This is a genomic window from Paenibacillus sp. BAC0078 (genome assembly GCF_054483875.1).
On the sequence record NZ_JBTLRW010000013.1, the window covers coordinates 1 to 57,671 of the forward strand.

At 51.8% G+C, this 57,671-nt stretch carries 55 protein-coding genes, 1 rRNA gene, 1 pseudogene and 1 riboswitch (1 of these 58 running past the window's edge); of the genes and pseudogenes, 11 read left to right on the forward strand and 46 right to left on the reverse strand.

The window, feature by feature from the left end:
• Positions 1-301: ribosomal RNA gene (locus ACX1DY_RS21510) — 16S ribosomal RNA — on the reverse strand; the annotation flags it as partial.
• A 402-nt stretch (positions 302-703) separates the two neighbouring features.
• Positions 704-1,579 carry a nucleotidyltransferase-like protein gene (locus tag ACX1DY_RS21515; RefSeq protein ID WP_458966253.1) on the reverse strand — a complete coding sequence of 292 codons (876 nt, stop codon included), beginning with the start codon at positions 1,577-1,579 and terminating at the stop codon, positions 704-706.
• 129 nt (positions 1,580-1,708) lie between these two features.
• Between ACX1DY_RS21515 and ACX1DY_RS21520 the strand changes: the two genes are divergently transcribed.
• Entirely contained in the window at positions 1,709-2,074 is a 366-nt protein-coding gene (locus tag ACX1DY_RS21520) for a DUF2614 family zinc ribbon-containing protein (RefSeq protein ID WP_458966254.1), read from the forward strand.
• A gap of 135 nt (positions 2,075-2,209) precedes the next feature.
• Here the strand turns inward: ACX1DY_RS21520 and ACX1DY_RS21525 are convergent, their stop codons facing one another.
• The 18 genes from ACX1DY_RS21525 to uptA form a co-directional block, all read right to left on the reverse strand.
• Positions 2,210-3,931: a glycosyl hydrolase family 18 protein gene (locus tag ACX1DY_RS21525; protein ID WP_458966255.1), complete on the reverse strand. Its 1,722-nt coding sequence runs from the start codon at positions 3,929-3,931 to the stop codon at positions 2,210-2,212.
• Between the two features lie 236 nt (positions 3,932-4,167).
• Positions 4,168-4,599 (reverse strand): peroxide-responsive transcriptional repressor PerR, encoded by a 432-nt coding sequence (perR, locus tag ACX1DY_RS21530; protein WP_458966256.1) that lies wholly within the window; start codon positions 4,597-4,599, stop codon positions 4,168-4,170.
• 126 nt (positions 4,600-4,725) lie between these two features.
• Positions 4,726-6,588, reverse strand: a complete 1,863-nt coding sequence (locus ACX1DY_RS21535) for a DUF4097 family beta strand repeat-containing protein (RefSeq protein WP_458966257.1) — start codon at positions 6,586-6,588, stop codon at positions 4,726-4,728.
• A gap of 41 nt (positions 6,589-6,629) precedes the next feature.
• The gene (locus ACX1DY_RS21540; protein ID WP_458966258.1) at positions 6,630-7,100 is read right to left on the reverse strand and encodes a GNAT family N-acetyltransferase; all 471 of its coding nucleotides are present in this window, start codon (positions 7,098-7,100) and stop codon (positions 6,630-6,632) included.
• A 93-nt stretch (positions 7,101-7,193) separates the two neighbouring features.
• Positions 7,194-8,627 carry an Asp-tRNA(Asn)/Glu-tRNA(Gln) amidotransferase subunit GatB gene (gene gatB, locus ACX1DY_RS21545; protein WP_458966259.1) on the reverse strand — a complete coding sequence of 478 codons (1,434 nt, stop codon included), beginning with the start codon at positions 8,625-8,627 and terminating at the stop codon, positions 7,194-7,196.
• Between the two features lie 64 nt (positions 8,628-8,691).
• Positions 8,692-10,149 (reverse strand): Asp-tRNA(Asn)/Glu-tRNA(Gln) amidotransferase subunit GatA, encoded by a 1,458-nt coding sequence (gene gatA, locus ACX1DY_RS21550; protein WP_458966376.1) that lies wholly within the window; start codon positions 10,147-10,149, stop codon positions 8,692-8,694.
• Between the two features lie 23 nt (positions 10,150-10,172).
• Positions 10,173-10,460, reverse strand: coding sequence for an Asp-tRNA(Asn)/Glu-tRNA(Gln) amidotransferase subunit GatC (gene gatC, locus ACX1DY_RS21555; RefSeq protein ID WP_458966260.1), 288 nt, complete (start codon positions 10,458-10,460; stop codon positions 10,173-10,175).
• A 328-nt stretch (positions 10,461-10,788) separates the two neighbouring features.
• Positions 10,789-11,172 carry an ATPase gene (locus ACX1DY_RS21560; protein WP_458966261.1) on the reverse strand — a complete coding sequence of 128 codons (384 nt, stop codon included), beginning with the start codon at positions 11,170-11,172 and terminating at the stop codon, positions 10,789-10,791.
• A gap of 155 nt (positions 11,173-11,327) precedes the next feature.
• Positions 11,328-12,101 (reverse strand): ABC transporter permease, encoded by a 774-nt coding sequence (locus ACX1DY_RS21565; RefSeq protein WP_458966262.1) that lies wholly within the window; start codon positions 12,099-12,101, stop codon positions 11,328-11,330.
• The gene (locus ACX1DY_RS21570) at positions 12,098-13,012 is read right to left on the reverse strand and encodes an ABC transporter ATP-binding protein (protein WP_458966263.1); all 915 of its coding nucleotides are present in this window, start codon (positions 13,010-13,012) and stop codon (positions 12,098-12,100) included. Before ACX1DY_RS21570 ends, ACX1DY_RS21565 begins: the two co-directional genes overlap by 4 nt.
• Positions 13,012-13,215: a PLD nuclease N-terminal domain-containing protein gene (locus ACX1DY_RS21575; RefSeq protein WP_458966264.1), complete on the reverse strand. Its 204-nt coding sequence runs from the start codon at positions 13,213-13,215 to the stop codon at positions 13,012-13,014. Before ACX1DY_RS21575 ends, ACX1DY_RS21570 begins: the two co-directional genes overlap by 1 nt.
• A gap of 36 nt (positions 13,216-13,251) precedes the next feature.
• Positions 13,252-13,473, reverse strand: a complete 222-nt coding sequence (locus ACX1DY_RS21580) for a hypothetical protein (RefSeq protein WP_458966265.1) — start codon at positions 13,471-13,473, stop codon at positions 13,252-13,254.
• Positions 13,470-13,796, reverse strand: coding sequence for a DUF5345 family protein (locus ACX1DY_RS21585; protein ID WP_458966266.1), 327 nt, complete (start codon positions 13,794-13,796; stop codon positions 13,470-13,472). The genes ACX1DY_RS21580 and ACX1DY_RS21585 overlap by 4 nt, the downstream gene beginning before the upstream one ends.
• Positions 13,786-14,319, reverse strand: coding sequence for an RNA polymerase sigma factor SigY (gene sigY / locus ACX1DY_RS21590; RefSeq protein ID WP_458966267.1), 534 nt, complete (start codon positions 14,317-14,319; stop codon positions 13,786-13,788). The genes ACX1DY_RS21585 and sigY overlap by 11 nt, the downstream gene beginning before the upstream one ends.
• A gap of 60 nt (positions 14,320-14,379) precedes the next feature.
• Positions 14,380-14,559: a hypothetical protein gene (locus ACX1DY_RS21595; protein WP_458966268.1), complete on the reverse strand. Its 180-nt coding sequence runs from the start codon at positions 14,557-14,559 to the stop codon at positions 14,380-14,382.
• A 193-nt stretch (positions 14,560-14,752) separates the two neighbouring features.
• Positions 14,753-15,382 (reverse strand): MBL fold metallo-hydrolase, encoded by a 630-nt coding sequence (locus tag ACX1DY_RS21600; RefSeq protein ID WP_458966269.1) that lies wholly within the window; start codon positions 15,380-15,382, stop codon positions 14,753-14,755.
• Positions 15,383-15,388: 6 nt separating this feature from the next.
• The gene (locus ACX1DY_RS21605) at positions 15,389-15,955 is read right to left on the reverse strand and encodes a thioredoxin family protein (protein WP_458966270.1); all 567 of its coding nucleotides are present in this window, start codon (positions 15,953-15,955) and stop codon (positions 15,389-15,391) included.
• On the reverse strand, positions 15,952-16,566 hold the full coding sequence (gene uptA / locus ACX1DY_RS21610; protein WP_458966271.1) for an undecaprenyl phosphate transporter UptA: 615 nt from the start codon (positions 16,564-16,566) through the stop codon (positions 15,952-15,954). Before uptA ends, ACX1DY_RS21605 begins: the two co-directional genes overlap by 4 nt.
• A gap of 232 nt (positions 16,567-16,798) precedes the next feature.
• Here uptA and ACX1DY_RS21615 point away from each other — a divergent pair, with 232 nt between their 5' ends.
• A complete protein-coding gene (locus tag ACX1DY_RS21615) occupies positions 16,799-17,131 on the forward strand; it encodes an autorepressor SdpR family transcription factor (RefSeq protein WP_458966272.1) in 333 nt (110 codons plus the stop codon).
• Between the two features lie 5 nt (positions 17,132-17,136).
• Entirely contained in the window at positions 17,137-17,790 is a 654-nt protein-coding gene (locus ACX1DY_RS21620) for an SdpI family protein (RefSeq protein ID WP_458966273.1), read from the forward strand.
• Between the two features lie 59 nt (positions 17,791-17,849).
• Here ACX1DY_RS21620 and ACX1DY_RS21625 read toward each other — a convergent pair whose 3' ends face one another.
• The 4 genes from ACX1DY_RS21625 to ACX1DY_RS21640 form a co-directional block, all read right to left on the reverse strand.
• Complete coding sequence (locus ACX1DY_RS21625) at positions 17,850-20,321, reverse strand: O-antigen ligase family protein (RefSeq protein ID WP_458966274.1); 2,472 nt, start codon at positions 20,319-20,321, stop codon at positions 17,850-17,852.
• A gap of 142 nt (positions 20,322-20,463) precedes the next feature.
• Positions 20,464-21,657, reverse strand: a complete 1,194-nt coding sequence (locus ACX1DY_RS21630; protein WP_458966275.1) for a class I SAM-dependent methyltransferase — start codon at positions 21,655-21,657, stop codon at positions 20,464-20,466.
• A gap of 28 nt (positions 21,658-21,685) precedes the next feature.
• Positions 21,686-22,489 (reverse strand): PhzF family phenazine biosynthesis protein, encoded by an 804-nt coding sequence (locus ACX1DY_RS21635; protein WP_458966276.1) that lies wholly within the window; start codon positions 22,487-22,489, stop codon positions 21,686-21,688.
• Positions 22,486-23,163, reverse strand: a complete 678-nt coding sequence (locus ACX1DY_RS21640) for a DUF6483 family protein (RefSeq protein ID WP_458966277.1) — start codon at positions 23,161-23,163, stop codon at positions 22,486-22,488. Before ACX1DY_RS21640 ends, ACX1DY_RS21635 begins: the two co-directional genes overlap by 4 nt.
• A gap of 211 nt (positions 23,164-23,374) precedes the next feature.
• On the opposite strand from ACX1DY_RS21640, the gene ACX1DY_RS21645 reads away from it, so the two are divergent.
• On the forward strand, positions 23,375-24,664 hold the full coding sequence (locus ACX1DY_RS21645; protein ID WP_458966278.1) for an MFS transporter: 1,290 nt from the start codon (positions 23,375-23,377) through the stop codon (positions 24,662-24,664).
• Positions 24,665-24,754: 90 nt separating this feature from the next.
• Here ACX1DY_RS21645 and ACX1DY_RS21650 read toward each other — a convergent pair whose 3' ends face one another.
• Positions 24,755-25,540, reverse strand: coding sequence for an alpha/beta fold hydrolase (locus ACX1DY_RS21650; protein ID WP_458966279.1), 786 nt, complete (start codon positions 25,538-25,540; stop codon positions 24,755-24,757).
• Positions 25,541-25,658: 118 nt separating this feature from the next.
• Positions 25,659-26,186: a spore protease YyaC gene (yyaC, locus tag ACX1DY_RS21655; protein WP_458966280.1), complete on the reverse strand. Its 528-nt coding sequence runs from the start codon at positions 26,184-26,186 to the stop codon at positions 25,659-25,661.
• A gap of 147 nt (positions 26,187-26,333) precedes the next feature.
• Between yyaC and ACX1DY_RS21660 the strand changes: the two genes are divergently transcribed.
• A complete protein-coding gene (locus ACX1DY_RS21660; RefSeq protein ID WP_458966281.1) occupies positions 26,334-26,558 on the forward strand; it encodes a DUF1128 domain-containing protein in 225 nt (74 codons plus the stop codon).
• A 115-nt stretch (positions 26,559-26,673) separates the two neighbouring features.
• Positions 26,674-27,099 (forward strand): YtxH domain-containing protein, encoded by a 426-nt coding sequence (locus ACX1DY_RS21665; protein ID WP_458966282.1) that lies wholly within the window; start codon positions 26,674-26,676, stop codon positions 27,097-27,099.
• A gap of 86 nt (positions 27,100-27,185) precedes the next feature.
• Here ACX1DY_RS21665 and ACX1DY_RS21670 read toward each other — a convergent pair whose 3' ends face one another.
• From ACX1DY_RS21670 to ACX1DY_RS21700, 7 genes and pseudogenes are all read right to left on the reverse strand, one after another.
• Entirely contained in the window at positions 27,186-27,956 is a 771-nt protein-coding gene (locus ACX1DY_RS21670; protein ID WP_458966283.1) for a sigma-70 family RNA polymerase sigma factor, read from the reverse strand.
• The gene (rsbW, locus tag ACX1DY_RS21675; protein ID WP_458966284.1) at positions 27,953-28,405 is read right to left on the reverse strand and encodes an anti-sigma B factor RsbW; all 453 of its coding nucleotides are present in this window, start codon (positions 28,403-28,405) and stop codon (positions 27,953-27,955) included. Before rsbW ends, ACX1DY_RS21670 begins: the two co-directional genes overlap by 4 nt.
• Before the next feature lie 18 nt (positions 28,406-28,423).
• Complete coding sequence (locus tag ACX1DY_RS21680; RefSeq protein WP_458966285.1) at positions 28,424-28,762, reverse strand: STAS domain-containing protein; 339 nt, start codon at positions 28,760-28,762, stop codon at positions 28,424-28,426.
• A 112-nt stretch (positions 28,763-28,874) separates the two neighbouring features.
• A pseudogene (locus ACX1DY_RS21685) lies at positions 28,875-30,071 on the reverse strand (response regulator); the annotation flags it as partial.
• 21 nt (positions 30,072-30,092) lie between these two features.
• The gene (locus tag ACX1DY_RS21690; protein WP_458966286.1) at positions 30,093-30,959 is read right to left on the reverse strand and encodes a CheR family methyltransferase; all 867 of its coding nucleotides are present in this window, start codon (positions 30,957-30,959) and stop codon (positions 30,093-30,095) included.
• A gap of 89 nt (positions 30,960-31,048) precedes the next feature.
• Complete coding sequence (locus ACX1DY_RS21695; protein WP_458966287.1) at positions 31,049-32,206, reverse strand: PP2C family protein-serine/threonine phosphatase; 1,158 nt, start codon at positions 32,204-32,206, stop codon at positions 31,049-31,051.
• 323 nt (positions 32,207-32,529) lie between these two features.
• Positions 32,530-33,039: a DUF948 domain-containing protein gene (locus tag ACX1DY_RS21700; protein WP_458966288.1), complete on the reverse strand. Its 510-nt coding sequence runs from the start codon at positions 33,037-33,039 to the stop codon at positions 32,530-32,532.
• Positions 33,040-33,317: 278 nt separating this feature from the next.
• Between ACX1DY_RS21700 and ACX1DY_RS21705 the strand changes: the two genes are divergently transcribed.
• On the forward strand, positions 33,318-33,695 hold the full coding sequence (locus tag ACX1DY_RS21705) for a hypothetical protein (protein WP_458966289.1): 378 nt from the start codon (positions 33,318-33,320) through the stop codon (positions 33,693-33,695).
• 141 nt (positions 33,696-33,836) lie between these two features.
• On the opposite strand, the gene ACX1DY_RS21710 is transcribed toward ACX1DY_RS21705, so the two are convergent.
• Together ACX1DY_RS21710 and ACX1DY_RS21715 are read right to left on the reverse strand one after the other, a co-directional pair.
• Positions 33,837-34,919 (reverse strand): C40 family peptidase, encoded by a 1,083-nt coding sequence (locus ACX1DY_RS21710; RefSeq protein ID WP_458966290.1) that lies wholly within the window; start codon positions 34,917-34,919, stop codon positions 33,837-33,839.
• A 215-nt stretch (positions 34,920-35,134) separates the two neighbouring features.
• Positions 35,135-36,004: a cation diffusion facilitator family transporter gene (locus tag ACX1DY_RS21715; protein ID WP_458966291.1), complete on the reverse strand. Its 870-nt coding sequence runs from the start codon at positions 36,002-36,004 to the stop codon at positions 35,135-35,137.
• A gap of 137 nt (positions 36,005-36,141) precedes the next feature.
• Here ACX1DY_RS21715 and ACX1DY_RS21720 point away from each other — a divergent pair, with 137 nt between their 5' ends.
• The gene (locus tag ACX1DY_RS21720; protein ID WP_458966292.1) at positions 36,142-36,327 is read left to right on the forward strand and encodes a hypothetical protein; all 186 of its coding nucleotides are present in this window, start codon (positions 36,142-36,144) and stop codon (positions 36,325-36,327) included.
• Positions 36,328-36,424: 97 nt separating this feature from the next.
• On the opposite strand, the gene ACX1DY_RS21725 is transcribed toward ACX1DY_RS21720, so the two are convergent.
• The gene (locus ACX1DY_RS21725; RefSeq protein ID WP_458966293.1) at positions 36,425-38,050 is read right to left on the reverse strand and encodes an ABC-F family ATP-binding cassette domain-containing protein; all 1,626 of its coding nucleotides are present in this window, start codon (positions 38,048-38,050) and stop codon (positions 36,425-36,427) included.
• 227 nt (positions 38,051-38,277) lie between these two features.
• On the opposite strand from ACX1DY_RS21725, the gene ACX1DY_RS21730 reads away from it, so the two are divergent.
• Positions 38,278-39,411, forward strand: a complete 1,134-nt coding sequence (locus ACX1DY_RS21730) for a virulence factor (protein WP_458966294.1) — start codon at positions 38,278-38,280, stop codon at positions 39,409-39,411.
• Positions 39,412-39,511: 100 nt separating this feature from the next.
• Positions 39,512-39,706: riboswitch (Lysine riboswitch) on the forward strand.
• 152 nt (positions 39,707-39,858) lie between these two features.
• Complete coding sequence (locus ACX1DY_RS21735) at positions 39,859-41,352, forward strand: amino acid permease (RefSeq protein WP_458966295.1); 1,494 nt, start codon at positions 39,859-39,861, stop codon at positions 41,350-41,352.
• 105 nt (positions 41,353-41,457) lie between these two features.
• On the opposite strand, the gene ACX1DY_RS21740 is transcribed toward ACX1DY_RS21735, so the two are convergent.
• The 9 genes from ACX1DY_RS21740 to xylA all read right to left on the reverse strand — a co-directional run bounded on the left by ACX1DY_RS21740 (position 41,458) and on the right by xylA (position 55,950).
• Positions 41,458-42,597, reverse strand: coding sequence for a transglutaminase domain-containing protein (locus ACX1DY_RS21740; protein ID WP_458966296.1), 1,140 nt, complete (start codon positions 42,595-42,597; stop codon positions 41,458-41,460).
• A 220-nt stretch (positions 42,598-42,817) separates the two neighbouring features.
• Positions 42,818-45,199, reverse strand: coding sequence for a glycoside hydrolase family 95 protein (locus tag ACX1DY_RS21745; RefSeq protein ID WP_458966297.1), 2,382 nt, complete (start codon positions 45,197-45,199; stop codon positions 42,818-42,820).
• Positions 45,200-45,307: 108 nt separating this feature from the next.
• On the reverse strand, positions 45,308-47,047 hold the full coding sequence (locus ACX1DY_RS21750; RefSeq protein WP_458966298.1) for an ABC transporter substrate-binding protein: 1,740 nt from the start codon (positions 47,045-47,047) through the stop codon (positions 45,308-45,310).
• 195 nt (positions 47,048-47,242) lie between these two features.
• Entirely contained in the window at positions 47,243-48,142 is a 900-nt protein-coding gene (locus ACX1DY_RS21755) for a carbohydrate ABC transporter permease (protein WP_458966299.1), read from the reverse strand.
• Positions 48,143-48,155: 13 nt separating this feature from the next.
• The gene (locus ACX1DY_RS21760; protein ID WP_458966300.1) at positions 48,156-49,142 is read right to left on the reverse strand and encodes an ABC transporter permease; all 987 of its coding nucleotides are present in this window, start codon (positions 49,140-49,142) and stop codon (positions 48,156-48,158) included.
• Between the two features lie 107 nt (positions 49,143-49,249).
• Positions 49,250-51,091, reverse strand: coding sequence for a sensor histidine kinase (locus ACX1DY_RS21765; RefSeq protein ID WP_458966301.1), 1,842 nt, complete (start codon positions 51,089-51,091; stop codon positions 49,250-49,252).
• Between the two features lie 95 nt (positions 51,092-51,186).
• The gene (locus ACX1DY_RS21770; RefSeq protein ID WP_458966302.1) at positions 51,187-52,728 is read right to left on the reverse strand and encodes a response regulator transcription factor; all 1,542 of its coding nucleotides are present in this window, start codon (positions 52,726-52,728) and stop codon (positions 51,187-51,189) included.
• A gap of 93 nt (positions 52,729-52,821) precedes the next feature.
• A complete protein-coding gene (gene xylB, locus ACX1DY_RS21775) occupies positions 52,822-54,318 on the reverse strand; it encodes a xylulokinase (RefSeq protein ID WP_458966303.1) in 1,497 nt (498 codons plus the stop codon).
• Between the two features lie 315 nt (positions 54,319-54,633).
• Positions 54,634-55,950, reverse strand: coding sequence for a xylose isomerase (gene xylA / locus ACX1DY_RS21780; RefSeq protein WP_458966304.1), 1,317 nt, complete (start codon positions 55,948-55,950; stop codon positions 54,634-54,636).
• A gap of 360 nt (positions 55,951-56,310) precedes the next feature.
• On the opposite strand from xylA, the gene ACX1DY_RS21785 reads away from it, so the two are divergent.
• Complete coding sequence (locus ACX1DY_RS21785) at positions 56,311-57,471, forward strand: ROK family protein (RefSeq protein WP_458966305.1); 1,161 nt, start codon at positions 56,311-56,313, stop codon at positions 57,469-57,471.
• A 94-nt stretch (positions 57,472-57,565) separates the two neighbouring features.
• Here the strand turns inward: ACX1DY_RS21785 and ACX1DY_RS21790 are convergent, their stop codons facing one another.
• Positions 57,566-57,671: the 3' portion of a GNAT family N-acetyltransferase gene (locus tag ACX1DY_RS21790; RefSeq protein WP_458966306.1), read on the reverse strand. The gene runs 539 nt beyond the window's last position; 106 of the gene's 645 nt are visible here — the last part of the coding sequence; its start codon lies off the right edge, out of view — the gene reads right to left on this strand; it ends in the stop codon at positions 57,566-57,568.

Consider the following 57,671-nt stretch of genomic DNA (forward strand, 5'->3'; position numbering starts at 1 on the left):
CTCAGGTCGGCTACGCATCGTCGCCTTGGTGGGCCGTTACCCCACCAACTAGCTAATGCGCCGCAGGCCCATCCTCTAGTAGCAGATTGCTCCGCCTTTCATCCTTCCTTCAGGAGAAGGAAGGAATTATCCGGTATTAGCTACCGTTTCCGGTAGTTATCCCAGTCTACAGGGTAGGTTGCCTACGTGTTACTCACCCGTCCGCCGCTAAGCTTATCCCGAAGGATAAGCTCCGCTCGACTTGCATGTATTAGGCACGCCGCCAGCGTTCGTCCTGAGCCAGGATCAAACTCTCCAAATTGGTATTTAGAAAGAGCGATTCGCTCATTTTGAAACATCTGACGAGAATTAAAATTCTCATTTTGGAAGTCACTTGCGTGATTTCCGATACTCACTCGTTGTTCAGTTTTCAAAGATCAAGTTCTCGTTTTTCTCCATCGTTGCTTGTCAGCAGCGACCTTTATAATATATCACAGCGCCCTCGTTTTAGTCAACCGTTTTTTTAATTTCTTTTTTTCGACTGTCTGCCGCTTGCTTTGCAGCATATTGATGCGTCAGAGGGACGAGTTATAATGTAACACAACAACAATAGAAGAGTCAACAATAAATATTCCCTGATCTTCGCGGTTCATTCAGGACCAAAGACAAACAAAAAAAGAGAGCATACAGCCTCTCCTTATCCCAGTATTTATTCTCTTTATATTTATATAGTGTAGCGGACCGTATGTCCATCTCCGGCATCCTCTGCCCAGAAGGCGATTGTCCTTATCAGTGAACGTGATTCCAGCTTGCGTAACACCAGAGGCAGCTCTGCACCCAGTTGACTACAGCCGGTATGCTGAAGCAGTTCTTTTATACTCCAGGGCTCTTTGCGGCTGTTCAGAATGTTGAGCAGCATAGCGCAACAATCAGACATTTTGGACATCAGTGCAAATTCACATGCCAGCAAAATCAGTTCCACTCTCTGATCCAGGGTCTCTGTACTTACGGTCAGTTCTTCATACAGCTTATGGACGGACGAATTGAGACCTTTAACTTGCTCCCATACTGCCGGGTCAGGAAAATATCCAGCTTCACCGACTTCTATCCGCGCCCAATGATACAAAGCGATCAACACACAATTATAGGCATCCATGGTACAGCCGGCTTCGAGGTATCGTTTTGATTTTACGTACATATGCAGGAACCTGGAAAACTCAGTAAACAGTACCCGCTCCCTAAGCGGGTCTTGAAACTGCAGGATCTCCCGGCGCATTTCTCCGAGGACTCCCTTGGCGTCCCAAATAACTTCCCCCGCCATCAGACTAGTGAGAAGCTCATTGTTATCCCCGGCCATTACAGCCCTTTCTAACGCATCCAGGCCTACATGCAACGTCTGTGTACGTCTCTCACCTGCAATAGTATGGGTAATAATACGTTCCTCTTCTTGCTCCTCATGCACCATCAGTACCACCATATCAAAATCATGGAGAAGCGCACTCTGAAACGGGGCATTGCCCTCCTGCCGCAAAGCGATTGCTCCCAAAATGTTATCATCAAACGTTTCTCCACTAAATAAAGTCAAATTAGACAGTTCCATGCTTCCCTCCATCAAATTTGGCGATTTTGCATCCGTCAGTTATAATTCTCTTAATTAATTAATATTCTACATATTCATATCAGTTCCTCCTGAACAACCGAACTATATTTCAGTTAGGAGCAAATACTCATGAAGTTTAAAACGGCAAAAATCAATGTTTTTCGCACATGGGGACTATTGCTTACCATGCTCGGAATGGGGCTTATGATTCTAGGAACAGCAGGAATCGTGTTCTGGGGTTCGGCAGGCAAAGTGGTTGCCGCAATAGGACTTGTCATTGGGCTCATCTCCATGATGGCCAGTCTGGCTATTTATTTTTGGGCGGGGATGATGTCAACGAGCGCTGTGCAGGTGGAATGCCCGGAGTGCCATAAGCTGACCAAAATACTCGGCAAAACCGACCGCTGCATGTTCTGCCATACCATGCTCACCATGGACCCGGAGCAGGCAACAATTACCGCAGAGCAGCTTGAAAGCCAGCAGCTTAAGCACTAAACATCCGCAAATGCCGCAGAACATGAATCCTCTTCTTAGTATTTACTCCTTCACTGAATTGCTGCTGAATGAAAGTATAAAAATAAGGAGGCTCCCGGAATGGGGCCTCTTTATTATGATTATGCTGATGCCAAGCTACTGATTAATCTCTTGTAAAACCTCCCAAGCCTCCTGGCTTGCGAAACTTCGGTTCCAGGACCCTACGCCGCCCAGCTTTAAGGACTTGGCCAGTTCAACTCTCGCTTTAAGGGAGAGCGTGTCTTCAATCCATATTTTGCGCAGGACACCGTCCTCTTTGTACTCCACATAATTCTGTCCCGCATCCTTATCCAGTGTAGGCGTGAGCTTTTTCTCAGAAATAATGTCCTTCACAGCCTTCATGCCGACCGCCTTGGAGCTTACTTTCGTTTTGCCGTCCGCTGTGGTCTCCGACCAGATTCGAGTGTAGAGAGGTACGCCCAGAACTAGCTTCTCCGCGGGAACATCATCCTCTTCGAGGATGCGGTTTATAGAACTCTCCACCCAAGGGAGCGAAGCAACAGAGCCTGCGGTGGGGCTGGAAGCCCAATGCTCATCGTAAGCCATGACAATCATAAAATCCACCACTTCTCCAAGCGCCCGCCGGTCGAGAAAGAGCGACCACATTTCGCTTTTGGATTTTGGGGTTACATCAATAGAGACAATGAGGTTTTTGGCTTGGGCCATAGGCTTCAGCTCACGCATGAACTGCGTAACATTATCTCCATCCTTGGTATAGACGTTCTCAAAGTCGATATTAATTCCATCCAGACCGTATAAATCAGCATACTCCAGCATCTGAACGATAGCATTCATCCGTTTCTCATAGCTCGATAAAGCCTGGGTGGTGAGATCGGCCTCAAAGCTGTTGGTCAGCACTCCCCAAACCTCCATGCCCTGATTATGAGCCCACTGCACATAGGCGCTGTCCGCCTGACTCCGCACGTTGCCCTTCACATCAACGATCTTGAACCAGGTGGGACTGGCGACATTGACTCCCGGAAACTCACCAAATTTAGCCGGGTTAGGCTTACGTTCGTATACGGCTTCCCAGAATAGATTGACGGGTTTTCCTTTCCAGCTACGTTCCGCGCGCGAGGGTACTATCGGTTTCTTTTCCACTGTTTTCTGACCGTTCTCGATAATATCGCTTGCTTTGATATAACCCGTAATGCCACTGCTCGTCTGCACATACAGCCAGTCAGCATTGTCTGCGTTCCAGATCTTTACACCTGTTCCCGGAGACATATCAGCAAGAATCGGAGCATGAACTGTAGCCCTGCTGCGCAAAGCCCTTGTCCTATCCCCCTTGTCGCCCTTCACCTTGCCCAGTGGTACGGTTTCTCCGGCACTCATCAGCAGCACAGCCCCGGTGTCGGTATCCTCTTCCACCTCAAAACCGTACAAATTCTCCAAGATGTCCGCTGGGAGGTAGGTTATCCCCTTCTTTTCTTCAGGTGCCAGACGGAGCTGGAGCGGCTTATTATTCAAGCTGGCAGCAGTTGAATCCTCTTGCATATATAAAAGTTCTTTGTCTGTCGATAAAATGACTGATTTCGTCTCTTCCTCATAACGGATGGATGCATCCACATATTTCTGCAGCAGCGGAAGCGGTAAAAGCAGCTTATCTCCTGTGCCTGATGCGGAATATCCCGTAAGCTCTCCTTTGACGAAAACAGGCTGTTTCAGCCCTTTCCAGTCAGGATCGGTATGAAAACGGTTAGGCAATACATCATATACAACCCAATAGGCTGCGGCAGCTATAATGACCAGTCCCAATAAACGGCGAAAAAGACTTCCGCGCTTCCGGGTGCGTCTTTGTCTCTGTCTTCTGTTCAAAATGTACCTCCAAATAAATGGCTGAATTTGACTGCGGGGATAATCAATCTTAAGTATACGCTATACAAAGCTGTTTGGTTGCGCAAAAATACTTGAAGGTTTGTCTTTTTCTGATAGATTTCAAGAAGGAGATATTCCGCTCATGGAGCAAATGCAAAAAAAACGTGAGGCCTCCGCTTCTGGATTCCGCACGTTATTCATGCTATATTATACCTTCTGATCCTTGTCATAATATATCAATGCTGCTTCTCGCTGCAGCACTTGCAAACCCCATACAGTTCCATACGCAGGCCATGAATTTTGAACCCCGTATCCTGCTCGGCACGCTGCTCTACCTCATGGAGCGAAGGATAACTGAAATCCTCAATCTTGCCGCACTCTTGGCAGATAACATGATAATGGTCAGACACATTGGCGTCAAATCGGCTGGAATTGTCACCATAGGTCAGCTCGCGGACCATTCCGGCTTCCATGAACATTTTCAGGTTGTTGTACACTGTTGCCACACTCATGCTCGGAAACTGCGGCTCAAGCGCACGGTAAATGTCATCTGCTGTAGGATGATTCATCGCTTCCATCAAATAAGTAAGAATCGCATGACGCTGGGGCGTAATACGGACACCGGTAGTCTTCAATTGTTCCAATGCATGCTGTACACCACTACCCATCAATGTCACCGCCTTTTAATTAGAAAACATAATAATGACTCTAATGTAATTGTAAGACCGGGCTTTCATTGTTGTCAACGGAAGCAATACATTATATTCATTATTATATAATAAAAATTACTTAATTCAATATTTCCTCACATTTAGGTTGCTGTTTCCTTCGACATGAAGCTTATATTCGCCCGTGCCTATTTCACCGGAGATGTTTTTCTTATCAATGGTCAGACTGGGGAAATCAGAGTCGATATTGCCATAGCCGCTTGAACCATCTACTGTGAAGTTCCCCAGCAAAGGCAAATACAGCTCAATATCACCCACTGCACTGTAAATATCCCAGTCTCCGCCGAAATCGGCCGAGCGTACATTAATTGTACCATTAAGGGATTCGGCATGCAGCTTCGCTCTGGCCCCATCAATACCCAGATTGCCATTTTTACTGGAAAGATCCAATTCATCTCCGCTCCCTACAGCGGTAATATTGCCAACAGCCGTCAATAGCTTCAGTGCTCCGGTAACATCCCAGGCAAACATATTTCCACCGCTTGTGGCTAGATCAACGTTTCCCTGAACGTTTCTGACACGAACATCCCCATTCAGCGTTTTGCCTTGAACATCACCGAAAATGCGGTGCAGAATCAGCTTTCCATTTCCGGTCTCTAGTGAAATATCCTTAATCGCCTCTACATTCTGCAAGGTAATGCCGCCATTCATCGTCCGTACCTCCAGATTAAACCGGCGGTCTTCGGGGACGGAAATATCTAAATCCATACGCGGCTGCCGTCTGCCGGAATCTCCGTACGCTTTGGTTTTCGGGATGATTTTGATAGTTGAGCCTTCAGTTACTTCTACAAAAGACTGTTCTGCGATCGCCTCGGCGACTGCGCTCTCCAGTTGATCCACCCATACGGTGGACGAAATCTCAATATTCTCCACTGGTGCACGATGAATCAGAATATCGCCATTGATGCCGTCGACAGTAATTTTTGAGGTGCCCAGTTCAACAGGTACAAGCAGCGGGTCCTTCACAAACTTACTTCCCTTGGCTTCGCCGTAATCTACGGCCGCTGCGGTCAAATTCAGGCTAACCCGGTTCCATAAATGCAAATAATGCTCTTGTTCAGCAACAATAAATACACTGGCCGCGAGCACAATCGCAGACAGTAGTCCGCGCAAATCCATCCGTGCACGCGTTCGTGACCTTCCCTTGACAACCCGCCCCGAGAATAAGTAAATAAGCAGGTACTCCAGTCCCCAGAGCACGGCTATAATCGGCCACCATTTGAGCAGCAGCAGCATATTGTCGGTTCCGTTTCTCCAATCCAGGAACAAGAGAATACCTACCGTTATAAGCAGTATTGAGGCTGTGTATCTGCCCACCCGCCGGCTCCGCCGTTCATTGCTATCGCGCCAAAGCAGTCTCTTCGCAATCTCCCGGATACAAAGGTATACACCACAAGCGGCCAGTACCGCCGCTATTGCCACACTCGCATAATGCTCAATAAAATATTGCAGCCAGGCCGGCTTTTGCCGGAAAAGAAAGAGCAGCGCTCCGCCAAGCAGCAGCATAAGCCCAAACGAAATTCCCGGTTCACTGACCAAACGGCGCCGTTTTCTCTTCGAAGACAGAAGCGGCTGCGATTCAGGATCTTGTTCCACAGGCAAACGCAGAAGGCGGTCAGCGGACTGCAGCACATCGAATACATTGTAGAAATATAGCACCGGGATCATTAAAGCCAGCAAAATTAGCAGCGGCACATTAATCTGCATGCCTATCGACGAGAAATAGAGCAGTGCGGCAATATCAAGCAAAATTATAAAAATGAAGGAGATCCCTTTACGGAGCAGTCCGAAATACAAATGCCCCGCGCCAGGGACCAGCGCCGCCAGGAGTCCGGCAATGAACTTGCGTTTGCGTCGGGGACGCCGCTTGAGGCGCGGAGGAAAAGGCGCCGCTGGAAGCTTGGCGGAATCATCTTGTTCGGTGCTCATAAGGGGACTCCTCCTTTCATCATAACTGCGGTTCCTACTCTTCAAAGTCTGCCGCTCCGGTGGAATTCAATTAGCTCGACACCGGGAGCAACCTCTTCTACCCCGACAGGCACAAAACCATGTTTTGTATAAAGTGCAACTGCCGGAGTGTTAAGCTTCCCGGTGGATACGATAAACCGGTTCCTTCCGGCATAATGGTCAAAAATAAATTCCAAAAGCTGTCCGGCCACTCCCCGGCGAAAAAAATCAGGACTCACCATCATCCGTGTAACGGTAAGCTCGCCTGGTGACTCTTCCAAGGCCGCAACGGCTCCCATTAATTCATCACTGTCATCAAAGCAGCCGTAGAAGTCCTCCTCAGACCGTCTCAGCATGTCCCTGGTCTCCAGCAGCGGCGGAATCTCATGGAACCCTATCATCTCCGCTTCCAGCCGGTAGGCCTTGTGCTGCATAATCCATAGCTCACTCAGGATGCCGTCATCCTGCAGATCCAGCTTGATTATCTTGTTCATCCGCACATTCCCCTTATATGCCGCGAAAGGCCTGCCGTTGCCGACAAGCCCTAGCGCTTATGTTCCTAAAAGTATATTATCCAAAAACCGAATCTAGCTGTTCAGCACTTCGGCCAGCAGTGTATTTACGAGCCCCGGATTGGCTTTGCCCTTGCTTTCTTTCATTACCTGTCCCACCAGGAAGCCAATTGCTTTCTGCTTGCCTGCCTTATAGTCCTCTACGGATTGCGGATTTGCGGCCACGACCGCTTCGACAATCTGCTTAATTGCACCTTCGTCGCTGATCTGTACAAGACCTTTCTCCTCAACAATTGCCGCCGGAAGCTTGCCGCTCTCCAGCATTTCCTTGAAGACAGTCTTGGCAATCTTGCTGCTGATTGTTCCGCCTGAGATCAGGCCGATCATTTCGCCCAGTCCCTGTGGTGTAATCTTCACTTGGGACAGCTCCAGTCCGCCACCGTTCAAATAGGCCAGCAAATCACCCATCATCCAGTTGGCTACAGCCTTCGCATCCTGCGTATAGGCCAAAGAGCCCTCAAAGAAATCGGCCAGCGGTTTGGAAGAGGTAAGCACACCGGCATCGTAGGCGGTGAGGCCGTATTCTTCGCTGTACCGGCTCTTCCGCGCATCCGGCAGCTCGGGAATGGTGGAGCGGATCGCTTCTTTCCAAGCATCATCAATATGCAGCACAATCAGGTCCGGGTCCGGGAAATAGCGGTAGTCGTGAGCTTCTTCCTTGCCACGCATGGATAAGGTTTTGCCTTGGGCTTCGTCCCAGCGGCGGGTCTCCTGAACCACGACGCCCCCATCATCCAAAATCTCTCCTTGGCGGAATTGCTCATATTCCAGACCGCGCAGAACGCCGCGAAAGGAGTTCATGTTCTTCAGCTCGGCGCGGATTCCAAACTCTTCCTGGCCTTCCGGCCGCAGGCTGATGTTGGCGTCGCAGCGCATGGAGCCCTCTTCCATCTTCACATCGGATACGTCGCAGTACTGCATAATCGCCCGGATTTTCTCCAGATAGGCGCGGGCCTCCTCGGGCGAGCGCAAATCCGGCTCGGAGACGATTTCGATCAGCGGTGTTCCCACACGGTTGAAATCGACCAGTGAAGCAAAACCGCCATCCACATGGGTCAGCTTGCCGGCGTCTTCTTCCAGATGAAGCCGGGTGATGCCGATCCGTTTGGTCTCTCCGTTCACTTCGATATCTATCCAACCGTTCAGGCCAATCGGCTGATCATATTGCGAAATCTGATAGGCCTTCGGGGAGTCAGGATAAAAGTAGTTTTTGCGGTCGAATTTGCTGACATCACCGATTGTGCAGTTCAGCGCCATAGCCGCTTTCATGGCATATTCCACAGCCTGGCGGTTCAGTACCGGCAGCACGCCGGGATGGCCCAGACACACAGGGCAGGTATGTGTATTAGGCGGAGCACCGAATTCCGTGGAGCAGCCGCAAAAGATTTTGGACTTGGTATGAAGCTCCACATGAACTTCCAGCCCGATGACCGTTTCGTATTTAGCCATATCTATTCTCATTCCCTTAAAAGTTTTGTGAGTATATGCTCCAGTGAGCACTTCCGGGCAAAACCTACAGCTTCGGAGATTCCTTGTGGTAATCCGTATTCTGTTCAAAAGCATGCGCGACGCGCAGAATTGTACGCTCGTCAAATTCTTTGCCGATAATCTGCAGGCCAACAGGCAGCCCTTCGGCAAAGCCGCATGGAATGCTGACGGCTGGAATACCGGCAAGGCTGACCGGAATGGTCAAGATATCATTCAGATACATCGTCAGCGGATCTTCCGTCTGCGAGCCCAGCTTGAAGGCTGTGGTTGGCGCAGTTGGTCCAATGACCACATCATATTTTGTAAAGACTTCGTCGAAGTCCTGCTTAATCAATGTGCGCACCTTCTGCGCCTTCAAATAGTAAGCGTCATAATAGCCGGAGCTAAGAGCATAGGTGCCGAGCATAATCCGGCGCTTAACCTCGGGTCCAAAGCCCTGGCTGCGGGAATTATGGTACAGATTAAGTAGACCTCCTCCATCATCCACGCGCACACCGTAACGCACACCGTCAAAGCGGGCAAGATTGGAGGAAGCTTCGGAAGAAGCGAGCAGATAATAGGCCGCTACCGCATATTCAGTATGCGGCAGAGAGACCTCTTCCCACACTGCGCCAAGGCCTTCCAGCACTTTCAGTGCGGACAATACCTTTTCGCGGACGGAAGCTTCTACGCCTTCACCGATATATTCCTTCGGCACAGCAATACGCAGGCCGGAGATATCGCCAGTAAGGGCGCTAAGGTAATCGGGAACCTCCACTTTGGCTGAAGTGGAATCCTGAGCGTCATAGCCGGAAATGGCCTGCAGCACATAAGCTGAGTCTTCCACGTTTCTTGTAATCGGGCCAATCTGATCCAGCGATGAGGCAAATGCTACCAAGCCATAACGCGACACCAGGCCATACGTAGGCTTAAGGCCGACTACTCCGCAATACGAAGCGGGCTGACGGATGGAACCACCGGTATCGGAGCCAAGAGCGAACAATACTTCTCCGGCAGCCACTGCTGCCGCCGATCCGCCGCTGGAGCCGCCAGGCACACGTTCCAAATCCCAAGGGTTGCGCACTGGGCCGAAGGAAGAATTCTCATTGGAGCCGCCCATGGCGAACTCGTCCATGTTCAGCTTGCCGATGGTAACAGCATCTGCCTGACGCAGCTTGGAAACTACAGTGGCATCATAAATCGGCTGGAAATTGGAGAGGAATTGACTGGCGCAGGTTGTGCGCAGCCCTTTGGTAACAATATTATCCTTAATTCCAGCCGGAAGGCCAAACAGCAGGCCGCGGGCTGCGCCGGAAGCCAGCTTGTCATCCAATGCGCGTGCCGAAGCACGGGCCCCCTCTTCATTTAAAGTCAAAAATGCATGCACCTTCCCATCATGCTCCGCGATGGTTGCCAGTGATTGTTCGGTCAGCTCACTGACTGAAGTCTCTTTGCTGTGCAGCATATTATGTAATTCAGGCAATCGATATTGAAACAGGCTCAACATTCTTCCTCCTTTCGCTATGGTTATTCCAAAACTGCGGGAACCTTGAAATGTCCGTCTTCAGCTTCCGGCGCATTAAGCAGCACTTCCTCTTGAGACAGACTCTCCTTCACCACATCATCTCGCATCACATTGCTGACCTGCAGCACATGGGTTGTCGGCTTCACATTCTCTGTGTCAAGCTCATTGAGTTTCTCAGCATATTGTAAAATAGCATTCATCTGTTCTGTAAAGGTTGCCTCTTCTTCCGGGCTTAATTGCAGACGGGCCAGCTTGGCCACATGCTGCACATCTTTGACCGTAATGCTCATTAGAATATCCCTCCTGTTTAAAGGGCTAAAGCGCCCGGATAACGTTTTTAATTATATTGTAGAAGCCTGTACAATTCAATGCGCTTGTGCGTTTCCTCCTAATCCGCCGCTTATGCGGCATGTTAAACTGGAGCGATCAATAGCAGCTTAGACCTTGCCAAAACAGTGAAAAGGATCATCTCTGATGCAAGCTACTGAATGCATGAACTGTTATTGTACAAAAAGCAGAAACGGCTTCGCCGTCCTCTGTAAGAGGCGTTAGCCGTTTCTGCGGGTAATATAAATTCCTTATATTTTTAGAAAAAGAGCCGGCATACGCCGGCTCTTCCTAAATCCAAGCCCGAAGATTCACCTGCTTGATGAATTCCGCTTGGGACAAGCTTTCCTTAGACACTGTTTCCGTCTCTTCTGTATCCATATCCTCACCATTCATCAAATGGTGGAACAGCTTCTCATTGTGCGTAGACAAAGCATAATCAATCAACGCTTCATGCGTTGCTCTCTCAGCTTCTACTATCAGCAATTGCTCCTCCGCCTCGATGTCCTCAGCCGTAACATAGAAATTTCTGTTCGCCTGCGGGACACGGATGACATAATCAAAAGCATTGTCAGGATTGCGGTCATAAGCAATCAGGTAGCCGTAGTCTCCGATAGGAAGACTTTGCTCAAAAGCGTCCGCGACAATGACAATCTTCTCTCCTAAACGCAGCATCGTCCTACCTCCTGACTGAAATCTATCATGGTTCTGCTTGTTCCCACAGTCTACTAAAAAAAAATAGAGCTGTCCAGCAGCAGGAGGAGTGTATCTATGAAATTATGTTGAAAATATTCTGAAAATAAATAAAAAGCAGCGATTTGCGTAGTTTTTCATCCATTCGGAAATTGATTCCTGCGGATCAGCAGTGAAGCTGATGCAATGCAGAGAATAATCAGCACTCCCGCAGAAAGAACCGGACCTGGACCCGCCTTGCTGCCCTCCGTGAGGAGCTTGGTGGACAGCCCGGGAAGAGCAGCCGGCATCCAGGAGAGCTGTGCAGGGAACAAGCTGTGGGCAAGTGACATTGCCGCCGAAACCAGCAGCCCAAGAAAAGCGGCGGCTGCTCCGCGCATGCAGGAGCTGAACAGCAGTGCCAGTGAGACGGCGCACAGCAGCCAAAGGCCATACAACCCGGCTGCAGCCAATACGTCGCTCCAGGAGAGCGGACCCATCAGCTCTTCAGTATAGTAGGCGGCTCCCGCCGCCCCCAGTCCAAGAGCGATAATAAGCACGGTTAGCTGCGCGGCCCATTTGGCCGAGACGATTGCCGCCGGAGCTACCGGCTTGACCAATAACAGTTCTGCCGTACCGCTGCTCCGTTCACCAGCCAGGCTATTCATCACTCCCAATACTAGAACCAGCATGCCGATTGTTCCATATTGTCCAAGCGCTTGTGCCATAACAGCGGCTGCACCCGGCATTTCATAACCCTCAAGCAGCCCTGGAGGAACGTTGCCCGAAGCCTTGAGAATTTCCGGCATGTAATAGGTCGTGAGCGGCTGCAGAATACCAAGAATAATGAATACCGCCGGAACCCAGATCAGCTTATAGCTGCGCAGGGCCTCTATCATTTCTTTTTGGTAGAGCGTCCAGAGGTTCCTCATGACCCCACCACCTTCATAAACAAATCCTCCAGCGTCGAGGAGCCTGCTTCGAATTGCAGCAGCGGAATGCCAAGCCCCCCCGCTTCCTGCAGAATCGTACGGCGCGCCAGCTCTACATCGCTGACATTAAGAGTAGCCGATCCACCGGTGATCACGGACTGCTCAACAAACGGTCTGTGTGCAAGATCCTCCAGCCACCGAAGCGCAGCAGCTTCCGGCTCTGTTGTCAGCTTGATGACAGGAAGACTGTACTGTGAGCGGAGCCGGGAGATGGCTCCCTGCTCTGCAATTAAACCGTGATTCATAAGAATCACCTCATCACATATCTCCTCAGCATCATGCAGAACATGCGTGGAGAAAATTACTGTGGTCTCCTCGCGGATCTCCCGCAGCAGCTCCATAACCTCCCGGCGGCCGATCGGATCAAGCGCTGAGACCGGCTCGTCAAGCAGCAGCAGACGTGGCCGGTGCACCAGCGCCTGTGCCAGACCAAGCCGCTGCTTCATGCCGCCGGAATATCCGGCGATCCGGCGGCGTGCAGCATCCCGAAGGCCAACCCGTTCCAGAACAAGAGGCGCCATTGCAGCAGCCTCCTTAGCATTCAGGCCGCTCAGCTTCCCGGAGAAGACAATATATTCCTGCCCGCTCATCCAGCCGTAAAAGGCAGGGGACTGAGGCAAGTAACCAAGCGCCTTGCGGTAATCGCCGGGAGAAGCGCCGCCGTCAAAGGAGATCCGGCCCGAAGTAGGCGGCAGTAATCCCGCCAGCATACGCAGCGTAGTCGTCTTGCCGGCTCCATTCGGCCCCAGCAGAGCCACACATGTACCTGCTTCAATCTTAAAGGTGATCCCGTCTACCGAAATATGCTTGCCATAGCTCTTGCGTAAATTTGCAACCTCCAGTAGCGGCATCAGCTTTCTTTCCTTCCTATGGTGAAGTATGCGACGCTGCCCAGCAGATTGCCAAAAATCAAAATAATCACCCACAACCATTTCGGCCCCCGAACCCGCTCCGCCTTAGCCAAAGAAATCAGGCCGAGAATGGCAAGCAGAGCTTGCAGGGCCATTAGCGGCCAGATTAATCCCCATTTGATTTCGTCTATAGTTATACCCACCTTCAGATTACTTTGCCGGAGCAATGCCCCGGTTGATCAAGGTCTTCGCTTTGCTCTCCGCCGATCCGGAAGAACTACAAAAAGCAGGTAACAAAAAAGCGGAGTGGGAATACCAGTAAGTCCCCATAATCCCCAGAACCAGGCCATTCTGCCTCTGCCCCGCTTTTGCGCATTCCGAAACAGCAAGGTCCCCTGCAGCAGCAGCACCGCAGCCAAGCAAACCCACACTACAAAGGGTACATCCTGCAGCTCCTTCACTCTTCCGCATCCTCTCGTCTGCGCCAGATCCGCATTACTGCCAAACCTCCGAGAGCTGCGATTGGAAATGCCGCCTGCAGAACCCAGTACATTACCGGAGCAAAACCCAAGGCGGCCAGAACCAGACCAAGCAGGAGCAGAGCTACAAGCAAGAACATCTGCAGCTCCTTGCGGAGCTTGCGCTGCCTGCGAAGCGCTTCAGCAGCAATGAACTGCTCCATTCCCTGCAAGGAAGGCGGGGCGATGTCTTCGTATTGCGCATCCAGCCGGCTAAGCTCCGCCGACAGCTTGCGCAGCAGCTCTTCATCCTTATCATTCTTCATCCTCACTCAGCTCCTTTCGCAGTTGATTAAGACCTGCGGCCACCCGCGATTTGACTGTACCGGATGGGATCTGCAGAATGGTGCCAATCTCATCATAGCCATAGCCATAGTAATGCTTCAGCAGCACGGCCATCCGCTGGGCGGAAGGCAGGCGGGAGAGCGCATCAAGCACCTCGCTCCACTCCATATTCCGGCTCTCAAAACGCCAGCGGATAGAACGGACACCTTCCTCCTGCCTCCGCCACTGCGCTTCAAGCTTCCAGCGGCGCTTCCGGTCAATATACAGCCGGGTGGCAATGGTGATCAGCCATGAGGAAAAAGAAGAAGCACCGTTATAGAAAGAGATCTTCTCCATGCATCTGACCATGGTATCCTGCGCAAGCTCCTCTGCAAGCGAAGGGTTCATCGTTGCTTTGACCAGATATTTATACAGGAAGGTATAATGATCCCGCAGCAGCATGGCTAACGCTGAAGTATCTCCCTGCTGTGCCTGACTGATCCTCTCCAGCATTCCGTCGCTCATTGGCTCCTCCATCCACAGCTTTCATTTACACCTGTAATACGAATATGTATGGCGAATCGTTCATTCGCGGTCAGAATTATTTTGCAGCTCCCATAACCTGCGCCGCCAAGGCTGGATAGCCCCCTTGCCACCCGGAAAGCTCCAGAAGAGGCATTCCTTCTTGCAGCTCTCCTCTGAAGAAGACGCCGGCTTCCCGGCATCTTCATCTGTATGGATTTCGCGTTCAATATTATTATTCAAGCCCGTCCCCCCCATTAGCATCCCCACCTGATTCCTATATGTAAACAAAAAAAAGAACGCAAACCGGGATTATTCCACAGTCTGCGTGCTTCGCGAGGTTAAATGTTACATTTAATTAACATTATTGTAGCAACTTTGTATTCTCTTGTCCATCAGTTTTTTGCCGCTTTATGTCGACTTCCTTGATATGGAGTCACATAGGGACGTAAGGATTACGGAGCCGTTCGAAACCAATGGTCGTCCGTGGTCCATGACCGGGAAAAACCCGGACTTCTTCATCCAGCCGGTACAGCTTGCCGCGTATGGAGTCGATAAGATCGCGTTCGCGGCCGCCGGGCAGATCGGTGCGTCCCACACCCAGCTTGAACAGCACATCCCCGCAAAAGAGATCGCTGCCGCAGAGGAAGCTTACGCTTCCCGGGGAGTGTCCCGGGGTATGGAATACACGGAAGGTAAGTCCAAGCAGTTCCAGCACTTGTCCTTCCGCCAGATCATATTCGGCAGGATCTGTGCTGATAGGCGGCGTGACATCCGGCCACATCAGCGAACCGTTCAGCTTGGGACTGCTTAGCCATTCACTCTCAAGGGCATGCAGATAGACAGGGCATTTCTTGGCTTTGCGAATCTCGTCAAGACCGGCGATATGATCGAAGTGGGCATGTGTAAGCAGGACAGCCTCAATCTCCATACCTTCAATTGCGCGCAAAAGGGCGGCTGGATTGGCGCCGGGGTCGATAATTACACCACGTCCGGGATCAGCACCTGTCAGCAAGTAGGCATTGGTCTGGAGAGAACCGAGATTATAGGAACGTATATTGAGCATCGCTTGTTAAAATCCGGAGATCAGACTGCGCAGCTCTTTGGCAATTACTGCGTGTGATTCCGTTCCTTCTCCGTAGGCTTGCCCCATAGCCTTGCGTACTTCGGCGATTTTGCTGTCGTAATCGGCAGCCTCGCGGTCCGGGTTCTCACGCTTGAACGCGTTCATCAGCGATTGCACATGCTCCGGACGCGGCCCCCAGTGGCCCAGCACATAACCGCCGGTATCGGCAAAAATGACGATAGGTACGGCTCTTCCGCCCATAGTGAGGAATTCATCCATCACTTCCTGATTTTCTTCGAGTATCAGCACTTCGGTCTTGATTCCCGCCGTCTCCAGAATGCGGAATACAACCGGTACATTGCGAACAACATCGCCGCACCAATCTGCGGCCAGAATCAGCACACGCAGATCATCGCGGTGATTCAGGCTCTCAAAAAATTCGCGGTCTCCGCTGTCTTCCCAGGTGAATTGTTCATACCAGGATTCGAACGCCTGCTGATTCTTCGTCATGCCTTCAACGAACTGGCGCGGAGTCAGACCTTTACCATACTTATGGGCTACATTCTGCTTCATACTGCACTACCTTTCTTCTTGGACTTGTACCATTTGAACAGGAAGTAGATAACAATGATAGCAATAGCGCCAAGCAGCAGCTCACGGGTATACTTGGCGGCGACTTCATCAATCGTTTCCCATTTATCGCCAAGCGTATAACCCAAATATACAAAAAGCGTACTCCAAGGAATAACAGCCAGCGTAGTCAGCAGGGTGAATTTGCCCAGAGGCATGCGCGAGATCCCGGCAGGAACGGAAATAGCGTGGCGCACAACCGGGATAAAACGCGCTGTGAAGATCACCCCGGTACCGTACTTGTTGAACCATTCTTCGGAATGGTCAATATGCTTTTTCTTGATAAAAATATACTTCCCGTATTTCTCCAGCACAGGTCTGCCGCCATATCGGCCGATCCAATACACGAATATTTGGGCAATGACCCCACCGACCGTACCGAAGAGCACTGCGCCAATAAAATTAATCTGTCCCTGCGAGACCAGATAACCCCCAAAGGCCAGTACAATTTCACTAGGAATAACCTCAATCATGAGCCCGACCATAATCCCAAAGTAACCAAGACTCTGAATCCATTCAAACAATTGCGAGATCAGATCAGAAATAACGTGCAAAATGCAGCTCCTCCTCCCGTTTATTTGCGAAAATCAGCTTAATGCCGCTTCCGCTCTATGTACCCAGCTTCTCTTAGCCTATTCTAGCATATGCGGGCTTACGACTTCTACTTAAGGGAATCTGAAAAAGACAGCCCGATTAATGCGATCAGAGATTCCAATTGACAATTATTTGCTCGAATCTTATTATATATTTAGATAATTATTTAAATATCGAAAGGTCGGGTGAGCAATGAACGAATCCTTCAAGGCGCTGGCAGATCCGACGCGTAGACAGATTTTACGGCTGCTGCGGGAGAAGGACCGGACCGCCGGGGAGATTGCCGAATATTTCAACATGTCAAAACCGAGTATTTCGCATCATCTTAGCGCTCTCAAGCATGCAGGTCTCGTGCAGGACGAGCGGCAGGGGCAATTCATTCTGTATTCGTTGGATACGACCGTACTGGAAGAGGTGCTCGGCTGGTTTTTGGAGCTGACCAATACGGGACAAGCAAGCGAAGCAGAGAGCCGCACAGGTTCGGACAACAAGCGGCAGGACATTGATGAAGAACATGGAGGCTGAGCAGGATGAAGAATTTCAAATGGAAGTGGCAGGACACGCTGATTGTCATTCTGGGCGTTCTTTCGTTGGGTTACGCGCTGATCAACTATGGGAAGCTGCCCGATCAGCTCCCTGCCCAATTCAGCATCAGCGGAGAGGTCAATACTTACTGGAGCAAAGATTCGGTTATCGCCTTCTTGGGTTTTATGGGTCTAATTTTCCCTCTGGGGATGCAGTTCATACGCAATGCCGATCCGAAAAAAGAAAACTACAATAGGTTCCCAAATGCCTACAAAATGATCCGTTTGGCTATTGCGGCGGTGTTCGATGCCATGCTGGTGCTGAGTGTCGCTTACGGCTTGGATAAAAATTTTGAGGCGGGCAAATTTGCTATGGTCGCTGCAGGACTGCTGTTTATTGTAGTTGGTAATTATTTGCCGCAGATTAGAGACAATTATTTCACAGGCATCCGTACACCTTGGACGCTGTCCAGCCCGGAAGTCTGGAGGAAAACTCACCGGTTCTCCGGCAAGATGTGGGTGCTTGGCGGTCTGCTGATCGCAATGGGGGCCTTCTTGCCGAGAAGCGTGGCCGTCAGTCTGATTATTGCCGCCCTGCTGATTGTCATCTTCCCGCCAGTTGTGTATTCATGGCTGATTTCATCGCGGAGCAAGGCTTAAGAAGAAGGCGGTTCAGCCGCCTTGCGGATAGAGAATCCATAATTTTACGGTGCGCCTATTTATCCGGTCCCCTGCTTGGATGAATAGGCTATTTGCTGTACACAGCTGTTTTCCAGTCCAGAATAGTAAGCTTCCGCCCGCAGCCTGCTTAATTGCAGGCCCAGACCTTCAATTTCCTTGGCGATTCCGAACCGGCGGTCATTATGCTCTCTCCCTTTGCTGCTGTCATTTGCGCTCAGCAGACGGTACTGCCGCAGCAGCTCCATTCCGGCGGCGGCACTTTGGAACGCTCCCTCCCAATCCCCCGCTTTCATCCTGCGAACACTCATATCAAGCATTCCTTTCACCGCCTCTTCCCGCTTAACGGGATTAAAGGCATCCAGCCGCAGGCTTCTACGAACCCTGTACAACGCCGTACCGGGATTATCACCTTGCAAAGCCCGCTTCGACAACTCCCATTGCAGGAGAGCACTCTCCGGTGTATACCTCTGTCTCTCAAGCAGCAGTTCTGTCCCCTGCTGATCCGGGAGCAGCCGGGATAAAAGAACAGCCGTCCTCGGCTCAAGGGGATTCCATTGCAGCGATTGCTGAAGCAGTGATGCTCTTTCTGAAGCCTGCGCCGCCACGATTGCCTGCTTGTAAAGCTCCCTCCCCTTCATCGCATGGAAAGACAGCAGGGCAAGTGTCAGGCTCAAGCCGCAGGCTATAGCCGTCATTGCAATATGCCGTATAGCCCAGCGCTGCTGTGGCCTGCGGCGGGGCTGGGCTGTTGCCAATGGATTAGGGACACCGGTTTCAGCGTACTGGGCTATGGTGAGTGCAGGCCCGGGGGTAACAGTTGTAAGGCCCTGTGCGATTGAGACTGCCACTGAGATTGTGGGTTCAGGTGCAATAATTCCTGAGCTCAGCCTGACAGAAGTGGCGGCAGAGCTCGCTGGTTCGGGTGCAATAGCTCCGAGGCTCTGTGCGGCGGAGATTGTAGACTCCGATGCAATAGATTCAGAACTTAATGCGTCGAGGGCGGTGGCCGAGTTTGCTGGCTCAGGAGGTACAATTCTGACACCTTGTGCAGGTGCAGCAGATGCTCCGTGCAGCGCTTCTGCACGGGCGAGCGCCGGCAGCAGAAACAGCAGCAGCCACGTGAGGCCGTAGCTCCAGTCGAAATCGACTGCGCCGTGCAAGGCGATGACGAGCAGCGGTGGCAGCAGCCTCGGCGAGGCCATTGCCACCAGCCAGCCTGCTGCCGCCAGCAGCAGCAAGGCGGCAGCCAAACCGACCACTCCCGCGTTAAGCAGGAGGTCGAGGTAACCGCTGTGCACCTGGCTGCCTACATAGGGGCGGGACTGGGCGGCGTGATACGCGCTCCGCCAAGTCTCTCCCCCGCGCCCCAGCCAGGGCGCTTCCGCCGCGAGCTTCCAGGCATCGCGGTACATCAGCCCGCGAGCGTTGACCGTCGGCGACGGTCCGGTAATCCGCTCGCGTACCTGCACAAGGACGGCGCTGCCCGCCGCCGTCCAGCCTGCCGCCGCCAGCGCCAGCTTGGCGGCAGCCCCCACGCCCGCCGCGCCCGGCCGGCGGCGGCACAGCAGCGCGCCTGCCAGCAGCGCGCAACCCCAAAGCCCGGCCAGCAGAAGCAGGCCGGGCAAAGGCTCTACCGCCAGCCCGGCGCGGGCTAGCTGGCGGTACAGCAGCGCCGCGCCGGCCACGGGCGCGGCTCCGGCAAGAAGAAGCGGCGCGCAGAGCCGCCGCTTCCAGAGCAGGGCTGCGGCGCTGGCGCAAGCCGCAGTCAGCCACGCGCCGCGCGACTCGCTGAGCAGCAGCGCGGCGGCGTAGGGGAACAGCGGGAGCGTGCGCAGCAGCAAGCGCTGTTCCCCGGCCCGTTCCATGCGGGCAGCGGCGGCGAATAGCCGCTCCAGCAAGAAGACCGCCATCACCGCGCCAAAGGCGTTCGGATACTGGAGCAGCCCGGCCAGCCGCGCACCTGTGGCACTGACTTCCGGGGATTGGCTGTAAGCAACGGCATAGGGAAGATTCATTCCACCGCATACAGCAATCAAAGCGCTTAAGCTGATAGTCATCCCCAGCAAATGCCAGACTGCCGCGAGCAGCCGTCCGCCCCAGCGGTTTCCCGCACAGTAGTATGCAAGGATAGCGAAGGTGGCGTAGAAGCCCCAGCGCAATATTTCGTTCAGTGTTCCCTGCGGGGATATCGGCCCGCGCAGCCATGCAGCAGCATAAAGGACAAGGATCGCCAGCGGACAGATCAGCATCAGCAATTCCGCTTTTCCCGGCACAATACTGCCGCCCATATTGGCTGCCCCCTCTGCCCTCTTGTACAGCCCAGCCACAGCCAGACTCCAAAGTACAAGAGCCGCGCACAGCATAAACCATGAGGTTAGAAACAGATACATCTCCTCAGCAAAAAACAACCCCCGCAGCAGACAAGCCGCCGCACCGGCTGCAAATACCGCCCCAACGCACACAAATATAGTCGCCTGCTCCAGGCCCCTCTGCCGCTTATCCAGCTCCACCCGAATTACCCCTATACGAATCAAGTTATCTATAGCCTTTCCAAATTTCACCTGAAACAAAAGGGGAACGCAAACAAGACGGCCCGCCCCCGCCAGGGAAGCAGCCGTCCTGCAATCACGTTAACGTATTAAGTTTGCGACATCAGCCTTGCACAGCATTGCCGGCTGGCAGCAGATCGGTGCAGGCACGTTCGAGATACGGCTTCGCCCCAAGAAAATCACGGAACGCGCTGTATTCACGCCATTTGGCGGCGTTGTCTCCGGCTGAGCCTTTGACGGCGCGGATCAGAATATTCTTCGGCGTATGCTCCAGGTCAATGAACTCCAGCAGTTGTGTGCGATAGCCCATAAGGTCGAGCAGCTTGGCCCGGATGGCATCCGTAGCCAGAGCGGAGAAACGTTCCTTCAGAATACCATGCGACAAAAGGGGATTCAGCACCTCGCTCTCAATCTGGGCAAACAGCTCATGCTGGCAGCAAGGGACCGACAGGATTACCGATGCGCCCCAGCGGACCGCTTTTTCCAGTGCGGCATCAGTTGCTGTATCACAGGCATGGAGCGTCACGACCATATCAACCTGATCCAGCTCGTTGTAATCGGCAATATCGCCGACCAGGAACCGCAGCTGATCGTAGCCAAGCTTGGCCGCGAGCGCACTGCAATGCTCGATGACATCGGCTTTGAGATCAAGTCCGACAATATTCAGTTCCCGCTGCTCGCGGACGGCCAAATAATGATAGAGCGCAAAGGTTAGATAGGACTTGCCGCAGCCAAAATCCACAATGGTCAGCGGACGGCCGGACGGCAGATCGGCAAGCACATCCTCCACCATCTCCAGAAAGCGGTTGATCTGGCGGAACTTGTCGTATTTTTTGGCCAGCACCTTGCCTTCGTTATTCATAATGCCCAGCTCTACCAGGAACGGCACAGGCACTCCTTCATCCAGCACATACTGCTTGCGGCGGTTATGGGCCAGGTTCGGCGCTTCCTGCTTGGTCGGCGATTTGGTCAGGATGGATACCTTATATTTTTTGCTGATCAGCACCTGATAATCGGCCTCTACGGTACAAAGCAGCCCTTGCCGGAACGTCTCTCTCAGCAGTGACATCAATTCTTCCGCCGCGGCCTCAGCCAGGATATTGCGGTGCTCGACCTTAGGGCCGATATAATAGGCGAACTGATAATGCAGCTTGCCCTTTAATTCTACGGGTTTTACCTGCACCTTGGTGAAGGTGGCTTCGCCTTTGCTGCGCAGCTGGCTCAGGGTCGCCGTAATCAGAGTGCGGCTATTGATGACTTGTTCTATCAGAGTATTCAAAGCTTCCACAGGGTACATCTCACTTTCACATATAAAAATGGAATTGTCATTGCACATGAAACTGGCCGCTGACGACAGTCACAGCCCGGCCCGATAAGGTTACCAGCTCCGGGGTGACTTCCAGCAGCAGCGTGCCGCCACGAGATGAGGCCTGATACGCGGTCAAGTGCGAGCGGCCCATTCTGGCAGACCAATAGGGTGCTAACGCGGTATGCGCGGACCCGGTGACGGGATCTTCATTCACGCCAACCCCCGGTGCAAAAAAACGCGATACAAAATCGACATCTTCGGGCTCACTCTCCGCCGTTACGGCGACCGCTCTTGGCGGAAGCTTGCCGAGCAGCGCAAAATCCGGGCTCAGCCGCCGCACAAGGCTATCATCCTTCAACCGTACCAGCACGTTGTCGGCATAAGCCAAGGTTTCCAGCACATCGTCTTCGTTAATGCCCAGCGCTTGCGCCAATCCGGCAATCGGGCCAGAGGGTACAAGCTCATACGGCGGAAAATAAAGCGAAATCAACTGATCGGATTGTGTCGCCCGTAGCAATCCGCTGCGGGTGTAGAATTTCGCCTCTTCGCCTGAAGCAAGCCGTCCGGTTTCCCACAGCACATGCGCGCTTGCCAGTGTGGCATGGCCGCACAGGTTGACTTCAACGGCAGGCGTGAACCAGCGCAGCCGGTAGCCGTCCTGCTCCGGCCAGAGAAAGGCCGTCTCGGACAAATTCATCTCCGCTGCCGTTTGGGCCATGAAGGCCTCAGGAACAGGTCCTTCCAGCAGGCATACCGCTGCGGGGTTTCCTGCAAATGCGCGATCTGCAAAAGCATCAACGATAAATATTGGCGTGCTCAAACGGTCTTCGACTCCTTTCCTAGTTCAGCAGTAAGCCTTCCCCACTCTTCCAGGCCTTGTCTGACCTCTTCCGCAGGGAGACCGCCGCGTGCCAAATCCTCCGCTGGCTTCAATAGCAGCCGTTCATACAGCTCTTTCCCTTCCGAAGCTACAGCTTCTCCATGTTCCCACAGCCGGTACAGACTATCCTCTGCCTTGGCATAACGGCCCAAGGATTCCATGTAGGTCAGCAGCAGCCGTTCCGTCTTCGCCGGAAGCATATATTCCCGGGCCTCCTGCAGGAGCTCGTCTATTTCCTTCGTCATTTCCATCAGTTCGCGGTCAGCACCATGAAGATCGGCATACAAAAACAGATGCAGCGACCGCATGGCTCTGAACAAGGCCGCGTCCTTATCCCCCGCCGCAGCGTAAATGGAGCCTTCTTCCTTAAGCAGACGCGCCACGCCTTGAAGCCTGTCGGACTCCACCACGCCTCCCAAAACATACATATCAATGATATCCTCCACGGAGAGTGAATTCAAAAGCCGGGAATTCAAGCGGAAATGCCGGTTCAGCAGCTCATCAACCTCCCATAAGGCTTCTGTCGTCTTTTTCTCCTGCTTAAGCGTGAGCACCTTGGCAACCATCGCCGTCATATCCTCAATCATCCGTACGATGTAATCTCTTCTGAACATCCTGTTCTCCCCTCTCCTTGGCTAACGAAATTTTCAATACCCACAACATTTCCCTTTGGACTCATCTTAAACCATTCCTTGGCTCTGCGCCACTTGCCGCATCTTCTGAAGCAGGAAATCCAGGGGTTAATCCAAATGTTCATTGACAAAAAAATACAGGGTAAAATATACTGAACACACTTCAATCTGTATTCGGAGGTGAGGTCCCAGGATGATCCCCGAGAGCACCTCTGAACAAGCTAAAGGCAACCCGCTGCGCAGCTTTGCCGCACCTTTTGCCAAATCACGGGCCTTTCCTTTACTATGGCTCGGACATCTGATTTCCTTCCTGGGAAGCTCGGTGACGATGGTGATTCTGCCCGTTCTGGTGTATTCCCTGACTGGTTCTACTACAACAATGGGCTTCGTAATGGCGGTATACATGCTGCCTAATGTAATCATGCTGCCGATTTCCGGGCATATTGTAGACCGCTACGACCGGGTGAAAATTATGATGCTGGCGGACATTTTCCGTGCCTTCATCATGCTCCTGACGGCTGTGCTCTCACTGTCCGGGCTGCTCACCATCCCGCTGCTGCTGGTATTGGTCGGCTGCTACGGTTTACTTGACGGCCTATTCCAGCCTGCTTACTCCGCAGTCCGGGCCACCGTATTTACCCCGGATATCCGCATTGCCGCCAATTCCCTGACGCAAATGACTTCACAGACCATCCGTCTGATCGGCCCCGTACTCGGCGGGCTGCTCATTACCCATCTGTCGGCAGGCGTCGGCTTTGGGCTGGATGCGTTTACCTACTTGTTTTCGCTGGTCTGTCTGATCCAGTTGCGTAAAGTTCTCGTCTCCCGATTACAGCAGCCAGTGCACTCCCATACAGCTGCAGAAGCCCCCTCCACCCCTCACTGGAAGGAGGACTTCAAGGAAGGGATTGCCGTATTGCGCAGCCATCCCTGGCTCTGGATTACAATTCTGGCCTTTTCTTTCATTAACATTTGCTATGCCGGCATCAGCAGTATTCTTGTGCCTTGGCTCTTTAAGGTTCATCATGGCTGGGAACCTTACGTATACGGGCTTGCCGTCACCTTCTCCGGTGTCGGTGCTATTGCGGCAGGACTGCTGTTCGGCATGAAGAACAAGTGGAGTCACCGCGGAAAAATGGCTTACGGCGGGGTCTTTGTAAGCGGTCTGGCTATGTTCCTGCTGCCCTTTGCCCCCTCTGCTGCAGGTGCGGTCGCCTTGTTTGCTCTTGAAGGCTTCGGTCTGATGATCTTCGGCTTGATTTGGGAGATCAGCCTGCAGGAGCTCGTTCCGCAGGAAGCCTTTGGACGCGTAGCCAGCCTGGACTTGCTTGGCTCGTTCGCACTCCTGCCGGTAGGCTACATTCTGGTAGGCTGGCTGGCCGATCTTATAGGGGGCGTAGCGACTATTTATATTTTTTCGGGACTGTGTATGGCCTGTGTCGCACTTGTGCTCTGCATTCCGGCTATCCGCAAGTTCCAGTGAAACAAAGAAGCAGCCTCGCCGGGTTCGGCGGAGCTGCCTCTTTTGCATTATTAACACGGGCGTTATAACCGCTCCGCTTGTCTCATCTGATTATTTCCTAACCGCTGCATGCACGAAATCCTTGATGGTTTCCGCCAGGCGTTCCGGCGCTTCGTACATACTCATATGCCCCACCCCGGGAATCGTCACCTGGCTCACATTCGGATGATCCGAGGTGAAGATCCGCTCAGGGGATACCTTGCTGTCCTCTGCACCGGCAACAAGCAGCACCGGCAGTACGGTGGCTGAGATGACGTCACGGCGGTCGGGACGCTCACGCATCGCCATCGCGGCGCCTACCGCCCCTTGGGGAGGTGTTCTATAGCCGATCTCCTTCGCACGCTCCAGCAGCTGCGGAGCAGCGCCTGCCGCAAAAAGCCCAGGAATCAGCCCATCCACGAACGCGAAAATCCCTTCATTCTGAATGGTGCTCACACTCTTCAGCCGGTTCTCCTTAGCCTCCTCACTATCCGGGTAGCCAGTAGAATGAACCAGCCCGAATCCCTTCAGACGGGATGCATAACGCTGGGCAAAGGAAAGAGTGACATATCCGCCAAGGGAGTGTCCAAGCAGGTAGCACCCGGAAATCTCCAGCGCGTTCAGCAGAGCCAGCACATCATCGGCCATCTGCTCCACACTGTAAGCCCCAAGCGGAGCATCCGAGCCTCCGTGGCCGCGCAAATCCAGAGCAATCACCCGATAATCGCCGCTAAGGAGCGGAATAACCTGCTCCCAATAGCCAGAGCTTCCACAGAAGCCGTGCAGCAATACAATTACCTCACCTGCGCCTTGATCACTGTAACTAATATTGTATCCCTCATAACGAACATTTTCCATGACGGCTTCCCTCCTTCTATAGAGTAGCTAACTGCAATCGAGCAACCAAGATGATCCGTGGTTTGAGACGGTTTCTTGTCTACATTATTTAAGCAGAATTATCTCTTTTGAAACGCTCTCAAGAATTCAACCCGAACCCGGCTGCCGCCGCTGCGGCAATTTGCCCGGCCATGACCATCACTCTGTGCAGCGGAGTGGTCTGCAAAGTCCGGTAAGGACGGGGACCGTTCAGATCGACGATCGCCGCAATACTGTAATTCCCCACTGCCGGCAAAGACAGTCCGACCGACTGCGCCGGCCGCAGCGGACCTTCAGCCGCCAAAAAAGCTCCGAGTGCAGCCGGTGGCCCCAGGCAGGCATCAACAGCAATAATAAACTGCCCTTCGGGAATCTCCGCTATCCGCAGAGCCAGATTATCCGCGTCACAAGGGGACGGCAGCGTACCGCTCACATGCGGAAAGCCGTGCTCCACCAGCCGGCTGCCGGTCAGCGGTCCAAGCGCATCGCCGGTGGACCGGTCTGTTCCGATGCAGAGAAACGTAATTTGCTCCAGCGGATGCCTGGCCGCGATCTCCCGGAAGAAGGAGACCAGCCCGGAAGCATCCATTTTACTGCGTTTTCTGCTCTCCTGCTCCCTGATTGCCAATGCCCTCTCTCCCTTCAGCTAGTGAAACCTAATGAATATTTTCTCTAATTTAACATGATTCCAGCGGAGCAGACAAAAAAATGGTGTTTGCCTTCATAAACATGATAGAATATTTGAACTAATATACAGAGAGGACTGTTACACCTAATGGATCTATCCCAGCCTACACAGGAAAATGTTGAATACATGATCGAGGGCATCAAAAGCAAGCTGAAGATGGCAAGTGCGGCTGCCATGCAAGCCTCTGCCTTCCCGGTGAGCAACTACGAGGATATACGCGATATTTATGAGGTGGCTATGGGCAGTGACAGACTGAGCATCGCACAGGTTGAGGCACTGGTCTCTGAGCTTGGCCGCCTGCGGCAGAAATAATCGCTGCCCTGAGCAAGAGCGCCTTGATGTTTCAGACTTTGCACCGACGTTTATATACCAAGTAAGAACTTTAAGCCATTCTGAAATACAATATTCTTATAAGGAGTGATCCGCGATGAATAAGGCAGAACCGGAAATTCCGGCAGAGAGCGGAAGCCCATTCTTGAAAGGGATTGTTATCGGAAGCTTGCTGGGCGCTGCCGCAGCGCTGTTGTTCGCACCAAAGCCAGGCCGTGAAGTACGGGGTGAGTTGTCGGATAAATTCTCGGCAGCTACGGACAAAACGAAAGAAGCCGCCGGTGTCGTAACCGATATAACCAAAAGCATCGCCACTGCCGCTCAAGAAAAGGCTGCGGATTTAGCCAGCAGTGTATCCGCCAAAGCCTCCGGTATTTTCACTGCCGTCAGCGACAGCAAGCAGCAAATCGCCGCAACTCTGTCGGACTCGGGCACAGCAACTGCTGAAACCGTCAGCGATGCAGCGGATGATGTCGTGTCTATTGTACAGGATGCAGCAAAAGAGGCTGCGGATCAAGCATAATTCTCAGGTAAAACCCATAAAGGACATGCCTGACCCTGAACGGGGGATAAGGCATGTCCTGTTTGCGAGTTCATCTATTAGTTTCATCAGTAGGAGGAATTCGCCATAATCTGCTTCAGCTTTTCTGTGGCACGCTTCTGAATCCGGGAGACGCTCATTTGCGATACCCCAAGCTTCTGGGCAATTGCCCGCTGCGACTCTCCATCCTGAAAAGCCAGCAGCAGCACCTGCTGCTCCTGCTCTTTAAGCTGCCCCAGCGCCTGCTGCAGATCCATACGCTTCTCCACTGTCTCATAGTCATTTGCTTCAGAACTGATCAATTCACCAAGCGTGGCACCTGTCTCCTCTTGCGAGAGCGGAGAATCGAGAGATACATAATGATAGCATTCTCTTCCCGCCAGCACCTCCACTGTCTCTTCCACCGTAAGATCAAGATACTGGGCAATTTCCTCTATCGCAGGCGAGCGTTCGAGTCTGATGATCAGCTCATCAATAGCCTGCTGCACAAGGGCACCCTTCTCTTTAATCCTTCTAGGAACCTGTATGTACCAGGATTTATCCCGCAGGAAATTTTTCATATGTCCGATCATGCTTTTCATAGCGTAGGGCTCGAAGGGGATTCCCAGACTGATGTCATATTGCTGGAGCAGTCTGATTAACGCCATCTGTCCTACCTGGTACAAATCCTCATACAAATCAGGACGATTGCGGGCGATTTTGCCTGCAGCCATCTTCACCATCGGCTCATATTTGCGAAGCAGCACCGTTGCAATTTCATTGTCTTTGGTCTGCTGGTATTCGCGGATCAGGCTTACCGCCTCGTTCGTGGACTCGGGGGGAGTCACTTTTTCGTTCATACTTTCTCCTCGCTGAAATTAAGCCGCTTAGTCAGGGTAACGGCCGTCCCTCTGCCTGCTTCGCTCACAACGTTAACATCATCCATGAGCGCCTGCATTAAGTAAAATCCAAGCCCGCCTACTTGAACGTCATTCAGCTCTTTATCATGCAGCGTCATGCGTTCTTCGGATGTATCCAAACCGTCAAAGCTCTCCCCTTCATCTTTGACTGTAATGGACAAGGCACTTGTTCCTACTTCAAAGATTACATCAACCAAGCCGTCTTCCTGGCCGTAAGCATACAGGACGGAGTTGTTACAGGCTTCAGACACAGCAACCTTCATATCCTCAATATCCTCGTACGTGAACCCCATCTTCGAGGCAATTCCATATAAATTCAGTCTGACGATATCGACATAATCTGCACTCGCAGGTAACTGAAGAACTACTTTTTGCACGTCATCACTCATCCTTATTTCGATCCTTTCCTAGTGGGAATTCTCTTGGGGGGCAAAAAACTTGGAAATTCCGGTCATATCAAATAGCTTCTGGATTTGCGGCGGAACCTCCGCAACTGCAAACTTAACATCCATTCCATGTCTTGCTTTGAGAATCGAGAGCAGAATGCCGATACCGGTGCTGTCGATATATCTCAGATCCTTCAGATTCATGACAAGATCAAGCCCTGTATCTCCTACGAGCGGCTCCATAACCAGACGAAAATCGGGAGCTACCGACAAATCAAGCTCTCCCACTAGGTAAACCGTACATACACTGCCTTCAGTTTCGGTTTTTGCATGGAACTTTTCGCTTTTATTTGCATTCATAGACAATCTCTCCTGATAAATGTTTTCTTTACCAATAACCCTATAGGCGCATTATTGAAACAAAAACTACGACATTATGCTTAGTGGATCATGCATTCTCTCTTGCCGGCTCCTCCTCCGGAATCATTGCCTGAATCGTAAATACGAAAGCCGCACCCTTTTCCTCAGTAGATTCTACCCGGATATCGCCGCCCATCATCCCGATAAGGGATTTGCAGATGGCCAGCCCCAGACCCTTTCCGCTATATTTGCGGGACATAGAAGAGTCTAGCTGGGAGAACGGCTGAAATAAACGGTCGCATTTCTCCGGGGAAATTCCGATGCCTGTATCCTTAACGGTAAATTCGACCGTAAGCCTATTATCAACTGCCGGGACACTAGACGCAACCAGGTAAACACCGCCTTGGTGGGTGAATTTCACAGCATTCGCCACCAGATTGATCAATACCTGACGCAAACGGACCATGTCTCCATAAATAAGCCTAGGCAGCTTATGATCAATATAATAAGACAGCTCCAGATTCTTTTTGCCTGCTTCGGCAGAAAACAAGCTGAGCTCCTCTTCAATTGTGTTCTGCAGCTCGAAGGGCTGCTCTTCCATTTCCATTTTGCCGGACTTCATCTTGGTGAAATCAAAAATATCATTAAAAACGGTAATTAGTGTATCGGCACTTTTACGGATAATTTCAGTATATTCCTTCTGCTCGGGAGCAAGCTCTGTCTCCATCAGCAGGTCAATCATGCCCACTACACCGTTCATCGGCGTACGAATTTCATGGCTCATCATCGCCAGGAACTCCGTTTTGGCTTTGGCGGCGAGCTCCGTTTCTTCCTTGGCTTTGATCAGCTCAGCGTTAATTCTCTCCAGCTCCTGAGTTTTTTGCTGCAGCAGCATGGATTGCATCTGATGTTTCTTGGCGGTCAGGTACATATCTACAAAGCCTTTAATTTTGGACTTCAGAATCTGCGGAATAAAGGGCTTGACCATATAATCAATCGCACCAGCAGAATATCCCGCAAATAAATGCTCTGCATCCTTGCTGCTTCCGGAGATAAAAATAATCGGGATATCCTTTGTCTTCTCTCTGGCTTTGATTAATTTGGCGGTTTCAATGCCATCCATACCCGGCATCTGCACATCCAGCACAATCACTGCGAATTCATATCTCAACAGACAACGCAGCGCTTCTTCGCCGGAACCCGCTGTGACAAGCTTATAATGCTGGCTCTCAAGCACTGCCTCCAGCGCCAGCAGATTCTCAGGTCGATCATCGACAAGCAGTATATGAACCGGTTCTTGAAACCCCATTTGGCCCCTCCTAACCCGTTATTACATCTTACGGTAGATTTTTTCCACTGTGTCCATAGGCTCATAGCTGTTACTGTGTCTGGTGAAATGAATGGATTCCTTGGAACCGAGCACCAGAACTCCTGACTGGCTGAGACTCTCATAGAACAAGCCGTGGACATGATCCCTGAGTTCTTCGTTGAAGTAAATCATCACGTTGCGGCAAAAGATTACATTGAATTCATTAAACGAGGTGTCTGTCGCCAGGTTATGCTCTGCGAAAATAATGTTTTTGCGCAAGTAAGGCTGCAGAACCACCGAATTGTATTTCGCTGTATAGTATTCGGAGAACATGCGGGTACCGCCCGCCTCCATGTAATTCCTGGTGTATTGCCTCATCTTGCCGATCTCGTATACGCCTTCCTTAGCCTGCTGAAGCGAGCGGGCGTTCATGTCTGTGGCATAAAGCTGCGCCTTTTCGTACAGCCCTTCCTCATGCAGCAGGATGGCCATCGAATATACTTCTTCCCCGGTAGAGCACCCGGCATGCCAGATCCGAATGTGGGGACAGGCTCGAAGCAGCGGGATCACTCTCTCACGGAAGGTGGAGAACATCCCGGGGTCCCGAAACATCTCCGTCACAGGGATGGAAAGGCTGTACACAAACCGTTCAAAGCAGCCGCGGTCATGCAGCACCTTCTCCTGCAGCGCGGATATGCTTCGCACATTCTCGGCATGCACATGATGCCAGATCCGCCGCTTGAGTGAAGGCAGCGCATAATTCCTGAAATCATAACCATACAGGCGATGCACTCCGCTCAAAAGCAGTTCAATTTCAATCTGCTCAAGCTCCTGCTCACTACCCGCCTGGGGGGATAGCTCATGGTACCTACGCTCCATAGCTGTCATTAATCAAAGCTCCCTGCAAATTACCGTATTTCCAGACTGGCTCTTACTAGTACTGTAAGACTATTACCCAAAAACCATAGTTACGAATACTACTTCTTCAATGAAATCCATACCAGGCACTTGTCGTCATCACGTTCCTGATTGGGAGCATTCCTTAAGAAAGCCGCGCGCATGTCCTCTTCCTGCCATTCATGTCCCTTATTCAAATGTCCGATCATAAATTCAAGCTGCTCTTCCTGCCCGCCTTCCGTCATTTCCAGCAGACCGTCCGTATACAGCACCAAATGCCCCTCATCCTTGTAGGTCAGACTCTGTGTCTGGATATCCATGCTGTCAAACAAACCGACCGGATGGCCGGTGCTCTCCAGCAATATCGGCTCTGCAGCACCACCCTCGAACAGGAGTCCTGGCGGATGACCGGCATTTACATAATCAATCCGCTTGAGCCGGGTATCCACAACGAGATAAATCGCTGTGAAGTAGTATTGGACGAGCTGCTTCTCAATGTAGAGCTGGTTGAAACGCCTGTTCAGCTCCTGAATGACCTTTTTGGGCTGCACATAGGCAGTTACGGTATCCTTAAGCACGGATGCCAGGAACATGCAGAACAGCGATGAGGAAATCCCGTGTCCCATCATATCCAGCAAAATGACAGCATACCGTCCGTCTCCAAGGGGATACCAGGCATATAAGTCACCCGCCAGTTCAAACGAAGGATGGTAGAGGGCATGCACTTCAAACGCCTCTTCCTTCAGCGGCTGGCTAAGCACCGCATTCTGCACCATAGCGGCCAGCTTCAGCTCATCCTGTATCCGCTGATCCCGCTCCTTATGCCAATCCTTCTCCCGCTTCAAACGTAGCGCCAGGCGGATGCGGGCCATCAGCTCCACCTTGTTAATCGGTTTGGTCACATAATCGCCTGCGCCGGCATCCAGCGCCTCCGCCAATTTTTTGGAATCTCCAACGGCAGTGACCATAATAATCGGGATATCCCTTAGATGCTCATATTGCTGGACAACGCTGCATGCTTCAATACCGTCCATTTCCGGCATCATCATATCGAGCAGAATCAAATCAATATTTGGCGGCCGCTGGCCTGCGGCTTCGCTTTCTGAACCGATGCCAAGCAGCTTCAGCATTTCTTTGGCAGAGGCTGCAGTTGCAAAATCCCGGTAACCTTCTTTTTTCAGAATTTCACGGATAATGATGACGTTAGTTGGATTGTCGTCTACGATAAGAATTTTCAAACTTTTTCACCCCGCACAAATTGAGTCTTAATCTTACAACCCGCAAGTCTTTATATATTGCTCTATCATACGATATTTGAACAACCTCTTTCCACGCAGAACTCAGCAGCATACCCCGGATGAAGTCCTTACTTTCGTACTCAACAAAGTAACCTCCAGCCCCACTGCAGGTAGTGGGACTGGAGGTTACGCTATTGGACTATGGACTCTCCATGCACACAACACCATAAAGCGGAACGTTCTTTCATTAACCTGTTTTGCAGAGCATGAAACGCCTTATGAGGAATTCCCGTCAAACAAATCTATGCCGTCCCATTCACCGCTTACTTGCGGAACTTCTGCCAAATAGCGGCCGCAGCGTCTACGCCTTTCAGCGCCACTTCTATTCTTCCTGAGGATTTCTTGGCATATACGGCATCAGAAGAGTTGTCAGTGCGTTCTTCGGGTGGAGCCAGCGGTGCTTTTACCACAGGTACAGCAGCTTTCCCCTTCTCCTTCTGCTCCCGCGATTTCCGGTATTTCTCAATCACTGTGACCGATACCTGCTTGACGGTAAGCGTCAATTCATTCATGACATCACCGAGGTTTTTCACGGAATCCACAATGGGATCAATCTTTTGAATTTTGCCCTGAACGTCTGCGGTAATATCATTGGCATGTCTGACCGTAGTTTTCACCTCATAAGTAAGCTCATCAATCGTTTTCTGGACCTCCACCAGAGTCTGGCTGACCTTCTCGAGTGAATCCTTCGCCGATTTCAAGGTAGATATCAAAAAGTAAACAAGTATGGCAAATGCGATGGCAACGAGTGCAACGCTAAGTTCAATGATCATTTCCAAAACCCCTTCCACATCCTAATGTCCGCTTGCGCTGCTGTATTACAGCATAGTTACCCTTACCTCAAAATGCCGAAACAATTTGTCAATCGCCTAAAAAACCGCCCCCCTATATCTTATTCGCCATGCACAAAGTATAGGCCTTCCTCTCTTCCTTGTCGTGCGCTAAAATAAGAGAGTTTGGTTCATCATGTTCCATTTTGTTTACATGCTTAATAACACAGCAGGAACATAGAGAAACATTCCACAAAATCCAGGACTTGGAGGAATATCAGATGAAAAAGCTAATCAGTTTCGCAGCAGCAATGAGTATTGCAGTTTCTTTTTCCGCAACGGCTCTGGCCGACGAAGTAACCGGTACTGTCACAGGTACGTCAACGGTAACAAGCAGCACTTATAGCAGCACATTCAATACTATAATCACCCAGGCAGATATCAAACCGGCAACGCCGGTAATTATCCTGACCACAGCAACCCCCTTCTACTTCGCCATGGGCAGCGCAGCTCCTGCCGGCTGGCTCGGAGTACAAACTGTGGATACCACAGGGGTTGTTATGACCGACAGTGCGGGCAATGAATGGAGAGAAGTGTACACTTGGCTGGGTATAGCATGGATCAAGATCGCTGCATCCTCCCATGTCATAACTCTATAAGACTACTCAGAGAAAACAGAAATAGAGGCTATCGCTTCAGCAGAATCCTTCCACTGAAACGGTAGCCTCACATAACACCCGCCCTAGTTCACCCGTCACAAACATGTACTGCTGTCGCTTCCTGTCTCTACAATCTTTATATTAGCGGATAACCGAGCCCCCGTAAAGGAAACGATTCATCCAAGAAGCGCTTAATTTGTCTACCTTCACACCGCCGGAGGCTACGGAATAGGTATGCAGCAACTGCCCGTCCCCCAAATACATTGCTACATGCGTAATTCTTGCCGTTGATTTGTCGATCCCGGCATAAGCGGCCGTCGAGGTTCCTTTATAATCCATAAAGAACATCAGATCCCCGCGTTTCAGACCGGAAATATCGGTCACCACCGTGCTGTTCATCTTGATCCAATCCCCCTGCTGCCGCGAATCGGCAGGCAGTCTCAAATTGGCTGCATCCATGAAAATCTGCCGGATGAAATCCGAACAATCGAAGGTGCTCGTATCGTTGCGGCTGGAACCGAACTCATAAGGAGTTCCAAGATAGCCCATGCCTGCGGCAATTACACTTTCAATTACAGCGGCCTGCGATGAAGGCACAGGTACCGGCGCCGGTGAAGGCGTTGGTGTTGGTACTGGAGTTGGCGCCGGAGTTGGTGTTGGAGCCGGCGCCGGTGAAGGCGTTGCCCCGTTCACTGAAATGTACTGCTCCGAGGAACTGGTATAGCCGACATTGCCATTCGCAGTTCTTACCTTGTACCAATAGCTGTTCGTTGTTTCCAGGATGGTTACTTGATCACCTTTGTTCATATAGCCCAGCACCTGCCCGCTGGTAGAAGGCAGATCGCGGAGACGGACGTTTGCCTGAATAACGGCAGTTTGTGCTGCTGAAACATTGGCCACGTTGATATACTGCTCTCCGCTGCTTGTGTATCCAACAGTGCCGTCTGCTGTTCTTACTTTGTACCAGTAGCTGTTTGTTGCTTCCAAAATCGCCACCTGGTCGCCTGTATTCAGATATTTCAGAATTTGGCCGCTGGTGGATGGAGTATTGCGCAGGCGGACTGTTGAGACAATCACACCTGTCTGCACTGAGGATGCTGTAACAGCCATACTAGAAGGCACAGAAGCAGCAAAAGCCTGCTGTGGATTGAATACTCCCAGAGATACTGCAAGCGATGCCGAGACCATTAACGATGCTGCAAACCGCCTATGTGATATGATCATAGCGTTCCCCCGCTTAGCATAATGAGAAATTCAACAACGATGCGCGCTTTCGTTAGTTGTTTTCTGCCCTCATTATAGGCTTACCCGGGAATTGGAACATGCCCCAAATTTCACAAATAAGCTTGCCACTTTATGGCAGCATACAGGTCTATAGTCTCGATTCCTCCTTATATTTGGTTGAAATTACAGCGAACTAGGAGAAAACTAAGGTTAACCTACGGCTTCGGCTCAATATGGACCTGCACATTCATAGTGTTATGCAGCTTGCTCATCCGGTCTTCAATGGAATCGCTGATTGCATGGCCTTGCATGACTGTAATATTGGCATCTACCTCCACAACCACATCGACCAGCACATGATTCCCGTGTACGCGGGCTTTTACATCCTTGATGCCTTCCACACCTGGGGTCCGGGCAATCGTGCTGCGCAGATCCAGAAGCTTATCCTCGTCAAAACCATCAGTCAGCCGGTATGTCGCATCGCGGAATATATCCCATGCCGTCTTCAGAATCAGCAGCCCGACAGCCACGGCGGCGGCCGAATCAATCCAGGGCAGCCCGAACTGCGCACCGGCGATGCCGACCGCCGCTCCTATACTGACCATCGCATCCGAAAAATTATCCTTCGCTGCAGCCATCAGCGCACCGTTGTTAATCTGTTTGGCGAGCCGCTTATTGTATATATATACACCCATCATGGCTACGGCACACACAAGCGCGACTCCGGCTGACCATAGCTGGGGCACTGCCTTGGCGCCTTCGAACAGAGAGCGTACCGCTTCAACAACCACTTGAATTCCTACCATCGCCATAATAAAAGAAGCGAGCAGTGCAGCTACCGTCTCGGCGCGGAAATGCCCGTAGGGATGATCGGAATCCGGCGGCTTGCGCGAGATCCGCAGACCGATCAGCACCGCAAGCGAAGCGACAATGTCCGTCAGGTTGTTGAAGCCGTCTGCAAGCAGCGCGCTGGATGCAAATACATAGCCGCAGATAAGCTTGAATGCAGACAGAATAAGATAGGCAATGATACTGATCAGAGCCCCACGTTCGCCTTTGCGTATATCCTCATAGATATCAGCCAATGCCTACACCCCCATGTTGATTTTCATACTGTTCCCGAGCTCCGGCAAATCATTCTTTGAATTATTCTTGCCCTTGTGGCAGCATTTAAAAACCATTAGAATGTAGGAAGGACTTGCTACCTAAGGGGGTTAACAATATGAGCGAAAACACTGAAAAGGGCAAAATCAACCTAGCGGATGCCATCCGTCAAAAGCTGGAACAGAAGAAGCAGCAAACTTCCTTGAGGCCCGGGTCTTCATTTCAGGCCGGTTCTGCAAAACCGCTGAAAAGTCAAAACAACAAAAAGCCCAACAACCAGCGCCGTCGTACCGGCGGATCATAGAATGAACTTGAACATAAACGGCTGCGTTATCCCTTTCGGGACGACGCAGCCGTTTCCATATGAACTCATGTCCATTCAATGCTCAAATATATGATTCTTATACTTCTACAGGATACATACGCGCACGCATTTCCTTAATCTCCGGATTCTCCAGATACTCATCGTAGGTCATGGTACGGTCGATAACCCCTGCCGGAGTGATTTCGATGATGCGGTTCGCAATCGTCTGGATGAACTGATGGTCATGGGAGGTGAACAGGATCGTACCGTCGAAATCAATCAGCCCATTGTTCAGCGCCGTGATGGATTCCAGATCCAAGTGGTTGGTCGGTTCATCGAACACAAGCACGTTAGCCCCGTTCAGCATCATCTTCGCCAGCATACAGCGAACCTTCTCTCCCCCGGAAAGCACGCTCGCCTTCTTCAGCGCTTCTTCTCCGGCAAAAAGCATCCGGCCCAGGAATCCGCGCAGGAAGGTTTCATCCTGATCCTTGGAGTACTGGCGCAGCCATTCCACAAGGTTCAAGTCAACACCGTCGAAGTATTCAGAGTTGTCTTTTGGAAAATAAGCTTGGGTTGTAGTTACACCCCAGGAATATTCACCGGCGTCGGCTTCCTTCTCGCCCATGATCACATCGAACAGCAGCGATTTTGGATGGGAATTTGGACCGACAAAAGCGATTTTGTCGCCTTTGTTGACCACAATGCTGAATTCATCCAGCACCTTCTCGCCTTCGACCGTTTTGCTTAGGCCGGTGATCGTAAGGAGCTGCTTGCCCGCTTCACGCTCAGGCTTGAAGTTGAGGAACGGATATTTGCGGTTCGACGGGCGGATATCGTCCAGTGTAATCTTCTCCAGCTGCTTCTTACGGGAGGTCGCCTGCTTCGACTTGGAGGCATTGGCCGAGAAACGCTGGATAAAGGCCTGCAGCTCCTTGATCTTGTCTTCCTTCTTCTTGTTCGCGTCACGCTGCAGCGCTTGAGCCAGCTGGCTGGACTCATACCAGAAGTCGTAGTTGCCGACATACATCTGAATTTTGCCGAAATCAATGTCCGCAATATGCGTACATACTTTGTTCAGAAAGTGACGGTCATGGGATACGACAATAACAGTACCTTCGTAATCCATGAGGAAGTTCTCCAGCCAGCCGATGGATTCCAGATCCAAGTGGTTGGTAGGCTCATCGAGCAGCAGGTTGTTCGGACGTCCGAACAGGGCCTGTGCGAGCAGAACGCGGACCTTCTCGTTGCCGCTGAGTTCGGCCATTTTTTTGTCATGCAGCTCACGCATAATGCCCAGACCAATCAGCATCGCAGCCGCGTCAGGCTCGGCATCCCAGCCGTTCAGCTCGGCAAATTCACCTTCAAGCTCACCGGCGCGCAGGCCGTCGGCTTCGGAGAAATCGCTTTTGGCGTAGAGCGCATCCTTCTCCTTCATGATGTCATACAGGCGGGTATGCCCCATGATTACCGTTTCCAGCACCGGATATTCATCGTACTCGAAATGGTTCTGCTTCAGCACTGCCAGCCGTTCTCCCGGGGTCATGTGGACTTCACCGGTGTTCGCTTCAATCTCGCCGGACAGGATTTTCAGGAAGGTCGATTTACCGGCGCCGTTGGCCCCGATGAGGCCGTAGCAGTTGCCGGGTGTGAATTTTATGTTTACATCTTCAAATAGTGCGCGTTTTCCGTAGCGGAGTGTTACGCCGCTTGTACTGATCATTAAGCATTACCATCCTTTTCACTTAGGTTTCCGGCTCATTATAGCATAAAATCAAGGGAAAAACCCCGCAGATCGCCCACAAAATATAGTAATGCATACAAATTGTACGTATATGGCGTCAGGCCACCCTACAGGGAGAGCCGCTCTTTTGTTTCAATGCCGGAAATGCGGTAAAATGCGGGTAAAGTACTTACGGTGACAATGCCGTTCAAAGGGGAGCTAAGCGTATGAAGATCACTTTTATTGAACCGACTCCAAGTCCCAATACGATGAAGCTTCATCTGAATGAAAGTCTGGAGCCTGGAGTACGCCGAACCTATACGCCGGAGAGCCAGCGGTCCGCTCCTGCCTGGGCGCGGGAGATGCTGACGATACCGGGTGTGACCAGCATCTATCATGCTGCCGATTTTGCCGCGCTGGAGCGCAGAGGCAGCGCCGACTGGGCCGCGATTCTCCGCGAGGTCCAGGCCCGCTTCGGTGCAGAAGGCCTGAGCACGGACTTCAGTCTTGGCGGCGAGAATGCCGGGGCCCACTTCGGGGAATCCCAGGTATTCGTGCAGATGTTCCGCGGCATCCCGATTCAGATCCGCGTCAAAACCGGCGCGAGTGAGGAGCGCATTGCCCTTTCCGCCCGCTTCGCGCAGGCGGTGACGGATGTGGCCAGCGCCGTACTGATCAAAGAGCGCAAGCTCACCGATTACGGCGTGCGCTACGGCGAGCCTCCCGAGATCGCGCGGGAGGTCGAGCAGGAGCTTGAAGCGGCGTATCCGCAGGAACGCCTCGACTCCCTCGTGCAGCAGGCTATCGCGCACGGAACCGGCGGCGAGTTCATCGAGCAGCGGCAGAAGAAGACTCGGGAAGAGCTGCTGCGAGACCTGAAGGACAGGGACTGGCGCGTGCGCTACGCCGCGCTGGAGGATCTCGCGCCGACGGCAGAGCTCCTGCCGGATCTGCGCGAGGCGCTGCACGACCCCAAGCTGCATATCCGCAGGCTTGCGGTCGTGTACCTGGGCGACATCCGCACGCCTGAGGCGATGGAGCTGCTCTATGAGGCGATGGCAGACAGCGCCCCTGCGGTGCGGCGCACCGCGGGGGATACGCTGTCCGACATCGGCGATCCCGCGGCAACGCCGGTGATGACGGCGGCGCTGACGGACAAAAGCAAGCTGGTCCGCTGGCGGGCGGCGCGTTTTCTCTATGAGGTCGGCACGGCTGAAGCGCAGGAGGCGCTCAGCGTGGCGGCAGACGACCCGGAATTTGAGGTCGGCCTGCAGGCCAAAATGGCGCTGGAGCGCATAGCATCCGGCGAAGAGGCTGCCGGAACCGTCTGGCAGCAAATGTCAGAGCGCCGGAGAAGCTAACGCCAATCTGCCGTAAATTGTCATTGCGCAGGTCGGCAAGTTGCATTATACTAATCCCTGCTAATGTTCATATCATTATAAGATAGCCTCATCATACCTAAGATGAGGTAGAGGTCGCGGATATAAAGAGTACGCGCGCGGAGACGCCTAAGAGCCGTCTGTGAAGCGCCGCGAAAAGGTATATCCGCCGAAGTCCGCACTGCTGCTCTTATTTGCAGTGCCGGCTGGGGCCGTCGCCGAAAGGCACGGAACTGTCACAGCACAGCCGCCAGGTAACTGGAGCGCTGCACTGTGTTGCGCTATCTAACAGGGAGTATGGTGCGGAGCTGTAAATACAGGAAACCGCAGAATCCGTCTGCGGTTTTTTTGCGCTTACATGGCGGATACACTTCTTGGCTAGAGCCCTTCATGAACAGCAACATCACAATCAGAAGGAGTGTCCTATTCATGCAAGGAAGGAAAAACAATCAGCAGCATATAACAACGCAGAGCAGCACTGCTGCCGCTCCAGCGCTGCGCAAATCATTCAAGGCCAGACACTTAACCATGATCGCGCTTGGCGGATCTATCGGAACCGGACTGTTCCTCGCCAGCGGCGGCGCAATCGCCTCTTCGGGTCCGGGAGGCGCGTTGCTCGCCTATACAGCGGTTGGCATCATGGTCTATTTTCTCATGACCAGCCTTGGGGAGCTGGCAACCTATCTGCCCGACTCCGGCTCCTTCAGCACCTACGGTACGCGGTTTGTTAGCCCTGCCTTTGGCTTCGCTATCGGCTGGAATTTCTGGTACAACTGGGCTGTCACCATAGCCGCCGAGCTATCCGCCGCTACCGTGATCATTAAATACTGGTTCCCGGACAGCCCCTCCATACTCTGGAGCCTGCTCTTCCTGCTGCTCATGTTCGGGCTGAACATCCTGTCTGCTCGCGGATACGGTGAATCGGAATACTGGTTTGCGATTATCAAAATCATCACCGTTATCGTATTCCTGACTGTTGGCGTACTAATGATCTTTGGGATTATGGGCGGCAAAGCAGTCGGCTTCAGCAACTTCCAGCTTGGCGGCAGCTCCTTCCACGGCGGCTTCTTTGCCTTCGTTGGCGTCTTTATGGCTGCCGGCTTCTCCTTTCAGGGCACTGAGCTTGTCGGCGTCGCAGCAGGCGAGAGCGAGAACCCTCGCCGCAATGTGCCGCTGGCCATCCGCCGGGTATTCTGGCGCATCCTGATCTTCTATATCTTCGCCATTCTCGTCATCGGCCTGCTGATTCCTTACACGAACCCCGACCTGCTGCGCGGCGGCATTGACGATATCGGCGTCAGCCCGTTCACTATTGTCTTCAACAAAGCGGGACTTGCGATTGCCGCATCCGTCATGAACGCCGTCATCCTCAGCTCGGTGCTCTCCGCCGGGAACTCCGGGATGTACGCCTCGACCCGCGTCTTGTACGCAATGGCCAAGGACGGCATGGCTCCGCGCGCACTCGGCAAGCTGAACCGCCGCGGCGTGCCAGTAGGCGCGCTGCTCGTCACTACCGCAGTCGGCATGCTGGCTTTTCTCGCCTCCTTTTTCGGCGACGGCGCCGTCTACAATTGGCTGCTCAACGCCTCGGGGATGTGCGGCTTCATCAACTGGCTGGGCATCGCTGTCTGCCATTACCGTTTCCGCCGCGCTTTTGTGAAGCAGGGCCATTCGCTGGAGGAGCTGCCTTACCGGGCCAAATGGTTCCCCTTCGGACCTCTGTTCGCGTTTGTTTTATGTCTCATTGCCGTGTTCGGACAGAATCTGGGAGCCTTCACGGGGGAACGTATCGACTGGTACGGCATCCTCGTCTCCTATGTCAGTCTGCCGCTGTTCCTGCTGGTCTGGATCGGCTACGGCTGGTTCCGCAAGAGCAGCATTGTCCCGCTGGATAAATGCGATCTGAGCACTCACCCGGAGTAAAATCCTTATCAAGCCAGTGCAAATAGGGATGCCCTGCAGCCAAATGGCTAACAGGGCATCCCTTCCTTGTCTATTCAGAGACTATCGGACTCGCTCCCTAACTCATTATTGCCAGGTTACATATACCTTCAAATCTCCGGTGTTGTCAAAAGCTGAGCTGTTGTATGACAGCTTCTCCAGCCCCAGGCTATACAGCTCCTGCAGATCATCCCTCAGCAGCCTTTCGCTGCCCCGGTAGCGGAACAGCAGGGACTTCTTGCCGGAGGCCATTGCCTGCTTCGCCAGCGCTCTCAGCTCAGCAGCGGAGGTAACCACCTGCTCCTCTTCATACAGCCGGTAATCGAGCTGCTTCTGAAGCTCCTTGTAGACAGACACGCTGCTTCCTCCCCGGCTGACCAGCTCGGACAGTGTCTGGGCATAACCTACTGAAGCTGCAGGATACGACTTGGTCCATCTGTGGTCCTTGCGCATTTGGGCATCCGTACGCATGTAGTAGACTGTGCTGATGCCGCCCTCCGGACTTGGTGTAGGATCATCCCATGTAGTGTCCAGATGATACCAGCGTCCATCCAGCTGCACCAGGTTCCAGGCATGCGACTGGGTAACCCCTCCTTCGCTTCTTGCGGTCCCTTCAACGATCTTGTTCGGGATGCCTGCGCCCAGAAGCAATTTATAGGTTAGCAGCGTATAGCCTTGGCACACGGCGCTTCCGGTCTGCAGCCCTTCATAAGCGGTATATCTGCGGTACGTGGTATCATATTTCAAATGGAGCACTACCCAGTCATGGATAACCTTCACCTTCTGGTGTTTGTTCATTCCCGGAGTAATGATCTGCTGCAGGATTGTCTTCACCTGCTTGTTCACCTGGGCCGTCTGCTGCAAGGTCTCCCGGTACTCCATCTGAACCGTAACGTTGGCTGAGCGGCTGCTTCCCCGGTAAGAAAAGGCGTAGCTGTCGATAATATAATACAGGTAGGGATCGCTGCCCATCGCCTGGTCGATCGCCTTCTGCACCTGAGCCTTCAGATTGGTGGTCTTGCCTTCATACACGAACGTTATGTTCTCCCGGCGGTTATTCATCGCACCGGTCAGCTTCTGCACCATCTCTGCCCCGGAGCGTAGCACTGCCGAATCGGCTGCAGCATAAGCATGCCCCCAGCCCCAGTACAGTACCGGAGGCAAAGCGGCGCTTATAAGCATTCCTCCCAGTATGGCCTTCATCAGCGAAAACTGCTTTTTTCCCATAGATCGCGTATCCTCCTGCAAGCCATACCATGGCTCACCCAGTTGTATGTACTCTATAGTAGATGCCGAAATTCCAGACTGCACAACCATAACATTCCTTAATAGTTCAACTTATATAGAATACACTTTAATCTATTATCGGTTCAATACTGCAGCCGGGTAAATACCGCCTGCAAAAAAATTGCTCTCCGCACAATTTCTGCAGGAGAGCAATTTCAACTTACAGCGTGATGAGATAGCTTGTTCCCGCTTTGACCGCCAGCGGGCGGCTGGTCTCCACTACTGTGCCATCAGGTAACTGGAGCTTCAGCGGGCGTGAATAGCTTAGCTGGCATAGTCCGTCATGCGATGCAGTAATCTTGGCGGAGACGAGTACATGCTCCTTCCACTCCAGGTCCGCCTCATAGCCGCCACGGGCCTTGAGTCCCTGGACCCGGCCGTTCTTCCAATGATCCGGCAGTGCCGGAAGGAGGCTGATCTCACCCAGATGACTCTGCAGCAGCATTTCCGCGATCCCGGCAGCAGCCCCAAAATTACCATCAATCTGGAATGGCGGATGCGCATCGAACAGGTTCGGGTACACCGAACGGGTCAGCAGTGTGCGCACGAATCCGTGAGCGGCAGCACCATCCTTAAGCCGGGCGTATAGATTGATCAGCCAGGCACAGCTCCAGCCGGTGTGCCCGCCACCGGAAGCAATTCTCTTCTCCAGGGACAGGCGGGCCGCTTCCAGCAGGTCCGGCGTCTCCTTCCCGTTGATCAGATTGCCGGGATATAGTCCATACAGATGCGAGACATGGCGATGTCCCGGCTCGGATTCCGTTAAATCCAGAGACCACTCCTGCAGGCGTCCATCCTCGCTGATCTTCAGCGGAGACAGGCGGGCCAGCGTCTCCTCCAATTGATTCTGGAATGCCCCGTCAATGCCCAGAATCCGCGCCGCCTGCAGGCAACGCCCGAATAGCTCACGGATCAGGCTCATGTCCATAGCCGAGCCCATAGAGACGCTGCAAGGTCTGCCATCTTCCGTCACAAAACGGTTCTCCGGCGAGGTGGACGGATTCGTCAGCAGCAGGCCATCCGGCCCCTCAACCAGCCAGTCGATACAGAACAATGCCGCACCTTTCATAAGCGGGTATGCCGTCTGCTCAAGATACACCGGGTCCGGGTTAAAGGCATAATGCTCCCACAGATGACTGCTCAGCCATACACCGCCCATCGGCCAGAATGCCCAGCTGGCATCCCCGCCCGACGGTGAAGAGCTGCGCCAGAGGTCCACATTGTGATGAGCTACCCAGCCCCGGGCCCCGTAATGAATAGCGGCGGTTCTAGCGCCAGTGACGCTGACCTCACGGATCATATCAATTAAGGGCTCATGGCATTCACTGAGGTTGCATACCTCAGCCAGCCAATAATTCATCTGGGTATTGATATTGGTCGTGTAGTTGCTGTTCCAAGGCGGTGTTACATGGTGGTTCCAAATTCCTTGCAGATTCGCGGCCTGTGTGCCCGGACGGGAGCTGCCCATCAGCAAATAGCGGCCATATTGAAATAACAGTGCCTCTAGTGCAGGATCTTCCTGGCCTTCTCTGTATGCAGCGAGCCGCTGGTCTGTCGGCTGCGACTCCGCTTCCCAGCCGCCAAGATCCAGATCCACCCGGCGGAAGATTCTCCGGTGCTCATCCACATGCCGCTGCCGCAGCTCCGCATAGGGCCTGGACGCTGCCGAGAGCAATCTCCGGGCACAGTCCTCCGCAGGACTTACAGCAGCCACGGAATCTTCAGCGATGTCTCCCCGGATATGCGCCGCCTTGTTCTTGAGCTCTTCATAATTGGTGCCGGCGGCAAGCAGCAGCAGCACACTGTCTGCGCCGGAGATTACAAGCTTGCCGTCCGCAGCCTGCACGCTGCCGCCGGTAACTACAGCTTGCAATTGAAGCTCAAAACTGATGCCAAGCCCTTCCTCATATTGAATGGGATAGGGATGATCGCCATGATAGTTGTCGGCGATATGGGTAGGACACTGGCCGCGCAGCACAAGCTGCCGTTCTCCGTACGCTCCTGTTGTATGCTTGAGTGGGCTGTCCAAGGAGATCGTCAGATGAAGCTGACCTTTGGTCTCGCTGGCTGTATGTACAGCGCATACTCCGTCAGGAGCGCTGATGAACGCCCCGCGGGTAAATGTCCCATTCCCCGTCTGGTAGGACACACTGGCAATGCCGCTGTCCAGATCCAGCTCCCGGCGATACCCGCCAGAGTTCTCGGCCCCCGGCTGCTCCAGGTACAAATCTCCCAGCGGCAAATACGGCTGCGTATTCACACCAAGCATATGCCCATTAATGATATCTTCAGCCTCTCCGTAGCTTCCCGCGAAGACCAGCTCCCGCACCCGCTTCAAATAACGCTGTGCTTCATAGTTATTGTCATCCCTGGGAAATCCCGCCCATAAAGTATCCTCATTGAGCTGAATACGCTCCTTGGACGTACCGCCGAATACCATCGCCCCCATGTGCCCGTTGCCGAGCGGCAGCGCTTCTTCCCAAATTTCTGCGGGCTGACCGTACTTCAATGTCCAGGCACGCTCCCGGTTGTGGTTCGTCATCTTCTCGCCCTCCGAATATGAATGTACAGCAAAAGGCCCTGACCAAAGTCGGGCCTTTGCTTTACACTAGCAGAATACCAGATTAATGCTTTACATACCAATTACTGCTTACAGATCCTTGCCAGTCCACAGAGATACTCTCGCTTTAACGAGATCAGTATATTCTGCTTCCATTTGTTCAGCGCCGGCTTTGTTCAGCTCAGCGATGAATGCATCATATACCTTGTCGAAGTCAGCAGGTTTGGACAGGATGGCTTCAGGGATACGTTTACGGATAATATCTTGAGTTTTCTTGTAGATAACCTGATAGTCGCCATCTGTAGGAACCTGCATGTTGTACAGCGCGCCCCACTCCTTAACCGGGAAGTCGGATTCCTTAGGGAACAGATCCTTCCAGGTTGTTGCTCCGTATGCTTTCAGAGAATCTTTCTCCGCCTGTGAATATGCAGCAACGATTTGATCCGGGAAGTTAGTAGTATAGTAGTTGCCTGTAGAATCCTTCACACCATCACCGTAGTGACCAGTCAAAGCTGTGTACAGGCCAATACCTGTTTCTTTTGCAAAATTATTAGCATCATTTGATTTCTTCTTTTGAATATCTGCAGGAATCTCACGTTTGCCTTCTGCGTTTACAGTATAATGCTTGCCTTCAATCCCCCAGTTCATCAGCACCTGACCTTCGTCGGAAGCAAGCCAATCCAGGAACTTAATTGCACGAACCGGATCTTTGCAAGCGGTAGTGATACTGATTCCGGCAGCGTCAATACCTACAGACTGGAAGGAATGATCTTTATATTGATCAGACATGGTTACAGGGAAGTGTGCATAAGTGTAATCGTCTTTGCCTGCTGATTTCAGGGCATTCTCACCGTCTTGATATTCCCATTCTTGGGAGATCAGGCCGAGTACGCGTCCACTGGCTACTTTAGCCTTGTATTGGTCATCCTTTTGAACAAAGGTATCTTTATCCAGCAGCCCTTGAGCGTACATATTGTTCAGCCAACGGAAGTATTCCTTTTCTTCCGGACGTTTGTAGTGAAGCTTCGCTTCATAGGTTTTTGGATCTACGAAATACTCACCGTCATCCGGTGCACCGGTAGTAATGAACGCCGGATTGGTAACGGTAATCATGATTTTCCAGTCGTCTGCGTTCAAGGTGAGCGGAATGGTTGGCTGTCCATCTGTTTCAGGATGTTTGGCTACATAATCCTTCAGTACTTTCTCATAATCTGCCAAAGTTTTCACTTGAGGATATCCAAGCTCTTTCAGCACTCTGTGCTGAATTTCAAAGCCGCCAGAAGCGTCAAAGGATTGTTGGTTAACCCCGGCATTTGTAGGAATGGAATAGATTTTTTGATCGTCCTTGCTGTATTTCAACCGGTTCATATTGTCGCCGTAGATCTTTTTCAGGTTTGGCGCATACTTGTCGATCAAATCTGTCAAATCGATAATCAGACCCGCATCAACCAATTTTCCAAGATTACCTTTAGCAAAGATCAAATCAGGTACATCGCCGCTGGCTGCCATCAAAGAAATCTTTTGTTCACCGCCGCCGCTGCCCACATCATATTCAGCATTCAAGGTTACACCTGTTTTTTCGGTAATAACTTTACCTACTTCATCCTGCATTTTATTCCAGTTAGGACTGGCATCGGCACCGAAGAAGGAGAAGGTAACCGGGCTGGTATCATTAGCTGCATTTGTTGCTGTAGCTGCATTATTGGTTGTGCCTTCTGATTTATTACCGTTGTTAGTAGCAGCATTGTTGTTGCCGCCTCCACAGCCAGCGATCAGCATGGAACTCATTAGCATGAGCGTAAAGACTGTCTTAATACTCTTGCGTTTCATTTTGTATCCCCCTTGTAAAATTGTGTAATTCATCTATGCATATCAGGATAGTCCTGAATATACCATTGACAACGCTTGCAAAACCATTATGAAAATAAATCCATAGCATTGCTTCGGAAGAAATTGGGCAGGAATGCCGCTGATCCAGCTAAGGCTGAACCAGACCAGCATTCCCTTTCCCATCTGCTTCACACCTTAAGCCTTAACAGCTCCCAGGGTCATACCGTTGACAAAATACTTTTGCAGGAATGGATATACCACAAGAATCGGTACGGTTACTACGATGGTAATCGCCATCTTGATGGATTCCGGCGAGATTTGCGCCATTTGCTTCGCCATATCATTGGCATTCACCATGCCACTGCCCTGGTTGGTCGTTGCCAGCACCTTCATCAGCTCATACTGTAGCGTAGTCAGATGCGGCTTATTGCCGTTATACAGGTAAGTGGTGAACCATTCATTCCATTGTCCTACCGCCAGGAACAAAGTGATTGTTGCGAGAACAGGCTTACAGAGCGGCATAATGATCTTGTAATAAATCACGAAGTCATTAGCGCCGTCCAGCTTTGCCGATTCTTGCAGAGCGAAAGGCAAGCCGTCCATGAAGGAGCGGATTACGAATACGTTAAAAGCGGAAACTGCACCCGGCAAAATGTAAATCCAGAATGTTCCGATCAGATTAAGATCTCTCATCAGAATATACATTGGCACCATACCGCCGGAGAAATACATCGTCATTGCCAGGAAATACGATACAAATTTTCTCGCCTTGAACTCTGGACGGCTTAGTGTAAAGGCCAGCATCGAAGAGCTTATAAGCCCTAGAACCGTACCGGCTACAGTCCGGAGAACAGAGACCTGCAGGCCTTGAAGCAGCCCTGTATAGCTGAAGATCTTCTGGTAGTTTTCAAGGGTCCAGACTCTCGGAAGAATATATATGCCGCCCCGAACAGTATCTGTGGATTCATTAAGAGAAATCGCCAGTACGTTCAGGAAGGGATATAAAGTTACAATCATTATGATTGCAAGAAAAATGTATAGAAAGATGTCGAACGCACGTTCAGACTTTGACATTTGAAAAGCTTTGCCTGCCACTCTTATCCCCTCCTTACATAATGCTTTCTTTAGTGAATTTCTTCATCAGACCGTTGGCTGTAAGCAGCAAGATTACACTGACTACCGAGGTAAACATACTAATGGCTGTACCATATGAGAATCGCCCTATTTGTATCCCGTACTTAAGCGCATACAAATCCAGCACTTCCGAATAATCGGTAACCAGGTTATTGCCAAGCTGGAACTGCTTTTCGAAGCCGATACCGATCAAATGGCCAATGGACATAATCAGCAGTACCATAATAGTGGTGCGGATACCCGGCAGAGTAATATTGAACATTTGCTTGATTCTTCCGGCTCCATCCACTTTTGCCGCTTCGTAAAGCTCTTTATCAATGCCTGTAATCGCCGCCAAATAGATAATCGCATTCCAACCGGTTTCTTTCCAAAGATCCGCTGCCGTTACAACACCCCAGAACAATTTGGCTTTTGCCATGAACTGAATCGGCTCGTCAATGATATGAAGCCCTACAAGCAGATCGTTGACAATCCCTCCGTCGATCGCGAGTGTCTTGTAGACAATCCCGCCTACAACGACCCAGGATACAAAGTGAGGCAGATAGGATACGGTCTGAACCGTTCTTTTAAAGACATTTCCCCGCAGCTCGTTGAGCATAACCGCGAACAATATCGGAACGACGAAGCCGAAGACGAGTCCGAGTCCGCTCATAGCCAGCGTATTTCTCAGAACAAGATAGAAACGTTCATCATGGAAAAGCTCTTTGAAATTTTTAAGCCCTACCCATTTCTGATTCCCAAAGGACTTGGCCGGTTTATAATTCTGAAATGCCATTAACCATCCCCATAAGGGCACGTAACTGAAAATAAATACCCAGATCACGAACGGAAGTGACATCAGATACAAGTACTTTTGCTGCAGTACGCTTTTCCAAAATCCACTATTCCGTTTCGCAGGTGGGACGGGGGTTACGCTTTCATTAGCTGTAACACCATTTTCCGTGAGCGCTTTCACGTTCATTATTCCCCCTTCGTTTTGTATACACATATCATACCGTACACCACTTAGAGAGAATACCCGACAGATTTTACGTAAAATCAGTGGAAATTAGACATCGCTTACATTTGCTATTGCTTGGGCTCATGCTCGCTCGGAATGGAGAAGAAAATCCGTGTCCCCGCCCCTTGTTCACTCGATATGTTCAGTCCGTGCGCTTCCCCGTAATACATAACCAGACGCTGGTGAACGTTCCGTAGCCCAATGCGGCTCTGCGGCTCCTCCTCTGCCCGGGTAATCACAGACATAATCTCAGCCAGCCGCTCCTCCGTGATGCCAATGCCGTCATCCGTGACACATACCTGCACTTCATCCTCATGAAGCGTTATGCTGACATGAACATGAACCGTTCCTTCTTTATTTTCCAGTCCGTGAACCACCGAATTCTCGACCATGGGCTGGATGATCAGTGGCGGAATCAAAACATCCGCAGCCTTCGAATCAAAATCAATTTCATACTCCAGCCTGTCCTCATAGCGGAACTTTTGAATCTCCAGATAGGAGCGCATCATTTCAACCTCTTCCTTAATCGGCGCACGCTCTCTGCCTACCTCCAGATTTTTGCGCATCAGCTTGCCTAGCAGCCGGACAATATTGGCGATTTCCTTGTCCCCTTTCAGATGGGCATTCATACGGATGGACTCCAGCGCATTGAACAGAAAATGAGGATGAATCTGGCTGGCCATCATTTTCAATTTGATCTCTCTTTGGGCGATCTCCAGCTTGTTGTTTTTCTCGTTGCTCTCCACGACCTGTGACAGCAGGCGGTTGATGCTTGCCACCATATAATTGAATTGGCGCGACAACTGACCAATCTCATCCGTACCGTCAATCTGCGAGACTACATTCAGATTGCCGAGAGCTACCTGATTCAATTGGCGGCTCAGGCGGAGCAGACGTTTCGTCATAAGAAAAGAAATGACATATACCATTACCAGAGCAATCAGCAGAACACCGATGATAATCATCAGCCCCAGGAGACTTACCTTGTTTGCCCCGCTCAGGATACTTTTCGTCTCGAAGACGGATATGACTTTCAGCCGGCTCACACTAAGCGCCGGTCTGATTTCATCGACGATCACATAGGAATCCTTCCCCTTGACCGTTGTCCGAATCACATTTTGGGCGGTATTCGTTAGATCCTTTCCAATGTCAAAGGAATCCAGGGTGCTCCCTACAAGCTTCGGGTCCTTGGCAGCGACAATGTACCCCTGCTCGTCCGTAATAATTGTCTCAAAAGGCTCCTGGTACAGCATCTGGTTCAGCTCATCCTGGACAACCTGCACCATCAGCACTCCCGTTTTCTGATATTCGGGGTACACCACCCGCCGGACCAGACTAAGCTTATTGATCGTAGCTTTGGGGCTGTTGTTGTACGCCTCTTTATCGGGGATATACATCCAGTTGAGTCCCGGGCTCTGCATAATCTTTTTATACCAGATTCTGGTCTTCAGTTCCGGGGTCAACGGGGCAATGGACATGTTATCCACCAGGGTAGGGTTGTCGATAAATAAGCGGATATTCGAAATCTCCCGGTACTGCAGGATGTAATCCTGGAAATCCGTGTAATTCAAATAAGCCTTCGTCAGCTCCAGCGTATTGGGATAATACGTGTTCACCAGCTTCTCAAGATCCTTGTCAAAATAAAGCAGATTCGAAATATCCGTGGGAACGCGGAGCTTCGTCGTCATTTGGATCTTGATTTTCGCCACGTTATTGCTTGCCTGGTCAATAGCTCTGGTTAAGGCCTCTCCGCGAAAATAACTGATTAAGGTAATTCCTAAGATCAGTACCGGAATCATAACTACAATAATGTAGAAAAAGATCAGCTTATACTTCATCTTCATATTGTTGATCAAACGCACCAGTGTTGTAATACCCGTTCCTCCTCTCTGTACTTCGGGCCAAATCATGAGAAACAGGCCGCTCCCCGCATCTGCTGCAGCATGGGGAACAGCCTGTACTGATTGTTATTATACAGATATATACCGGATTTCAGTAGGTCTTTTTATTGCTCCTTGCGGAAAGCGGTTGGAGATACACCGACGTATTTACGGAATTTGGCATTAAAATAATCGGAATTCATATAGCCGACCTTTTCGGCGACCTCATACACCTTCATGCCCTGATTCAAAAACTGCTTCGCCTTCTCAATCCTTACCTTATCCAGATAGGTGTTAAAATGCTCGCCCACCTGATTCTTGAACATCTTGCCCAAATAGGCGCTGTTGTAATTAAATACTTCCGCAAGCGACCCCAGCTTCAGGTTCTCATTATAGCGGCGCTGGATCAGATCGGTGATTCGCTTGATCTCATTGCCCCGTCCCCCGCTGTGCATCTGCTTCGCTATTTGCTCCATATAATCCGACACCATCGTCTCGACATCGCTGAGATAATCACTGCTGTAGACCTCGCTCACGGGTGAAGCATGCGCCGCAATAAAGGGACGGATCTCCGAATTTGCCGCCTCCAGACGGGCGATGGTGCTGCTCACAATCCGTATCAGATTATCCTTGATGTAGGTTTCTTCCCGCTTCACAGCAACCAGCTTACGGATAATTTGTCCCACGAGCGGCGCAATTGCTTCATTGTTCCCCGTCTCAATAGCCAGCAGCAATTGCACTTCAACGTCACGTTCGGGATCAAGCTCCGCTTCAGGCTCTATCTGCGGCTCCGCCCAATCATCCGTAGTTCCGCTAAGAATCGTGCCCTTTCTGCCCAAAAAAGCTCCTTCGAGCAAATGGCTTGCAGCCGTGAACGACCTGGATGCCTCTTCCGGTCCAGCGGCGGCACCGCCAGCAGCGGCATAAAACTCCAAGCCATGCGCTGCGATCACCTCATTCAGCTTCCGCCATAGGGCTGTCCGGTCAGCTTCATCCCGCAGCGGCGCCTTCAGAAGCAATCCCATGTAAGGCGTCAGGCTGAAGAACAGCACGTCCTCCTGCTGCCAATAATGCTCGAGCTGTTTCCTTACCTGCTCTTCGCGGGCATCTTCACCCTTCTGGAGGTGCTTCAGCTCCAGAAGCACAACCTCGCAGCTCTGCCCTTCCAGACCAAGCTCCGCAGTAGCTTCAGCCGTATCGGCACTGTCCTCCTGCGGCTGCAGCAGCTGGCGCAGCAGATTGTCGCTGCTGCGTGCAGCGCCACCCGCCTGCAGCTCGCTCATCAGTTCCTCCCGGCTTATCGTCTCGCGCAGATTCTGCAGATAAGAGACCAGTTCATCCTCATCCACCGGCTTGAGCAAATATCCGTCGATATGATAGGAAATCGCCCGTTTGGCATATTCGAAGTCGGCATGGCCGCTTAGGATCAGCACATGGCAGTCGGCGTTTTCTTTACGTAGCTCGTTGATCAGCTCCAGGCCGTCCATTCCCGGCATTCGGATATCCGCAACAATCAGCTTAGGCTCAAACGTATGGAACTTTTCGAGCGCCTCAAAGCCGTTCGCTGCTGTCGCCACTACAGTGTAGCCCTGCTCCTCCCAAGGAATCAGGGTGCGCATGCCTTCTCTTAGTTTAGGCTCGTCATCTACAATCAGCACTTCTATCAATATTCGTCAACCCCTAAGGCGAAATCCCGGAAAGAAGCCTTGCGGCTTCTCACCGGGATTTCCAAGATGTAAATATGGACGAAGCCAGACCAGCTATTTCCGGTATTCAGCCAGTTTATCATTTAATGCACGTGTTTGACCATAGACTTCCTGGTACAATCCGAACAATCCATCGTATACTGCCACCTGCTGCGCATTCGGTTTGTATACCTCCGCAGGACGGATGAAGGCCTCCGCGCATTCGCCAAGCGATGTAAACCAGCCGCTGCCGTAAGCAGCCAGCATTGCCGCTCCCATTGCCGGCCCTTGCTCACTCTCCAGCTTGATGATCGAAGCGTTGAAGATATCCGCCTGCATCTGCAGCCATGCTTCATTCTTGGCTCCGCCGCCGATGGCTACAATCTCGGTAATGTCCTTGCCGGACTCGCGCACGATCTCAATGGATTCACGCAGCGAGAATGTAATCCCTTCCAGTACCGAACGGGTGAAGTGGGACAGGGTATGGCCGGAATCCATGCCGATAATGCTGCCGCGGATATTCGCATCCGCGTGCGGGGTGCGTTCACCAACAATATACGGCGTGAACAGCAGACCGCCGCTGCCTGCTGGGATGGAATCCACACCCTTCAGCAGCTCGTCGAAGCTTTTATCTGCCGCGAAGGTTTCCTTGAACCAGGTCAGGCTGTAGCCTGCAGCCAGGGTAACCCCCATGATATAATAGGCGTCCTTTTCCCCATGGTTGAAGAAATGGACTTTGCCTTCCAGATTAAGATCCTTGTTGCTCTCATAAGACAGCACTACACCGGAGGTTCCAATGCTGCACATGGTCCGGCCTTCGCCGAGAATACCGGCGCCGAGCGCTCCGCAGGCATTGTCCGCTCCACCGGCAAACACCTTCGTGGAAGGCAGCAGACCGGAGGCTTTGGCAATCTCAGGCAGCAGCGTGCCAGTCAGATCAAAGGACTCTACGAGCTTCGGACAGAGCGAGACTGGCAGATCGAAGGCTTCGGCGATTTCTGCGCTCCACGTTTTGGAGCCTACATCCAGCAGCAGCGTACCTGCAGCATCGGAATAATCCATAGCGTAATCGCCGGTCAGCCAGTAACGCACATAATCCTTCGGCAGCAGGAACAGCTCCGCCTGGGCCAGCACCTCCGGTTCATTCTCCTGCACCCAGAGAATCTTAGGCAGGGTGAAGCCTTCCAGCGCACGGTTTCTGGCGATTTCGATCAGCTTCTTGCCCAGCTTCTGCTCAATCTTCCGGCACTGCGCGGTAGTGCGGGTATCATTCCAGAGAATGGCCGGGCGCAGCGCCTTCCCATCCTTGTCCACGAGCACCAGCCCGTGCATCTGCCCGGAGAAGCTGATGCCGTCCACCTGAGACGCGTCCACACCTGAAACCTCAATCAGGCGGCGAAGGCTTTCAAGCGTCCCCTTCACCCAATCCTCAGGATTCTGCTCACTCCAGTTCGGCTGCGGTCTGCTGAGCGGATAGGCTTCCGAGTGCTCAAAGGCCACCTTTCCCTGCTGATCTACCAATACAGTCTTGACCGCACTGGTTCCAAGATCGACACCGATTACGTATTTCATAATTAACCTCCTAAAGGTTGGAATTAGTATATAAACCAAACTTGTGATTTTTCTATTTCGGATTCTGGTCGTAACTGCGGGGAATGTTTGGACTTCCGGCCGCTACTTATCCTTATATTTGATTTTCAAGTTCACTTTATATACATGAATCTTGTTGCGATATAACTCGCTTCGCAAAGCATCGGCTTAGTTAATATGAAGCAGATTCTCTTCAGTTCAATAAAAAAGGGGCTGCCGAAGAATGCTCTCTTCAGCAACCCCCGTTGCATTAATGTAGTGCGGGCTTAAATCAGGAAGCAGTGCTTCCTCTGGGTACTACTCAGCCAGGATGTATTGGTTCAATGTGGCTCTGAGCAGCTCTTGACGTCCGGACTGGTTCGGACGCGGATTCTCATTGTTCAGCGCGTAGTCAGCAAGCGAAGCCAGAGTGGCTTTGCCGGATACGATATCTGCTCCGACACCTTCTGTGAAGCTGCTGTAGCGGTTGTCGATGAAGTTTTCGAATACGCGGTCTTCAAGCAGCTTGGCAGCAACCTTCAGGCCTTTGGCATATACGTCCATACCGGAGATATGCGCCAGGAACAGATCCTCAGGCTCGAAGGACGGACGGCGTACCTTGGAGTCGAAGTTAACTCCGCCTTTGCCAAGTCCACCGTTCTTGAGTACTTCATACAGAGTCAGTGTAGCATCATAGATGTTAGCAGGGAATTCGTCTGTATCCCATCCCAGAAGCGGATCGCCCTGGTTCGCGTCGAGCGATCCCAGCATGCCGTTGATGCGGGCTACACGAAGCTCATGCTCAAAGGTATGACCAGCAAGTGTAGCATGGTTGGCTTCGAGGTTCAGCTTGAAGTGCTTGTCGAGATTATATTTCTGCAAGAACGCAATCGTTGTTGCTGCATCGAAATCATATTGATGTTTGGTAGGCTCTTTTGGTTTAGGTTCGATCAGGAATTGAGCATCGAAGCCGATTTCCTTAGCATAGTCGATTGCCATGCTGAACAGGCGGGCAATGTTGTCCTGCTCAAGGCCCATATCTGTATTCAGCAGGGTTTCGTAGCCTTCACGGCCGCCCCAGAATACATAGTTATCCGCGCCCAGACGTTTGCCGACTTCCAGACCTTTCTTCACCTGTGCAGCCGCATGTGCGAACACATCAGCGTTGCAGGTGGAGCCTGCACCGTGCATATAGCGCGGATTAGTGAACATGTTGGCTGTGTTCCACAGCAATTTTTTGCCGGAAGATTTCATGCCTTGTTCCAGAAGGTCTACGATAGTGTCAATGTTGCTGTAGAACTCACGCAAAGATGCGCCTTCAGGAGCGATGTCCACATCGTGGAAGCAGTAGTACTGCAGGTCCATCTTCTCCATGAATTCAAAAGCGGCTTCAGCGCGGGCCTTAGCCTTATCCAGTGCGCTCAGCTTGTTCCAGCTGCGGACTGCAGTTTCAGCGCCGAACGGATCGGATCCGCCAGCCGTTAATGTATGCCAATAAGCCATTGCAAACTTCAGGTGCTCCTCCATGGTTTTGCCGGCTACGATTTCTTTTGGATTGTAGAATTTGAATGCGTAAGGGTTAGTGGACTTGCTTCCCTCGTAAGAGATTTTACCCACTGTTTCAAAATAAGCCATTTGTGAAATCCTCCTCGATATTATACTTTGCCGCAAGCGTTTACAGCATCATCTTAACACATCTTTCCGACTTTGTATATTGGTTAAACAAAGTTTTATTCAACTTTTTTTTCTGCTTCCTGACCTCTCCGTCTGACGCCAAACTCCGCTTCTCACCCTATGTCCATCCACTTATTAAGTTCCCTCAGGCGGCGCTGCCTATGCGTCCATACTCTCAGACTTAACCGTGTTGCCTGTTGCAATTTGCCGCACATCGCACTAGACTAAATGGCATACTTCAAGTAGAAACGGCTACACCGTCCAAAAATGAAAACGTTCCCCAATTTACATACTTATATTTTCAAAAAGGAAGTGTGCTTCGTGAAGGTTACCGGTGATCAGGCACTGGTCAAAAAAATCAATAAATCAATCATTTTACATACGATTCGCATGCAATCCCCGATCTCCCGGGCCAGAGTATCTGAAATGACCGGACTCAACAAAGCCACGGTATCCAACCTCGTCGCCGAACTATGCGGACAGGAGTTAGTCACCGAAGCCGGGCCCGGGGAATCCAGCGGCGGACGCAAGCCGCTGATGCTGCACTTCAACAGCATGGCCGGCAGTGTTATCGGCATCGAGTTGCGGGTGAAGCAGCTCACGGCCGTGCTCTGCGATTTGGGAGGCGGCATCCTTAGCGAGCGGGACTGCAGACTGGAAACCCATGATCTGCCTTATGTACTGGAGCAGATGAACAGCATTATCAAGGAGCTGATAGCCGCCGCTCCGGTCTCGCCTTACGGCATTGTAGGCATCGGGGTCGGTGTGCCGGGGATGGTCGATGAGCATGGAGTTGTGCTGTTCGCGCCCAATCTGGGCTGGGAGATGGTCGATCTGCGGGCAATTCTGGAGGATGCCTTCTCGGTCCCTGTCACCATCGACAATGAGGCTAATGCGGGAGCACAGGGAGAGCTGAACTTCGGTGCGGCGCGCGATGTGCGCCACCTGCTCTATATCAGCGCAGGGTCAGGGATTGGTTCGGGAATTATTATCGGCGGGGAGCTGTACAAAGGCGCACGCGGATATGCCGGAGAGACCGGACATATGACTATAGAAGCGGAAGGCAAGCCCTGCAGTTGCGGGAGCAGAGGCTGCTGGGAGCTGTACGCTTCGGAGAAAACCTATGATAATCCAGAGGTCTCGCTGCCCGCTCGAACGACTCCGGAGCTTGTCCGGCATGCACTTGAGGGGCAGGAGGAAACTCTGCGCCACTTCTCCTTGATCGGTGAGTATCTTGGCATCGGAGTAACCAATCTGATCAACAGCTTCAACCCGGAGCTGATCGTCATTGGCGGCGCTCTCTCCGAGGCCGAGCCCTGGCTCGGCGAACCGCTGCGCAGAGTCGTCGCAGAGCGGACGCTCCCTTATCATAAGCAGCAGCTCGAGATTACCTTCTCCACACTGGGCAGCCGGGGAACCATGATCGGAGCAGGCTTTTCGGCCGTTATGCACTTTCTCGGGAATATCCGCGTGACTTTGTAAGCAAATTGACGTAAATTCTCCGCAATTACGGCAGCACAAGGTAGAGTAATTGGAGGAACAATCCTATATAATAAGAGGTGCAGTGTGACAAATATCACTGCATACCTCTTTTTTTGAAATGGAGAGTGAGTCCATGACCTATGTTGATACGTCTGATATTTCGGCGCAGATGTTCATCACCGTGCTGCTGCTGCTGCTCA

Excerpts from the sequence above, each read along its gene's own strand:
- ACX1DY_RS21515 (WP_458966253.1), bottom strand. The coding sequence starts at position 1,579 with ATGGAACTGTCTAATTTGACTTTATTTAGTGGAGAAACGTTTGATGAT.
- ACX1DY_RS21520 (WP_458966254.1), top strand. The coding sequence starts at position 1,709 with ATGAAGTTTAAAACGGCAAAAATCAATGTTTTTCGCACATGGGGACTA.
- perR (WP_458966256.1), bottom strand. The coding sequence starts at position 4,599 with ATGGGTAGTGGTGTACAGCATGCATTGGAACAATTGAAGACTACCGGT.
- ACX1DY_RS21535 (WP_458966257.1), bottom strand. The coding sequence starts at position 6,588 with ATGAGCACCGAACAAGATGATTCCGCCAAGCTTCCAGCGGCGCCTTTT.
- ACX1DY_RS21540 (WP_458966258.1), bottom strand. The coding sequence starts at position 7,100 with ATGAACAAGATAATCAAGCTGGATCTGCAGGATGACGGCATCCTGAGT.
- gatB (WP_458966259.1), bottom strand. The coding sequence starts at position 8,627 with ATGGCTAAATACGAAACGGTCATCGGGCTGGAAGTTCATGTGGAGCTT.
- gatC (WP_458966260.1), bottom strand. The coding sequence starts at position 10,460 with ATGAGCATTACGGTCAAAGATGTGCAGCATGTGGCCAAGCTGGCCCGT.
- ACX1DY_RS21560 (WP_458966261.1), bottom strand. The coding sequence starts at position 11,172 with ATGCTGCGTTTAGGAGAGAAGATTGTCATTGTCGCGGACGCTTTTGAG.
- ACX1DY_RS21565 (WP_458966262.1), bottom strand. The coding sequence starts at position 12,101 with ATGAGGAACCTCTGGACGCTCTACCAAAAAGAAATGATAGAGGCCCTG.
- ACX1DY_RS21570 (WP_458966263.1), bottom strand. The coding sequence starts at position 13,012 with ATGCCGCTACTGGAGGTTGCAAATTTACGCAAGAGCTATGGCAAGCAT.
- ACX1DY_RS21585 (WP_458966266.1), bottom strand. The coding sequence starts at position 13,796 with ATGAAGAATGATAAGGATGAAGAGCTGCTGCGCAAGCTGTCGGCGGAG.
- sigY (WP_458966267.1), bottom strand. The coding sequence starts at position 14,319 with ATGAGCGACGGAATGCTGGAGAGGATCAGTCAGGCACAGCAGGGAGAT.
- ACX1DY_RS21600 (WP_458966269.1), bottom strand. The coding sequence starts at position 15,382 with ATGCTCAATATACGTTCCTATAATCTCGGTTCTCTCCAGACCAATGCC.
- ACX1DY_RS21605 (WP_458966270.1), bottom strand. The coding sequence starts at position 15,955 with ATGAAGCAGAATGTAGCCCATAAGTATGGTAAAGGTCTGACTCCGCGC.
- ACX1DY_RS21615 (WP_458966272.1), top strand. The coding sequence starts at position 16,799 with ATGAACGAATCCTTCAAGGCGCTGGCAGATCCGACGCGTAGACAGATT.
- ACX1DY_RS21620 (WP_458966273.1), top strand. The coding sequence starts at position 17,137 with ATGAAGAATTTCAAATGGAAGTGGCAGGACACGCTGATTGTCATTCTG.
- ACX1DY_RS21630 (WP_458966275.1), bottom strand. The coding sequence starts at position 21,657 with ATGTACCCTGTGGAAGCTTTGAATACTCTGATAGAACAAGTCATCAAT.
- ACX1DY_RS21640 (WP_458966277.1), bottom strand. The coding sequence starts at position 23,163 with ATGTTCAGAAGAGATTACATCGTACGGATGATTGAGGATATGACGGCG.
- ACX1DY_RS21645 (WP_458966278.1), top strand. The coding sequence starts at position 23,375 with ATGATCCCCGAGAGCACCTCTGAACAAGCTAAAGGCAACCCGCTGCGC.
- ACX1DY_RS21650 (WP_458966279.1), bottom strand. The coding sequence starts at position 25,540 with ATGGAAAATGTTCGTTATGAGGGATACAATATTAGTTACAGTGATCAA.
- ACX1DY_RS21660 (WP_458966281.1), top strand. The coding sequence starts at position 26,334 with ATGGATCTATCCCAGCCTACACAGGAAAATGTTGAATACATGATCGAG.
- ACX1DY_RS21665 (WP_458966282.1), top strand. The coding sequence starts at position 26,674 with ATGAATAAGGCAGAACCGGAAATTCCGGCAGAGAGCGGAAGCCCATTC.
- ACX1DY_RS21670 (WP_458966283.1), bottom strand. The coding sequence starts at position 27,956 with ATGAACGAAAAAGTGACTCCCCCCGAGTCCACGAACGAGGCGGTAAGC.
- rsbW (WP_458966284.1), bottom strand. The coding sequence starts at position 28,405 with ATGAGTGATGACGTGCAAAAAGTAGTTCTTCAGTTACCTGCGAGTGCA.
- ACX1DY_RS21680 (WP_458966285.1), bottom strand. The coding sequence starts at position 28,762 with ATGAATGCAAATAAAAGCGAAAAGTTCCATGCAAAAACCGAAACTGAA.
- ACX1DY_RS21690 (WP_458966286.1), bottom strand. The coding sequence starts at position 30,959 with ATGACAGCTATGGAGCGTAGGTACCATGAGCTATCCCCCCAGGCGGGT.
- ACX1DY_RS21700 (WP_458966288.1), bottom strand. The coding sequence starts at position 33,039 with ATGATCATTGAACTTAGCGTTGCACTCGTTGCCATCGCATTTGCCATA.
- ACX1DY_RS21705 (WP_458966289.1), top strand. The coding sequence starts at position 33,318 with ATGAAAAAGCTAATCAGTTTCGCAGCAGCAATGAGTATTGCAGTTTCT.
- ACX1DY_RS21710 (WP_458966290.1), bottom strand. The coding sequence starts at position 34,919 with ATGATCATATCACATAGGCGGTTTGCAGCATCGTTAATGGTCTCGGCA.
- ACX1DY_RS21720 (WP_458966292.1), top strand. The coding sequence starts at position 36,142 with ATGAGCGAAAACACTGAAAAGGGCAAAATCAACCTAGCGGATGCCATC.
- ACX1DY_RS21725 (WP_458966293.1), bottom strand. The coding sequence starts at position 38,050 with ATGATCAGTACAAGCGGCGTAACACTCCGCTACGGAAAACGCGCACTA.
- ACX1DY_RS21730 (WP_458966294.1), top strand. The coding sequence starts at position 38,278 with ATGAAGATCACTTTTATTGAACCGACTCCAAGTCCCAATACGATGAAG.
- ACX1DY_RS21735 (WP_458966295.1), top strand. The coding sequence starts at position 39,859 with ATGCAAGGAAGGAAAAACAATCAGCAGCATATAACAACGCAGAGCAGC.
- ACX1DY_RS21740 (WP_458966296.1), bottom strand. The coding sequence starts at position 42,597 with ATGGGAAAAAAGCAGTTTTCGCTGATGAAGGCCATACTGGGAGGAATG.
- ACX1DY_RS21745 (WP_458966297.1), bottom strand. The coding sequence starts at position 45,199 with ATGACGAACCACAACCGGGAGCGTGCCTGGACATTGAAGTACGGTCAG.
- ACX1DY_RS21750 (WP_458966298.1), bottom strand. The coding sequence starts at position 47,047 with ATGAAACGCAAGAGTATTAAGACAGTCTTTACGCTCATGCTAATGAGT.
- ACX1DY_RS21760 (WP_458966300.1), bottom strand. The coding sequence starts at position 49,142 with ATGAACGTGAAAGCGCTCACGGAAAATGGTGTTACAGCTAATGAAAGC.
- ACX1DY_RS21765 (WP_458966301.1), bottom strand. The coding sequence starts at position 51,091 with ATGATTTGGCCCGAAGTACAGAGAGGAGGAACGGGTATTACAACACTG.
- xylB (WP_458966303.1), bottom strand. The coding sequence starts at position 54,318 with ATGAAATACGTAATCGGTGTCGATCTTGGAACCAGTGCGGTCAAGACT.
- xylA (WP_458966304.1), bottom strand. The coding sequence starts at position 55,950 with ATGGCTTATTTTGAAACAGTGGGTAAAATCTCTTACGAGGGAAGCAAG.